General features: G+C 59.7%; 55 protein-coding genes, 1 tRNA gene and 1 pseudogene (2 of these 57 only partly in view). 45 read left to right on the plus strand and 12 right to left on the minus strand.

Annotated features, from left to right (window positions below; all coding sequences use genetic code 11):
• The 4 genes in view from fabZ to lpxB are tightly spaced (at most 1 nt apart) and all read left to right on the plus strand, a layout consistent with a single transcriptional unit that may run on beyond the window.
• On the plus strand, nt 1-382 hold the 3' portion of the coding sequence (gene fabZ, locus PH552_RS12955; protein WP_112340837.1) for a 3-hydroxyacyl-ACP dehydratase FabZ. Its footprint begins 92 nt before the window's first position; only the last 382 of its 474 coding nucleotides appear in the window; the start codon falls outside the window, past its left edge; it ends in the stop codon at nt 380-382.
• Nucleotides 379-1194, plus strand: coding sequence for an acyl-ACP--UDP-N-acetylglucosamine O-acyltransferase (gene lpxA, locus PH552_RS12960; protein ID WP_112340836.1), 816 nt, complete (start codon nt 379-381; stop codon nt 1192-1194). The genes fabZ and lpxA overlap by 4 nt, the downstream gene beginning before the upstream one ends.
• A gap of 1 nt (nt 1195) precedes the next feature.
• A complete protein-coding gene (locus PH552_RS12965; RefSeq protein ID WP_113249915.1) occupies nt 1196-2077 on the plus strand; it encodes an LpxI family protein in 882 nt (293 codons plus the stop codon).
• Nucleotides 2074-3255: a lipid-A-disaccharide synthase gene (lpxB, locus tag PH552_RS12970; protein ID WP_113249916.1), complete on the plus strand. Its 1182-nt coding sequence runs from the start codon at nt 2074-2076 to the stop codon at nt 3253-3255. Before PH552_RS12965 ends, lpxB begins: the two co-directional genes overlap by 4 nt.
• Nucleotides 3256-3281: 26 nt before the next feature.
• On the opposite strand, the gene gltA is transcribed toward lpxB, so the two are convergent.
• Nucleotides 3282-4571 (minus strand): citrate synthase, encoded by a 1290-nt coding sequence (gene gltA / locus PH552_RS12975; RefSeq protein ID WP_112340833.1) that lies wholly within the window; start codon nt 4569-4571, stop codon nt 3282-3284.
• Nucleotides 4572-4938: 367 nt separating this feature from the next.
• On the opposite strand from gltA, the pseudogene PH552_RS12980 reads away from it, so the two are divergent.
• A pseudogene (locus tag PH552_RS12980) lies at nt 4939-7351 on the plus strand (ComEC/Rec2 family competence protein).
• Here the strand turns inward: PH552_RS12980 and lexA are convergent.
• Nucleotides 7332-8054 carry a transcriptional repressor LexA gene (gene lexA / locus PH552_RS12985; protein ID WP_113249959.1) on the minus strand — a complete coding sequence of 241 codons (723 nt, stop codon included), beginning with the start codon at nt 8052-8054 and terminating at the stop codon, nt 7332-7334. The pseudogene PH552_RS12980 and the gene lexA overlap by 20 nt on opposite strands.
• Before the next feature lie 425 nt (nt 8055-8479).
• Here lexA and PH552_RS12990 point away from each other — a divergent pair, with 425 nt between their 5' ends.
• The 14 genes from PH552_RS12990 (at nt 8480) to PH552_RS13055 (ending at nt 21141) form a co-directional block, all read left to right on the plus strand.
• Nucleotides 8480-9367 carry a VOC family protein gene (locus PH552_RS12990; RefSeq protein WP_183763469.1) on the plus strand — a complete coding sequence of 296 codons (888 nt, stop codon included), beginning with the start codon at nt 8480-8482 and terminating at the stop codon, nt 9365-9367.
• Nucleotides 9364-10203 (plus strand): 3-deoxy-8-phosphooctulonate synthase, encoded by an 840-nt coding sequence (gene kdsA, locus PH552_RS12995; RefSeq protein WP_113249918.1) that lies wholly within the window; start codon nt 9364-9366, stop codon nt 10201-10203. Before PH552_RS12990 ends, kdsA begins: the two co-directional genes overlap by 4 nt.
• Nucleotides 10204-10352: 149 nt before the next feature.
• Nucleotides 10353-11627: a phosphopyruvate hydratase gene (eno, locus tag PH552_RS13000; protein ID WP_112340830.1), complete on the plus strand. Its 1275-nt coding sequence runs from the start codon at nt 10353-10355 to the stop codon at nt 11625-11627.
• A gap of 221 nt (nt 11628-11848) precedes the next feature.
• Nucleotides 11849-12160 (plus strand): FtsB family cell division protein, encoded by a 312-nt coding sequence (locus tag PH552_RS13005; protein ID WP_112340829.1) that lies wholly within the window; start codon nt 11849-11851, stop codon nt 12158-12160.
• Nucleotides 12161-12317: 157 nt separating this feature from the next.
• The gene (gene pdhA, locus PH552_RS13010) at nt 12318-13361 is read left to right on the plus strand and encodes a pyruvate dehydrogenase (acetyl-transferring) E1 component subunit alpha (RefSeq protein WP_095434818.1); all 1044 of its coding nucleotides are present in this window, start codon (nt 12318-12320) and stop codon (nt 13359-13361) included.
• A 16-nt stretch (nt 13362-13377) separates the two neighbouring features.
• Nucleotides 13378-14760, plus strand: coding sequence for a pyruvate dehydrogenase complex E1 component subunit beta (locus PH552_RS13015; RefSeq protein WP_113249919.1), 1383 nt, complete (start codon nt 13378-13380; stop codon nt 14758-14760).
• A gap of 15 nt (nt 14761-14775) precedes the next feature.
• On the plus strand, nt 14776-16137 hold the full coding sequence (locus tag PH552_RS13020; RefSeq protein WP_183763467.1) for a pyruvate dehydrogenase complex dihydrolipoamide acetyltransferase: 1362 nt from the start codon (nt 14776-14778) through the stop codon (nt 16135-16137).
• A gap of 24 nt (nt 16138-16161) precedes the next feature.
• Nucleotides 16162-16803 (plus strand): SGNH/GDSL hydrolase family protein, encoded by a 642-nt coding sequence (locus PH552_RS13025; protein WP_113249921.1) that lies wholly within the window; start codon nt 16162-16164, stop codon nt 16801-16803.
• A 52-nt stretch (nt 16804-16855) separates the two neighbouring features.
• Nucleotides 16856-18301, plus strand: a complete 1446-nt coding sequence (gene lpdA / locus PH552_RS13030) for a dihydrolipoyl dehydrogenase (protein ID WP_113249922.1) — start codon at nt 16856-16858, stop codon at nt 18299-18301.
• Between the two features lie 55 nt (nt 18302-18356).
• A complete protein-coding gene (locus tag PH552_RS13035; protein WP_112340824.1) occupies nt 18357-18611 on the plus strand; it encodes a GlsB/YeaQ/YmgE family stress response membrane protein in 255 nt (84 codons plus the stop codon).
• A gap of 69 nt (nt 18612-18680) precedes the next feature.
• Nucleotides 18681-18929 (plus strand): GlsB/YeaQ/YmgE family stress response membrane protein, encoded by a 249-nt coding sequence (locus PH552_RS13040; protein WP_092715509.1) that lies wholly within the window; start codon nt 18681-18683, stop codon nt 18927-18929.
• Nucleotides 18930-18965: 36 nt separating this feature from the next.
• Nucleotides 18966-19937 carry a lipoyl synthase gene (gene lipA / locus PH552_RS13045; protein ID WP_112340823.1) on the plus strand — a complete coding sequence of 324 codons (972 nt, stop codon included), beginning with the start codon at nt 18966-18968 and terminating at the stop codon, nt 19935-19937.
• A 199-nt stretch (nt 19938-20136) separates the two neighbouring features.
• Nucleotides 20137-20685 carry a P-loop NTPase family protein gene (locus tag PH552_RS13050; RefSeq protein ID WP_432421984.1) on the plus strand — a complete coding sequence of 183 codons (549 nt, stop codon included), beginning with the start codon at nt 20137-20139 and terminating at the stop codon, nt 20683-20685.
• A gap of 9 nt (nt 20686-20694) precedes the next feature.
• Nucleotides 20695-21141 (plus strand): type II toxin-antitoxin system RatA family toxin, encoded by a 447-nt coding sequence (locus PH552_RS13055; RefSeq protein WP_112340821.1) that lies wholly within the window; start codon nt 20695-20697, stop codon nt 21139-21141.
• A 12-nt stretch (nt 21142-21153) separates the two neighbouring features.
• Here PH552_RS13055 and PH552_RS13060 read toward each other — a convergent pair whose 3' ends face one another.
• Together PH552_RS13060 and PH552_RS13065 are read right to left on the minus strand one after the other, a co-directional pair.
• Nucleotides 21154-21648 (minus strand): CinA family protein, encoded by a 495-nt coding sequence (locus tag PH552_RS13060; RefSeq protein WP_210260771.1) that lies wholly within the window; start codon nt 21646-21648, stop codon nt 21154-21156.
• A complete protein-coding gene (locus tag PH552_RS13065; RefSeq protein ID WP_112340820.1) occupies nt 21648-22868 on the minus strand; it encodes a bifunctional 2-C-methyl-D-erythritol 4-phosphate cytidylyltransferase/2-C-methyl-D-erythritol 2,4-cyclodiphosphate synthase in 1221 nt (406 codons plus the stop codon). Before PH552_RS13065 ends, PH552_RS13060 begins: the two co-directional genes overlap by 1 nt.
• Nucleotides 22869-23091: 223 nt before the next feature.
• On the opposite strand from PH552_RS13065, the gene dusB reads away from it, so the two are divergent.
• The 8 genes from dusB (at nt 23092) to hflX (ending at nt 33316) form a co-directional block, all read left to right on the plus strand.
• Nucleotides 23092-24117, plus strand: a complete 1026-nt coding sequence (gene dusB / locus PH552_RS13070; RefSeq protein WP_186450739.1) for a tRNA dihydrouridine synthase DusB — start codon at nt 23092-23094, stop codon at nt 24115-24117.
• Nucleotides 24114-25277: a two-component system sensor histidine kinase NtrB gene (locus tag PH552_RS13075; protein ID WP_112340818.1), complete on the plus strand. Its 1164-nt coding sequence runs from the start codon at nt 24114-24116 to the stop codon at nt 25275-25277. Before dusB ends, PH552_RS13075 begins: the two co-directional genes overlap by 4 nt.
• Nucleotides 25274-26725, plus strand: a complete 1452-nt coding sequence (gene ntrC, locus PH552_RS13080) for a nitrogen regulation protein NR(I) (RefSeq protein ID WP_112340817.1) — start codon at nt 25274-25276, stop codon at nt 26723-26725. Before PH552_RS13075 ends, ntrC begins: the two co-directional genes overlap by 4 nt.
• Before the next feature lie 287 nt (nt 26726-27012).
• Entirely contained in the window at nt 27013-29286 is a 2274-nt protein-coding gene (locus tag PH552_RS13085) for a sensor histidine kinase NtrY-like (RefSeq protein WP_169645986.1), read from the plus strand.
• Nucleotides 29276-30640 carry a nitrogen assimilation response regulator NtrX gene (gene ntrX / locus PH552_RS13090; RefSeq protein WP_112340815.1) on the plus strand — a complete coding sequence of 455 codons (1365 nt, stop codon included), beginning with the start codon at nt 29276-29278 and terminating at the stop codon, nt 30638-30640. The genes PH552_RS13085 and ntrX overlap by 11 nt, the downstream gene beginning before the upstream one ends.
• A 49-nt stretch (nt 30641-30689) precedes the next feature.
• On the plus strand, nt 30690-31553 hold the full coding sequence (locus PH552_RS13095) for a D-amino-acid transaminase (protein ID WP_112340814.1): 864 nt from the start codon (nt 30690-30692) through the stop codon (nt 31551-31553).
• 107 nt (nt 31554-31660) lie between these two features.
• On the plus strand, nt 31661-31903 hold the full coding sequence (gene hfq, locus PH552_RS13100; RefSeq protein ID WP_003539403.1) for an RNA chaperone Hfq: 243 nt from the start codon (nt 31661-31663) through the stop codon (nt 31901-31903).
• Between the two features lie 78 nt (nt 31904-31981).
• Nucleotides 31982-33316 carry a GTPase HflX gene (gene hflX / locus PH552_RS13105; protein ID WP_169645985.1) on the plus strand — a complete coding sequence of 445 codons (1335 nt, stop codon included), beginning with the start codon at nt 31982-31984 and terminating at the stop codon, nt 33314-33316.
• Between the two features lie 6 nt (nt 33317-33322).
• Here hflX and mazG read toward each other — a convergent pair whose 3' ends face one another.
• Nucleotides 33323-34171, minus strand: coding sequence for a nucleoside triphosphate pyrophosphohydrolase (gene mazG, locus PH552_RS13110; RefSeq protein ID WP_112340812.1), 849 nt, complete (start codon nt 34169-34171; stop codon nt 33323-33325).
• 21 nt (nt 34172-34192) lie between these two features.
• On the minus strand, nt 34193-34780 hold the full coding sequence (locus PH552_RS13115; protein ID WP_112340811.1) for a deaminase: 588 nt from the start codon (nt 34778-34780) through the stop codon (nt 34193-34195).
• Nucleotides 34781-35072: 292 nt separating this feature from the next.
• Between PH552_RS13115 and cysG the strand changes: the two genes are divergently transcribed.
• The 5 genes from cysG (at nt 35073) to PH552_RS13140 (ending at nt 40106) form a co-directional block, all read left to right on the plus strand.
• Nucleotides 35073-36509 carry a siroheme synthase CysG gene (gene cysG, locus PH552_RS13120; RefSeq protein WP_112341058.1) on the plus strand — a complete coding sequence of 479 codons (1437 nt, stop codon included), beginning with the start codon at nt 35073-35075 and terminating at the stop codon, nt 36507-36509.
• Nucleotides 36510-36512: 3 nt separating this feature from the next.
• A complete protein-coding gene (locus tag PH552_RS13125; RefSeq protein WP_112340810.1) occupies nt 36513-36827 on the plus strand; it encodes a DUF2849 domain-containing protein in 315 nt (104 codons plus the stop codon).
• A gap of 17 nt (nt 36828-36844) precedes the next feature.
• Complete coding sequence (locus PH552_RS13130; RefSeq protein ID WP_112340809.1) at nt 36845-38524, plus strand: nitrite/sulfite reductase; 1680 nt, start codon at nt 36845-36847, stop codon at nt 38522-38524.
• 11 nt (nt 38525-38535) lie between these two features.
• Nucleotides 38536-39048, plus strand: a complete 513-nt coding sequence (locus PH552_RS13135; RefSeq protein WP_112340808.1) for a DUF934 domain-containing protein — start codon at nt 38536-38538, stop codon at nt 39046-39048.
• 245 nt (nt 39049-39293) lie between these two features.
• On the plus strand, nt 39294-40106 hold the full coding sequence (locus PH552_RS13140; RefSeq protein ID WP_112340807.1) for a ferredoxin--NADP reductase: 813 nt from the start codon (nt 39294-39296) through the stop codon (nt 40104-40106).
• A gap of 54 nt (nt 40107-40160) precedes the next feature.
• Here PH552_RS13140 and PH552_RS13145 read toward each other — a convergent pair whose 3' ends face one another.
• The 4 genes from PH552_RS13145 to PH552_RS13160 form a co-directional block, all read right to left on the minus strand.
• A complete protein-coding gene (locus PH552_RS13145; RefSeq protein ID WP_112340806.1) occupies nt 40161-40775 on the minus strand; it encodes a GntR family transcriptional regulator in 615 nt (204 codons plus the stop codon).
• 191 nt (nt 40776-40966) lie between these two features.
• On the minus strand, nt 40967-41173 hold the full coding sequence (locus PH552_RS13150) for a hypothetical protein (RefSeq protein WP_112340805.1): 207 nt from the start codon (nt 41171-41173) through the stop codon (nt 40967-40969).
• A 239-nt stretch (nt 41174-41412) separates the two neighbouring features.
• The gene (locus PH552_RS13155) at nt 41413-41670 is read right to left on the minus strand and encodes a GlsB/YeaQ/YmgE family stress response membrane protein (RefSeq protein WP_112340804.1); all 258 of its coding nucleotides are present in this window, start codon (nt 41668-41670) and stop codon (nt 41413-41415) included.
• A gap of 334 nt (nt 41671-42004) precedes the next feature.
• Nucleotides 42005-42080: transfer RNA gene (locus PH552_RS13160), tRNA-Lys, on the minus strand.
• 282 nt (nt 42081-42362) lie between these two features.
• Between PH552_RS13160 and PH552_RS13165 the strand changes: the two genes are divergently transcribed.
• Nucleotides 42363-42839 (plus strand): hypothetical protein, encoded by a 477-nt coding sequence (locus PH552_RS13165; RefSeq protein WP_245430261.1) that lies wholly within the window; start codon nt 42363-42365, stop codon nt 42837-42839.
• A gap of 413 nt (nt 42840-43252) precedes the next feature.
• Nucleotides 43253-43456, plus strand: a complete 204-nt coding sequence (locus PH552_RS13170; RefSeq protein WP_162736971.1) for a hypothetical protein — start codon at nt 43253-43255, stop codon at nt 43454-43456.
• Nucleotides 43457-43727: 271 nt separating this feature from the next.
• On the opposite strand, the gene PH552_RS13175 is transcribed toward PH552_RS13170, so the two are convergent.
• Nucleotides 43728-44009, minus strand: a complete 282-nt coding sequence (locus PH552_RS13175; protein WP_112340802.1) for a PsiF family protein — start codon at nt 44007-44009, stop codon at nt 43728-43730.
• 270 nt (nt 44010-44279) lie between these two features.
• On the opposite strand from PH552_RS13175, the gene PH552_RS13180 reads away from it, so the two are divergent.
• A complete protein-coding gene (locus tag PH552_RS13180) occupies nt 44280-45032 on the plus strand; it encodes a cytochrome c biogenesis CcdA family protein (protein ID WP_112340801.1) in 753 nt (250 codons plus the stop codon).
• A gap of 64 nt (nt 45033-45096) precedes the next feature.
• A complete protein-coding gene (locus PH552_RS13185) occupies nt 45097-46059 on the plus strand; it encodes an AEC family transporter (RefSeq protein WP_112340800.1) in 963 nt (320 codons plus the stop codon).
• Here PH552_RS13185 and PH552_RS13190 read toward each other — a convergent pair.
• Entirely contained in the window at nt 46036-47238 is a 1203-nt protein-coding gene (locus tag PH552_RS13190) for a UbiH/UbiF family hydroxylase (RefSeq protein WP_112340799.1), read from the minus strand. The genes PH552_RS13185 and PH552_RS13190 overlap by 24 nt on opposite strands.
• Nucleotides 47239-47452: 214 nt before the next feature.
• Between PH552_RS13190 and pcsA the strand changes: the two genes are divergently transcribed.
• From pcsA to PH552_RS13235, 9 genes are all read left to right on the plus strand, one after another.
• The gene (pcsA, locus tag PH552_RS13195; protein WP_112340798.1) at nt 47453-48178 is read left to right on the plus strand and encodes a phosphatidylcholine synthase; all 726 of its coding nucleotides are present in this window, start codon (nt 47453-47455) and stop codon (nt 48176-48178) included.
• 12 nt (nt 48179-48190) lie between these two features.
• Nucleotides 48191-49174 carry a quinone oxidoreductase family protein gene (locus PH552_RS13200; RefSeq protein ID WP_112340797.1) on the plus strand — a complete coding sequence of 328 codons (984 nt, stop codon included), beginning with the start codon at nt 48191-48193 and terminating at the stop codon, nt 49172-49174.
• A 41-nt stretch (nt 49175-49215) separates the two neighbouring features.
• Nucleotides 49216-50790, plus strand: a complete 1575-nt coding sequence (locus tag PH552_RS13205; RefSeq protein ID WP_112340796.1) for an ABC transporter ATP-binding protein — start codon at nt 49216-49218, stop codon at nt 50788-50790.
• Entirely contained in the window at nt 50780-51865 is a 1086-nt protein-coding gene (locus PH552_RS13210) for an ABC transporter permease (RefSeq protein ID WP_112340795.1), read from the plus strand. Before PH552_RS13205 ends, PH552_RS13210 begins: the two co-directional genes overlap by 11 nt.
• Nucleotides 51862-52782, plus strand: coding sequence for an ABC transporter permease (locus tag PH552_RS13215; RefSeq protein WP_112340794.1), 921 nt, complete (start codon nt 51862-51864; stop codon nt 52780-52782). The genes PH552_RS13210 and PH552_RS13215 overlap by 4 nt, the downstream gene beginning before the upstream one ends.
• Nucleotides 52783-52830: 48 nt before the next feature.
• Nucleotides 52831-53907, plus strand: a complete 1077-nt coding sequence (locus PH552_RS13220) for a BMP family ABC transporter substrate-binding protein (RefSeq protein ID WP_112340793.1) — start codon at nt 52831-52833, stop codon at nt 53905-53907.
• A 141-nt stretch (nt 53908-54048) separates the two neighbouring features.
• Nucleotides 54049-55011, plus strand: coding sequence for a galactofuranose ABC transporter, galactofuranose-binding protein YtfQ (gene ytfQ, locus PH552_RS13225; RefSeq protein WP_112340792.1), 963 nt, complete (start codon nt 54049-54051; stop codon nt 55009-55011).
• Between the two features lie 128 nt (nt 55012-55139).
• The gene (gene ytfR / locus PH552_RS13230; protein ID WP_112340791.1) at nt 55140-56663 is read left to right on the plus strand and encodes a galactofuranose ABC transporter, ATP-binding protein YtfR; all 1524 of its coding nucleotides are present in this window, start codon (nt 55140-55142) and stop codon (nt 56661-56663) included.
• Nucleotides 56660-57033, plus strand: partial view of an ABC transporter permease gene (locus PH552_RS13235; protein WP_285166066.1) — the beginning only. Its footprint extends 652 nt past the window's final position; the window shows 374 of its 1026 coding nt (coding positions 1-374); it begins with the start codon at nt 56660-56662; its stop codon lies beyond the right edge, outside the window. Before ytfR ends, PH552_RS13235 begins: the two co-directional genes overlap by 4 nt.

A 57033-nucleotide genomic window follows, 5' to 3' on the forward strand; every position in this document is an offset into this window, starting at 1 on the left:
TAAGATCATCGAGATCGATAGCGACAATTCCGCGATCGGCATCAAGAACGTAACGGCCAATGAGCCGCAATTCACCGGCCATTTTCCGGAATCGCCGATCATGCCGGGCGTGCTGCTCATCGAAGGGATGGCCCAGACCGCTGGCGCGATCTGCGCTCGCAAGGATGGCATTGGCGGCAACCTCGTCTACTTCATGACAATCGACAACGCCCGCTTCCGCAAGCCGGTCGTTCCGGGCGACCGGGTCGAATTCCATGTCGTGAAGCTCAAACAGCGTGGCACCATCTGGAAGTTCCATTGCGACGCCAAGGTCGACGGCTCCTTGGTCGCCGAAGCCGATATCGGTGCGATGATCGTACGGAAGGATCAGGAACAGGCATGAGCAGCATAGCAAAGAGCGCCCGCATTCATAAGCTGGCGGTTGTCGAAGACGGCGCCGTCGTCGGCGAGAATGTTGTTGTCGGCCCGTTCTGCTATGTCGGTCCCAAGGTTGTTCTGCATGACGATATTCAGTTGCTCAACAATGCCGTTGTGACGGGTCGTACGACGATCGGTAAGGGAACGAAGATCTTTCCGATGGCCGTTGTCGGTGGTGATCCGCAGAGCGTTCATCATCATGGCGAGGAAACGACGCTTGATGTCGGCGAGAACTGCACGATCCGCGAGGGTGTGACGATCAATACCGGTACGGCCGATTACGGCGGCAGGACGGTCGTTGGTAACAACAACCTGTTCCTTGCCAATTCGCATGTCGCCCATGATTGCCGCGTCGGCAACAACGTCATCATGTCAAACAATGTCATGCTGGCAGGCCACGTGACGATCGAAGACCGCGCCATCCTTGGCGGCGGCTGCGCCGTGCATCAGTTTACCCGTATCGGCCGTCAGGCCTTTATCGGCGGCCTTACCGCTGCAAGCTACGATGTCATTCCCTATGGCATGCTGAACGGCAATCCGGGCGTGCTGTCTGGACTGAACGTCGTCGGCATGACGCGAGCGGGCATAGACCGGGCCGTCATCCACCGCGTTCGCCGCGCCTACAAGAGCATCTTCGAGAACGAAGGCTCGATCCGTGACAACGCGGCTGCGATCCGCGATGAATATGCCGATTGCAAGGAAGTGGTTGAAATCCTTGATTTCATTGCTGCCGATAGCGACCGCGCTCTGTCGTCGCCCAATCGCGGCAAGAGCTGACGTGGTTTCGGCCGGCCCAAACGGCAAAGGCAGGCTGGCGATTATCGCAGGCAGCGGCCTTCTGCCGGTTTATGTTGCCGACGCCGCTCGCCAGGCCGGTGAAAATCCCGTTATCATCGCATTGACGGATGAGGCGGACCGGGACTGGTCGGCCTTTGATCACGCCAATCTCGGTGTCGGCAATTTTGCGGGCCTGGAGGCTATGTTCCGCCGCCACGGCGTAGATCGCGTCGTCATGTCCGGCGGTGTCGCGCGCCGGCCATCCTGGCGGCAGGTGCATCCGACTTGGCGCGTCATCAAGGAATTGCCCTCGACCATACGCACGCTTCTGTCAGGTGGTGATAACGCCGTGTTGCAGATGGTCATTCGCCTGATCGAGGCGGGCGGCGTTCGTGTCGTCGGTGCGCACGAGATCGCGCCCGATCTACTGGCGACGACTGGACCTCTTGGAAAATTCTCTCCATCGGACGAGGATCTGCGCGACATCGCTCAAGGTGCCAAGGCGGCCGATGCGCTGGGGTTGCTCGATGTCGGGCAGGGCTCGGTCAGCGTCGGCGGTCGCGTCGTTGCGCTCGAGGGGGCCGAAGGCACGGACAAGATGATCGAGCGGGTTGCCGAGCTGCGCGCAGCGGGACGCATTTCGACGCGTCGACGCGGCGTACTCGTCAAGCTCTGCAAGCCGCAGCAGGATGTCCGAGCCGACCTGCCATCCATCGGCGTATCCACTGTGTCGAATGCCAAGAAGGCTGGTCTTGCCGGAGTTGCCATCGAAGCCGGCAGAGCGCTGATCCTCGACCGGCAGGCTGTGATTGCCGCCGCCGACGAAGCCGGCATTTTCGTCTGCGGCATCGACCGGGGCCTGAGCGCGGAGGGCTTCATGTGAGCGGTGCACCTTTGAAGCTTGCCGTCGTTGCCGGCGAGGTCTCCGGCGATCTGCTGGGGGGAGATCTCGTTGCGGCCTTGAAGCGGCGTTACGACGGGCCGGTCGAGTTGATTGGCGTGGGCGGCGACGCGTTGGAAGCGCAGGGCCTGCGCTCGCTCTTCGATTATTCCGAACTCTCGATCATGGGGTTCATTCAGGTCATCAAGCGTCTGCCGAAGCTGCTTGCCCGTATCCGGCAGACGGCCGAAGCCATCATTGCCGCTAAGCCCGATGTTCTTGTGATCATCGATAGCCCCGATTTCACCCATCGGGTTGCGAAGAAGGTGCGCAAAGTTCTGCCTGGTCTTTCGATCGTCGATTATGTCTGCCCCAGCGTCTGGGCGTGGAAGGAATATCGAGCGCAGAAGATGCTCGCCTATGTCGACCATGTGCTCGCCGTGTTGCCGTTCGAGCCCGCCGCGATGCAGCGCCTTGGCGGCCCGGCCACGACCTATGTCGGCCATCGTCTGACTGTGGATGCCGATCTATTGGAGACGCGCCGCCTGCGTGCATTGCGCGGTCTCGCCGGCGCCGATACGCAGAAAACGATCCTGTTGCTGCCCGGATCGCGCGCATCGGAGATCCGGCAGCTTCTTCCGGTTTTTGAGCGGGCTACTGAAGAGCTTAGCCGGCGAAACGATAATATTCGTTTTCTATTGCCGACTGTACCGCGGCAGGAAGCTTTGGTGCGTTCTCTTGTCGGAAATTGGCAGGTCAAGCCGGATATCGTCGTCGGCCAGGATGCCAAATGGAGCGCTTTTGCTAAGGCTGATGCCGCCATGGCAGCCTCCGGCACCGTGATTCTGGAACTGGGGCTTGCCGGGGTTCCCGTGGTCTCGACCTACAAAACGGAATGGCTGGCGAAGTTTGTGCTCTCGCGCATCAAGATATGGACGGCCGCCCTGCCGAACCTGATCGCCGATTACGCTGTCCTGCCCGAGCTGATCAACGATGTTCTGCGGCCAGGAATGCTCGTTCGCTATATGGAGCGCCTGGCGAACGACACGCCGGAGCGCGCCGCGATGCTTGCTGGTTACGATCTCGTTTGGGAGCGAATGCAGACGCAGGAGCCCCCCGGCGATAAGGCGGCGCAGATCGTTCTGGATATGCTAGCTCATAAAAAAACCGGTCATCTCTGACCGGTTTTTTGTTTCAATACCGAAGCTTAGCGCTTGGAAACAGGCACATATTCGCGCAGCGGTGCACCGGTGTAGAGCTGCCGCGGACGGCCGATGCGCTGATGCGGATCCTCGATCATTTCGTTCCACTGAGCGATCCAGCCGACGGTGCGGGCGAGAGCGAACAGAACGGTGAACATGGTCGTGGGGAAGCCGAGAGCCTTCAGCGTGATGCCGGAGTAGAAGTCGACGTTCGGATAGAGCTTCTTCTCGATGAAATATTCATCCGTCAGAGCGATGCGTTCGAGCTCGATTGCGATGTCGAGCAACGGGTCGTCCTTGATGCCGAGCTCGCCCAGAACCTCATGCGCCGTCTTCTGCATGATCTTGGCGCGCGGATCGTAGTTCTTATAGACGCGATGACCAAAGCCCATCAGGCGGAACGGATCGTTCTTGTCCTTGGCGCGGGCGATGAATTCCGGAATGCGGTCGACGGTGCCGATCTCATTCAGCATGTTCAGCGCGGCTTCGTTGGCGCCGCCGTGGGCCGGACCCCAGAGGCAGGCAATGCCTGCTGCAATGCAGGCGAACGGGTTGGCGCCGGAAGAGCCCGCCAGGCGAACCGTCGAGGTCGATGCGTTCTGCTCATGGTCGGCATGCAGGATGAAGATGCGGTCCATGGCGCGGGCGAGCACCGGATTGACGACATAGTCTTCGCACGGAACAGCAAAGCACATGCGCAGGAAGTTGGACGCATAGTCGAGATCGTTCTTCGGATAAACGAAGGGCTGGCCGATATGGTACTTGTAGGCCATGGCGGCGAGCGTCGGCATCTTGGCGATCATGCGCAGGCTTGCGACCATGCGCTGGTGCGGATCGGTGATGTCGGTCGAGTCGTGATAGAAAGCCGAGAGCGCGCCGACGCAGCCGCACATGACGGCCATCGGATGGGCGTCGCGGCGGAAGCCGGTGAAGAAGCGCGACATCTGCTCATGCACCATCGTGTGGTGGGTCACGCGATAGTCGAAGTCCTTCTTCTGCGCCGTCGTCGGCAGCTCGCCGTAAAGCAGCAGGTAGCAGACTTCGAGGAAATCGCCATGTTCGGCCAGCTGATCGATTGGATAGCCGCGATGCAGCAGAACGCCTTCGTCGCCATCGATATAGGTGATGCTGGACTCGCACGATGCGGTCGAGGTGAAGCCAGGATCGTAAGTGAAAGTGGAGGTGTTCTTATAAAGGGCACCAATATCAATGACACTTGGGCCGATGGTTCCGGTTTTCACCGGCAAATCCACCGTCTTTTCACCCCAAGTTAGTTTCGCGCTTTGTTCCGTCATGCTGATCCTCCAAGATTTGGCGGGATTGACGCCATAAAAAGCGCCAAAAGGTTAAGCGACTACCGACTAGCTATATGATCCAGAGCCTAATGCCAAGTTATCCCATTGCCGAATTGTGCAATGCGGTATCAACTTTTGGGCACTGCGGTAGCGTCATTGACAAGGCTGCGCAGGGAAACCGCCTCTATTTCGTTTCTCTCATGCCGATTTCGGTTGAAATCACTGCATGGTGACGGCAAAAATCGCGCCGAAGCTGTGGTTTTGTATGGGGGCGGTGGCGAGTGCCTAATTTGGAGGCAACGGAGCAGCGGGAAGAAGGCCGGAATGTCGCTGCGCCCTCGCAGCTTCGCCTGCTGTTGCGACGATCATGCTTCGCGCCAAAGTGCGGCAAGGAGCGCGGACGCAGGATCAGGCGCCGTTGGCTTCGCGTCTCCTTCTGGTCGCGGGCCGCATTGGAGGAAGCGTTGCTCGACTGGTCGAAGAGGAGGCGACACACGGCCGCGCCATCCTTTTCGCGTCGATCTATATGGGCCTTGGTGCCATCTTCTGGTTCAAGGCTAGTAGCGATCCGCCTCCGCAAGCCGTGCTGGCGGGCCTCTGTGTCTTTGCCGCCAGCTTCGCGCTCCGGCGGGAAGCGGGTAGGCTGTCTCGCCACCTGCTTTTCGCCGGCATGCTTATTTGCCTCGGCATGGCGCTGGCGCAATGGGAAAGTTGGCGGGTTTCCACTGTGATGCTCGACTCGGCGGTGACGACGACCGTCACCGGCCGCGTCGAGCGGCGCGAATCCTATGACAATGGAGGCTGGCGCTATGTCGTCCGGGTCGAGACGACGGAAAAGCCTACGATTCGCCGTTCGCCGGAACGGGTCACGATCTTCATACGCAAGCAGGCGAAGCCGTTCGATCTCGGCGATCGCATCCAGGGCAAGGCGCGTCTGACACCGCCGTCCGGGCCTGCTCTGCCTGACCTCAATGATTTCGCCTTCAGTTCCTATTTCAATGGAATCGGTGCGAACGGTTTCGCCTATGGCAACCCGACCTTATTGTCTCCATCCGGTGATGGCGTTGCAGATTCGCCGCTGGATAAGGCCGATATCTGGCTCGCCGGCCTGCGCAACGGCATCGGAGACAGGATCCGGGAAACCTTGCCGGGAGATACGGGCGCCTTTGCGGCAGCGCTTGTCACCGATGAGAGACGTGCGATCTCAAAGGATACGACCGAGTCGCTGCGAATTGCCGGTCTCACTCACATCATCGCAATTTCAGGGCTGAACATGGCGCTGTCGGCCGGCATCTTCTACGTCGGCCTGCGCTATCTGTTCAGCTTGTTTCCGGGAGTTGCTCAGGCCTGGCCGACCAAGAAGTTCGCGGCCTTCGGCGCGCTTTTGACGGTAACGGCCTATTACCTGATTTCAGGCTTCGGCGTATCCGCCGAACGCGCTTTCATCATGATGGCGATCATGCTGGTGGCCGTACTTTTCGATCGGCCGTCGCTCAGCCTTCGCAATGTCGCGCTATCCGCCATCGTCATCCTCATTCTGTCGCCGTCGCAGGTGCTCGGCCCAAGCTTCCAGATGTCGTATGCAGCGACGCTGGCGTTGGTGTCGGGCTATTCGCTGTGGAAACGGCGGCGGCACCGCGAAAACATCCTCTCGCGGATCCGTCTGATAAGCCCGCTGCTCTTCGTGTCGCGCTTCTTCGGTGGCGTGTTGTCGACCTCGTTCATCGGCGGTGCATCGACGGCCATCTTTTCGATCGAGCATTTTCACCGGCTGGCGACATACGGTCTCGCCGCCAACCTTGCGGCCATGCCGGTCGTCTCCTTCATTGTCATGCCGTTCGGCATGGCCGCAATGCTGCTGATGCCTATCGGCCTGGACGGGCCGTTTTGGAACGTCACCGGCGAGGGACTGGAACTAGTCATCCTGATCGCCAAAACTGTGGCCGGTTGGGGAGGCGACATCACCTTCGGCCGCCAACCCGGCTGGCTGATGCCGACCTTCATTGCCGGCTTTCTGATCATGACCGTGCTGCGGACCCGGCTTCGCCATTTAGGCTTGCTGTTGCTGCTTTCATCCATCGGCGTGGCGGCATTCGGCTCAGGTGTGCCGAAGCCGGATCTGATGATTTCCGAAGATGGTGTCCTGGTTGCGTTGCGACAGGACGATATACTCGCCACAAATCGCGAAAGGCCGCAGGTCTTCATTTTCGAACAATGGCAGAAGGCGCTGGTCGCAACCGAACATCAGCCACCCACCATGCTCCCCGCTGATGACCGGCTTCCGCAGATCAATAAGACGACCGATCGCCGCCGCCGGTTAAGCAGGGAAGAGCAAAATGCAGTCCGCAAGGCGATGGAGGAGGCTCTGGATCGGACAATGCAGGGAAGTTTCGCCTGTCAGAAGGGCGCATGGTGCGTGGCGATGCTCGACAACGGCGCCATGTTGGTCACCATCGAAAATGCCGCCTATCTGCCGCCGGCTTGCGATACCGCAAACATCGTCGTCACGCCGATCCGGCTACGACTTGATTATTGCCGTTCCGGCCGCAATGCTCATAACCGGTGCGACATTGCGCAAAACCGGGTCCATCGAAATGACGCTCACGGCCGATAAGCCTATTGTCTCTGTCGCTTTCGAAAACCCTCAGCGACCATGGACCAGGCACCGAACCTATGATTGGCGCACCGGCAAATTCGGTACGCCACCTGCGCAGATATCACCCGTCAATGATAGTCCAACTGTTGGTGATAACTCGTCTGTCAATGATAGCGCCGAATAAGCCCTACAAGCTTGCCCTGGACCTTGACGCGATCCGGCCCGAAGATACGGGTTTCATAGGCCGGATTGGCGGCTTCCAATGCGATGGAAGCGCCCTTGCGGCGGAATCGCTTCAGCGTTGCCTCTTCGTCGTCGACGAGCGCAACGACGATATCACCGGGATTGGCTGTCGTCGAATTGCGGATGATGACCGTATCGCCATCGAAAATTCCGGCGTCGATCATCGAATCGCCCCTGACCTCCAGCGCATAATGCTCGCCGGAGCCGAGCATATCGGCGGGAACGGTAATGTCGTGCGTGTTGTTCTGAATGGCGGAAATCGGAACGCCGGCGGCGATGCGCCCCATGACCGGTACCGATGCGGAACTATTGTGCTCGTCGTTGGCAACCTTTGCCGGGGCTGGAGGCGCGACTGGCTGGGGTTTGCCGAGGCTGCCCTCGATAATGCTCGGTGAAAAGCCGCGTCGTGGCTGCAGGCTTGAATTATAGGCCTCCGGCAGCTTGATGACTTCGAGTGCCCGCGCCCGATTGGGCAGGCGGCGAATGAAGCCGCGCTCCTCGAGCGCGGTGATCAGACGGTGAATGCCGGATTTGGATGCCAGATCCAGTGCGTCCTTCATTTCGTCGAAAGATGGCGGGACACCGGATTCCTTCATTCGCTCGTGAATGAAGAGAAGCAGTTCCTGCTGCTTGCGCGTCAACATCGTCTTGGAACCCCAAATCAAGAAAATCGTCGTGAAACAAATCCAGAACGGACACTATATGTTCCATATGTGTTCTGCAAGTGCTTAAATTTCGGTAAAGCTTCGCGGAGCCTATCAAATATTTGCCGCCATCGACTGGATCGCTTGAAATTCCTTGCGAATTATATCCGCGCTAATTCATCGATAAATATGAGAAATGCCGCTTTGTTCGCCTTATGGACGATTCACCTCAATCCTGCTCTGCTCGTGTGCGAATGAAGACGGCGACTGGCACATAACTCGACCGCAGTTGAGAATCAGTGCGCTCGGGTTGCCGCAGTTGCGTCCGGCCCACGTTCTCCTGCGCTTTCACGGGCTTGGCTTTCGGCTTGAATTGAGCATTGTATGAGCGCAAATCTGCTTTTGCAGGCAAACAAGGGAGGACCATGACTTTGTCGCCGCATCCGCTGGATCATCTCGTGCTGCCGACCGTCAACATCGCTCTGGCGCGGGAGCGCCTGGGCAAGCTTGGCTTCACGGTCGCACCGGATGCGCGCCACCCCTTCGGCACTGAAAATGCCTGTGTGTTCCTTGCCGACAAGACCTATCTCGAACCGTTGGGCGTGGCCTCGCAGGAGCAATGCGAGACGAGCATTGCCGACGGCAATGTCTTTGTTGCGCGCGACCAAGCCTATCGCTTCCGCGTTGCCGAGGATGGTTTTTCGGCCCTGGTTTTCGGCACGGACGATGCTGTCGGCGATGATGGGCGTTTCAAGGCGGCTGGGATTTCGGCTGGACCCATGCTGGATTTCTCCCGGCCGATGAAGATGCCGGATGGAACGGAACCCACGGCCGGTTTTCGCCTCGCATTTGCGGCGGATCTGCGTGCGCCGGATTTCCTGGCCTTCTGCTGCCAGCGCATCAATCCGCTGCCGGCCGATCGCAGCGTACTCGAGCGTCACAAAAACGGGGTGACCGGCATTGCGCGGGTGGCGCTTTCCGCGCTGAAACCGGCGGTGTATCGCAGCTTTTTCGAAGAGGTCGTTGGCGGTCCGCGGATCTTGGAGCATTCCTTCGGCCTGACGATCAAGGCGGCCAATGTCGATGTCGAAGTTTTGACGCCGGAAGGAATGGAAGCATTCTACGATTTGCCGGTCCATACCAGCGATCCCGGGCTGCGCGCACGCGCAATCCTTTTCAAAACGCGCGATCTTTCCGTGACATCGTCGCATTTCGCTGCTAACGGCGTCACCTACACGCGTAAGAACAATCGTATACTGGCAAGGCTGGCGCCCGGACAGGGCGCATTGTTCGCCTTCGAGGAGATAGCATGACCACGAATTCCGAAGTCACCGTCGGTGAGGGTGCCTCCAAGGTCCTCTTTTCCAACAGCGCCAAGCTGTCGCTGATTGCCGGCCCCTGCCAGATGGAAAGCCGCGACCATGCTTTCATGGTTGCCGGCGTCCTGAAGGAACTCTGCGGCAAGCTCGGCATCGGCCTTGTCTACAAGTCGTCCTTCGACAAGGCCAACCGTACGTCACTGTCGGGCAAGCGCGGCATCGGCCTGGAAAAGGCGCTGGAGGTCTTTGCCGACCTCAAGAAGGAATATGGCTTTCCGGTTTTGACCGACATCCACACGGAAGAGCAGTGCGCCATCGTTTCCAAGACGGTCGATATCCTGCAGATCCCGGCCTTCCTGTCGCGCCAGACCGATCTTCTTGTTGCCGCGGCCAAGACCGGCCGTGTCGTCAACGTCAAGAAGGGGCAGTTCCTTGCGCCTTGGGATATGAAGAATGTGCTTGCCAAGCTCAATGAGAGCGGCAATCCGAACATTCTTCTCTGCGAGCGCGGGGCTTCCTTTGGCTATAACACGCTGGTCTCGGATATGCGCTCGCTGCCGATCATGGCAGCGATGGGCGCACCCGTCATCTTCGATGCGACCCATTCCGTACAGCAGCCTGGCGGGCAGGGCGGTTCGACTGGGGGCGACCGCCGCTTTGTCGAGACACTGGCGCGCGCTGCGGTCGCCGTCGGCGTCGCAGGTGTTTTTATCGAGACGCATGAGGACCCGGACAATGCGCCCTCGGACGGCCCGAACATGGTCTATCTGAAGGATATGCCGCGGCTTCTGGAGAAGCTGCTGGCCTTTGACGCCGTGGCCAAGGCTTAAGAAATATCGGGCATTCAACAGGCTGACATGAATTTGCTTTACGCGGCCTGCAGGAGTGCCAAATCGCGGCGCGGATCGCCATTGTAATTTCCGCGCCTTCGATTAAGACGATTTAAATCGATTTATAAACCAGCGAGCAGGAAGCTATCATGACCGCAATCACCGACATTATCGCCCGCGAGATTCTCGACAGCCGTGGCAATCCGACCGTCGAAGTCGATGTCTACCTCGAAGACGGCAGCATGGGCCGCGCGGCGGTTCCGTCGGGCGCGTCGACCGGCGCTCATGAAGCCGTCGAGCTTCGCGATGGCGGCAAGCGCTACCACGGCAAGGGTGTCGAGAAGGCAGTCGAAGCCGTCAATTCGGAAATCTTCGACGCGATCGGCGGCATGGATGCCGAAAACCAGATCCAGCTCGACAACATCATGATCGAACTCGACGGCACGCCGAACAAGTCGCGCCTCGGTGCCAACGCCATCCTCGGAGTCTCGCTCGCCGTCGCCAAGGCTGCTGCCCAGAGCGCCAACCTGCCGCTCTACCGCTATGTCGGCGGCGCTCATGCCCGCCTGCTGCCGGTTCCGATGATGAACATCATCAACGGCGGCGCTCATGCCGATAACCCGATCGACTTTCAGGAATTCATGATCCTGCCGATCGGCGCAGACTCGATCCGCGAAGCCGTCCGCATGGGTTCGGAAGTCTTCCATGTTCTGAAGAAGGAACTGGCATCGCAGGGCCACAACACCAATGTCGGCGACGAAGGTGGTTTCGCGCCAGGCCTCTCCAGCGCCCCGGCAGCCCTCGATTTCATCATGAAGTCCATCGAAAAGGCCGGCTACAAGCCGGGCGACGAAATCGCTCTCGGCCTCGATTGCGCCTCGACCGAATTCTTCAAGGACGGCAAGTACGTGCTCGAAGGCGAAGGCCGCACGCTGGAATCCGGCGCCATGGCCGAATACCTCGCAGAACTCGCAGCGAAGTACCCGATCGTTTCGATCGAAGACGGCATGGCTGAAGACGACTGGGAAGGCTGGAAGACGCTGACCGACCTGATCGGCAAGAAGACCCAGCTCGTCGGCGACGACCTGTTCGTCACCAATTCCGCCCGCCTGCGCGACGGTATCCGCATGGGCGTTGCCAACTCGATCCTCGTCAAGGTCAACCAGATCGGCTCGCTGACCGAAACTCTCGATGCCGTCGAAACCGCGCATAAGGCCAACTACACGGCCGTGATGTCGCACCGCTCGGGCGAAACGGAAGATTCCACCATCGCCGATCTCGCCGTTGCCACCAACTGCGGTCAGATCAAGACCGGCTCGCTGTCGCGCTCCGACCGTCTTGCCAAGTACAACCAGCTCATACGCATCGAGGAAGCGCTCGGCCCTCAGGCAAAGTATGCCGGCCGCTCCATCCTGCGCGGCTGATGCCTGATCCGCGCGATCCGCTTGGGTCTGCGACGAGATTATTCGCTGAAATCGAACCGCGCCCCTGGGCGCGGTTTTTTATTGGACCGCGTAGTTAGAGTCAACGGACGGTTAATCTCTGCCGGTTACATTAGCGCTAGGTGTTTGATTTAATGTGATCTTGTCCGAGCCACATTGGCTTTGGAGTGGGGTCGCCTAAAGCCAGAGCGTTTCGAGCGAGTATGTGGACAAAGTATCATAAGAAGAGAAAGTTCGGGCGTTTCATCCTTCCCGCCATCACCATCGCCTTTGTGAGCTATTTCGGTTATCATTGTATCCATGGTGACTACGGCTTGAAGGCGACTGAAGTATTCGAGCAACGTCGCGTCGACCGCGCCAAGGAATTGGCGGAACTGGTCGCCAAGCGCGAACACCTTGAGAAGGAGGTCACGCTCTTGAGCGACGGCTCCCTGGATAAGGACATGCTCGACCAATATGCGCGCTATCAGCTGACCTATTCCAAGGCGAACGAGATCGTTATCTTCAACAAATAGTTATAATTAACCGAATTTCGGTTAATCGAATTTTTTCAATTAATATCAATAGCTTGCGAAGAATATGAGCCATGCAATTATAGCATTGCTGTGGCGAACAATCTTGCCTATGTTACGCCTCACCACAAAACGAGGCTACTCACACAGGGAGGGTTGAATGGCGCCGCGAAAAAACGCGACCGTTTCCAGCCGCAAAACAGCATCAAGGCCTGCCAAGGAAACCAATGGCGGCCCGATCGCAGATTTCGATCGCGATGCGGAGCTCAAGGCTTACCGTGAGATGCTCTTGATCCGCCGCTTCGAAGAGAAGGCCGGCCAGCTTTACGGCATGGGCTTCATCGGCGGCTTCTGTCACCTTTACATCGGCCAGGAAGCTGTCGTCGTCGGCATGCAGATGGCGCTGAAGGATGGCGACCAGGTCATCACCGGCTATCGCGACCACGGCCATATGCTGGCAACCGGCATGAGCGCACGTGGCGTCATGGCCGAGCTCACCGGACGCCAGGGCGGCTATTCCCGAGGGAAGGGCGGCTCCATGCACATGTTCTCCAAGGAAAAGAATTTCTACGGCGGCCACGGCATCGTCGGCGCCCAGGTCTCGCTCGGCACCGGTCTCGGCTTTGCCAATTGGTACCGCGGCAATGACAATGTCAGCGTCGCCTATTTCGGTGACGGAGCCGCCAACCAGGGCCAGGTCTACGAAAGCTTCAACATGGCGCAGCTCTGGAAGCTGCCTGTCATTTTCGTGATCGAAAACAACCGATACGCCATGGGCACGTCGACGGCTCGCGCTACCGCGCAGGCCGATTTCTCCAAGCGCGGTGCGTCCTTCGGCATTCCCGGCATCCAGGTCGACGGCATGGACGTCCGCGCGGTCAAGGCTGCGGCTGACGAAGCCGTCGCGCATTGCCGCTCCGGCAAGGGTCCGATCATCCTGGAAATGCTGACCTACCGTTACCGTGGTCACTCCATGTCCGACCCGGCAAAGTACCGCTCCAAGGACGAAGTGCAGAAGATGCGCTCCGAGCACGACCCGATCGAGCAGGTCCGTGTTCGCCTGCTCGAAAAGGGCTGGGCGACCGAAGACGATCTGAAGGATATCGACAAGGATGTCCGCGACATCGTCGCAGACAGCGCCGATTTCGCCCAGAACGATCCTGAGCCGGATGCCTCCGAGCTCTACACCGACATTCTGCTCTAAATCGGGGAGGGACACTATGCCCATCGACATTCTCATGCCCGCCCTTTCTCCGACGATGGAAGAGGGTACCCTTTCGAAATGGCTCAAGAAGGAAGGCGACAAGGTCGTTTCCGGTGACGTTATTGCCGAAATCGAAACCGACAAGGCCACCATGGAAGTGGAAGCCGTCGACGAAGGCACGATCGGCAAGCTGCTGATCGACGCCGGCACCGAAGGCGTCAAGGTCAACACCAAGATTGCCATCCTCCTGCAGGACGGCGAATCCGCAGACGCCATTTCGTCCGCCAAGGCTGCTCCCGCTGCCGAGCCAGCAAAGACCGAAGCTCCTGCCGCCGCTCCGGCGCCGGCCGCTGCACCGGTTCCGGCCCAGCCGAAGGCCGCTGCTCCTGCCGATCCGGAAATTCCGGCCGGTACGGAGATGGTATCGATGACGGTGCGTGAAGCACTGCGTGACGCCATGGCCGAAGAAATGCGCGCCAACCCGGACGTCTTCGTCATGGGTGAGGAAGTGGCCGAATATCAGGGAGCCTACAAGGTAACCCAGGGCCTGCTGCAGGAATTCGGCGCACGCCGCGTGATCGATACCCCGATCACCGAGCATGGTTTTGCCGGTATCGGCGTCGGTGCCGCGATGGCCGGTCTTCGCCCGATCGTCGAGTTCATGACCTTCAACTTCGCCATGCAGGCGATCGATCAGATCATCAACTCCGCTGCCAAGACGCTCTATATGTCCGGTGGCCAGATGGGCGCTCCGATCGTCTTCCGCGGCCCGAACGGCGCGGCAGCGCGCGTCGGCGCTCAGCATAGCCAGGACTATGCGGCCTGGTATAGCCACATTCCGGGCCTCAAGGTCGTCATGCCCTACACGGCAGCCGACGCCAAGGGTCTGCTCAAGGCTGCCATCCGCGATCCGAACCCGGTCATCTTCCTTGAGAACGAAATCCTCTATGGTCAGCATTTCGATGTGCCGAAGCTGGATAATTTCGTTCTGCCGATCGGCAAGGCCCGCATCCACCGTCCGGGCAAGGACGTCACGGTCGTCTCCTTCGGCATCGGCATGACCTATGCCACCAAGGCCGTTGCAGAGCTGGAAGCCCAGGGCATCGATGTCGAACTCATCGACCTGCGCACGATCCGTCCGATGGATCTGCCGACGATCATCGAATCGGTCAAGAAGACCGGCCGCCTGGTCACCGTCGAGGAAGGCTATCCGCAGTCCTCCGTCGGCACGGAAATCGCCACCCGCGTCATGCAGCAGGCCTTCGACTATCTCGATGCGCCGATCCTGACGATCGCCGGCAAGGACGTACCCATGCCATACGCCGCCAACCTCGAAAAGCTGGCGCTCCCGAGCGTCGCCGAAGTGGTCGATGCGGTGAAGGCCGTTTGCTACAAGTAAGGGGAGGGCTCATCGATGCCTATCAACATCACCATGCCTGCCCTCTCGCCGACCATGGAAGAGGGCAACCTCGCCAAGTGGCTGGTCAAGGAAGGCGACAAGATCAAGTCCGGCGATGTCATCGCCGAGATCGAGACTGACAAGGCAACGATGGAAGTCGAGGCTGTCGATGAGGGCACCGTCGCCAAGATCGTCGTTCCCGCTGGCACCGAAGGCGTGAAGGTCAATGCCCTGATCGCCGTGCTTGCCGCCGATGGCGAAGATGTCGCTGCGGCAGCTTCCGGCGCTGGCGCCGCTGCTACTCCGGCTGCGAAGGAAGCCCCGAAGGTGGAAGCAGCACCTGCTGCTGCCCCGGCTCCGGCAAGCGTTTCTGCTCCTGCCGCACCCGCCCCAGCTCCCGCCGCATCGGCTCCGGCAGCGAACGACGGTCATCGTACCTTCGCTTCGCCGCTCGCTCGCCGTCTTGCCAAGGAAGCGGGCATCGATGTGGCGGCGGTTTCCGGCACCGGCCCGCATGGCCGCGTGGTCAAGAAGGACATCGAAGCTGCTGTTTCCGGCGGCACAGCCAAGGCTGCTCCCGCGGCAACCCCGGCTGCTCAGCCGGCAGCCGCCGCTGCTCCGGCCGCACCGAAGGGCATCTCCGACGACGCCGTCCTCAAGCTGTTCGAGCAGGGTTCCTACGAGCTCGTACCGCATGACGGCATGCGCAAGACCATCGCCAAGCGCCTGCAGGAATCCAAGCAGACGATCCCGCACTTCTACGTCTCGGTCGATTGCGAACTCGACGCGCTGCTGGCACTCCGCACGCAGCTCAACGATTCCGCTCCGAAGTCGAAGGACGGCGTGCCTGCCTACAAGCTTTCGGTCAACGACATGGTCATCAAGGCCCTGGCGCTGGCATTGCGCGATGTTCCGGATGCCAACGTCTCCTGGACCGACAGCGCCATGGTCAAGCACAAGCATGCCGATGTCGGCGTTGCCGTGTCCATTCCGGGCGGCCTGATCACGCCGATCATCCGCAGCGCCGAGCAGAAGACGCTCTCTACCATCTCCAACGAGATGAAGGACTACGGCAAGCGCGCCAAGGAGCGCAAGCTGAAGCCCGAGGAGTATCAGGGCGGTACGACTGCGGTGTCGAACATGGGCATGATGGGCGTCAAGAACTTCGCCGCCGTCGTCAACCCGCCGCATGCGACCATCCTGGCCGTCGGCGCCGGCGAACAGCGCATCATCGTCAAGAAGGGCGAAATGGTGATTGCCAACGTGATGACCGTCACGCTGTCGACCGATCACCGCGCCGTCGACGGTGCGCTCGGCGCCGAGCTCCTGGCAGCCTTCAAGGGCTACATCGAAAATCCGATGGGGATGCTCGTCTGAGCTTTGGCAACACGGAGGGCATGAATGACCAAGACTGTTCTGTGTTACGGCGACTCGCTGACATGGGGCTACAGTGCCGAAACGGTCGGCCGTCATGCCTATGAAGATCGGTGGCCGAGTGTCTTGCAAAAGGCGCTCGGCAACCAGGTTCGCGTGATCCCGGAAGGATTGAACGGCCGCACGACGGCGTTTGACGATCATCTCGCCGATTGCGATCGCAATGGCGCGAGAATCCTGCCGACGATCCTGCAGACCCACAATCCCCTTGATCTCGTGATCATCATGCTCGGCACCAACGACATGAAACCGGTCGTCGCCGGCTCGGCCTTTGCCGCTCTGCAGGGCATCAGCCGCTTGGTCCAGCTGGTGCGCAATCATGCTTGGGGGTTCGACTATGAGGTGCCCGATATCCTCATCGTCGCCCCGCCGGCAATTACCGAGACGGCCAATGCCGCCTTTGCGGCCAGTTTTCTCGGCGCGGTTAAGGAATCGAGCAAGCTGCCGACGCTCTACAGCGATCTGGCGGACGAACTCGGATGCGGATTCTTCGATGCCAATACGGCCGCTGTGACCACGCCGCTCGATGGCGTTCATCTCGATGCGGAAAACACCCGGGCGCTCGGTCGCGGCCTCGAGCCGATCGTGCGGATGATGCTCGGTCTCTGATAGATTTTAGGCGCCGGCTTCGATCCGCCGCCACCAATAAGGCAGGAAACACATGGCTGAGAATTACGACGTCATTATCATCGGCTCCGGTCCGGGCGGTTATGTCGCTGCCGTGCGCGCTGGCCAGCTTGGCCTGAAGACCGCGATCGTCGAGCGCGAGCACCTGGGCGGCATCTGCCTCAACTGGGGCTGCATTCCCACGAAGGCGCTGCTCCGTTCGGCCGAAATTCTCGATCATTCCAACCATCTGAAGGATTACGGTCTCGTTCTGGAAGGCAAGGTGAGCGCGGATGTGAAGGCCGTGGTTGCCCGCTCGCGCGGCGTCTCCGCCCGGCTCAACACCGGCGTCGGTTTCCTGATGAAGAAGAACAAGGTCGACGTGATCTGGGGCGAAGCCAAGATCACCAAACCAGGCGAAATCGTCGTCAGCAAGTCGACCAAGCCGGTCGTCGAGCCGCAGCATCCGGTGCCGAAGAACGTCAAGGGCGAGGGCACCTATACCGCCAAGCACATCATCGTCGCGACCGGCGCCCGTCCGCGCGCTCTACCTGGCATCGAGCCGGACGGCAAGCTGATCTGGACCTATTTCGAAGCGCTGAAGCCGGATTTCCTGCCGAAGTCGCTGCTCGTCATGGGCTCGGGTGCGATCGGCATCGAATTCGCAAGCTTCTATCGCTCCATGGGCGTCGACGTCACCGTCGTCGAAGTCATGCCGACCATCATGCCGGTCGAAGATGCCGAAATCTCCGGCATCGCCCGCAAGCAGCTGGAAAAGCGCGGCCTGAAGATCTTCACCAAGGCGAAGGTCACGAAGGTCGATAAGGCTGCCAACAGCATCACGGCCCATGTCGAAACCGAAGACGGCAAGGTGCAGCAGATCGTTGCCGACCGTATGATCTCGGCCGTGGGCGTTCAGGGCAATATCGAGAACCTCGGCCTCGAGGCGCTCGGCGTGAAGACCGATCGCGGCTGCGTCGTCATCGACGGCTACGGCAAGACCAATGTCCCCGGCATCTATGCGATCGGCGATGTCGCCGGCCCTCCGATGCTGGCGCACAAGGCCGAACACGAAGGCGTCGTCTGCATCGAGAAGATCGCCGGTCTGCCGAACGTTCATCCGACTGACAAGAGCAAGGTTCCGGGCTGCACCTATTGCCAGCCGCAGGTCGCTTCCGTCGGCCTGACCGAAGCCAAGGCCAAGGAGCTCGGCCGCGATATCCGCGTCGGCCGCTTCGCCTTCGTTGCCAACGGCAAGGCGATCGCGCTCGGTGAGGATCAGGGTCTCTGCAAGGTCATCTTCGACAAGAAGACCGGCGAACTGCTTGGCGCGCATATGGTCGGCGCCGAAGTGACCGAACTCATTCAGGGCTTCGTCGTCGCCATGAATCTGGAGACGACAGAAGAGGAGCTGATGCATACGATCTTCCCGCATCCGACCGTATCGGAAACGATGAAGGAAGCCGTGCTGGATGCCTACGGCCGGGTGCTGAACGCTTGATAATTTCCTGCCATGCCCTTTATCCAAGGGGTGGAAATCAGGAAAGGAAATCAACATGTCTATCACGACGGAAGGTTGGATCGTCTTTCTTCTCATCGGCCTGGTCGCGGGTTTCCTTGCGAGCCTGATCGTTGGAGGCGGCGGGCTCATCAGTTGCCTGGTGAGCGGCGTGATCGGCGCTTTCGTGGGCGGTTTCCTGTTTCATTATTTCGGGATATCGCTCGGTATTGAAAATGCGCTTGTCGTGGAGATCATCCATGCCACGGTCGGCGCGATCATCGTGGTGCTGTTGGCGAGATTGATCGCCTAGAGCATCATCATTAAGACGCAAGGCGACGCCCGGAAGAACTGTCTTGAAGGGCGCCCGAACGAGGGTTTGATGGAAAGCGTAGGTTGGCTGGGTCTGATCATCATCGGCGGTCTTGCGGGCTGGCTCGCTGGCAAGCTGATGGATGCACGTTACGGCATCATCCTGAACATCATCCTCGGCATTGCCGGCTCGGTTGTTGCGGCGGGGCTTCTGGTCGCTCTGCATGTCGGCGTTCCCGGCGGCCGGCTTGGCTTTTTCATCACCGGTTTCATCGGTGCATGCATTCTGATATTCCTCGCCAAATTCGCTCGGCGATGAAGGGCCGCATTTCAAGCGGCGGAAAGTAGACGTTCCATGGTCACCATTCTCGACACGATCAACCCGGACGCCAAGCGCGTGCGACACCCGGAAAAGGCGCATCGGCCGGATACGGAAGTCATGCGCAAGCCGGACTGGATCCGCGTGAAGGCGCCGACATCGAAGGGCTATGCCGAAACCCGTTCGATCGTGAAGGAGCACAAGCTCGTCACGGTCTGCGAGGAGGCCGGTTGCCCGAATATCGGCGAGTGCTGGGACAAGAAGCACGCCACCTTCATGATCATGGGCGAAATCTGTACCCGTGCCTGCGCCTTCTGCAATGTCGCGACCGGCAAGCCGAATGCGCTCGACATGGCGGAGCCGGAAAATGTCGCCAAGGCGGTCAAGCAGATGGGCCTCAGCCACGTCGTTATCACCTCGGTCGACCGCGACGATCTGGAAGATGGCGGCGCTGAGCATTTCGAGAAGGTGATATGGGCGATCCGCGCCGCTTCGCCCTCGACCACGATCGAGATCCTGACGCCGGACTTCCTGAAGAAGCCGGGCGCTTTGGAGCGTGTCGTTGCTGCCAAGCCCGACGTCTTCAACCACAATCTGGAAACCGTGCCCGGCAATTACCTGACGGTTCGTCCCGGCGCGCGCTACTTCCACTCCGTTCGCCTGCTGCAGCGGGTCAAGGAACTGGATCCGACCATGTTCACCAAGTCGGGCATCATGGTCGGCCTCGGCGAGGAGCGCAACGAAGTGCTGCAGCTGATGGACGACCTGCGCACCGCAGACGTCGACTTCCTGACCATCGGCCAGTATCTGCAGCCGACGCGCAAACATCATCAGGTGATGAGCTTCGTCACGCCGGAAGAGTTCAAGTCCTACGAAACCGTGGCCTACACCAAGGGCTTCCTGATGGTCGCTTCCAGCCCGCTAACACGCTCGTCGCATCATGCCGGCGATGATTTCGCGCGGCTGCGTGCTGCCCGCGAGAAGAAGGTTCTACTGGCGGCGGAATAAGCCCAGCCGGATGAATTTGCCTTTGACCGAACCGCGGCGATTGCGCCGCGGTTTTTCGTTGTTCCGTCATTTATTTGTCATCGACGCGGCCTAGGGAACACGCCGCCGTTTGTCAGCGGTATCGGCACTTTCGATTCGATTATGGAGCTGTACCGTGGAGCAGATCGTCGCGCCACATGCGCTTGTCCGTTCCGTCGATATAGATGAGGCAGCTCGCATCCTCGAAAAGGCAGGCCGAATCCTCGTCATCGGCTGCTCCGGCGGCGGCAAGTCGACCCTGTCGCAGAAGATTGCCGCCCGCTTTGGCCTTGCCTATGTGTCGATCGATCGTGATGTTTTGTGGCTGCCCGGCTGGGTTCAGCGCGACAAGGCGGAGCAGCGCGCCATCATCGTCACCAAGGTGCAGGGCGAGCGATGGATCATGGACGGGACCAATCCCTCGACATTCGACATACGCCTGCCGCGCACGGATTTGGTCATATGGGTGCGGATGCCCCGCGTGCTATGCATATGGGGCGCCGTTTCCCGCTGGCTCAAATGGATGGGTCGCACGCGACCGGAGATGGCGCCTGGCTGCATAGAGAAAGTCGATTGGGATTTCCTGCGCTTCATCTGGACATTTGAGGAGAAATTCACGCCCAGGGTCCTTGCCGGACTTGCCGAACACGGCCCTGATGTCCCGGTTTTGCAGCTGAAATCCCGCGGCGAAATGCGTCAGCTCCTTGATCTTCTCGGCCGTCCTGCTTAATTGCGGCTCATGCCTCAGTTTGAAACCCATCGCCCCGTTCCCCATTCGCCCGACCAGATGTTCGACCTCGTCGCCGACGTGGAGCGCTATCCCGAATTCCTGCCGCTTTGCGATGCGCTCACGGTCCGCAACCGCAAGGAGCGCGACGGCAAGACCTTGCTGATTGCCGATATGACCGTTGGCTATAAAGCGATCCGCGAGACCTTCACGACGCAGGTGCTGTTGAACAAGGCGGAGCGCGCGATCGATGTGAAATATATCGACGGGCCCTTCAAATATCTCGACAATCGCTGGCGCTTTACGCCGTCGGAAAACGGCGGTTGCAGCATTGATTTCTTCATCGACTATGAGTTCAAGAGCCGCATTCTCGGCGCTTTGATGGGGTCGATGTTCGATCGGGCCTTCCGCATGTTCACGGATGCCTTCGAGACGCGCGCGAGCAAGATATATGCTTGAAGCCGCGCCTGCTTATTGGCTGAGCGCGACAAGCATCTCCAGCGCGGTGTTCAACGTGGCGAGCCGGACCTTGTCGCGGCCGATATCGCCGTAACGCATTTCGTGATGGATCAGCATACCGCTCCGCGCCTTGGCGGCGAGGTGGACGAGCCCAACCGGTTTTTCTGCTGAGCCGCCGCCGGGGCCGGCAATACCGGTCACCGCTACGGCAAAATCGGCCCGGGAGCGGAAGAGGGCGCCATGCACCATCTGCAGCGCCGTTTCCTTTGATACGGCGCCGAATTGCGCCAGCGTCTGCTCCTGAACGCCGAGCATCTCCATCTTGGCGGTATTGGTATAGGTGACGAAGCCGCGATCGACCACCGCCGAAGAACCGGGGATTTCCGTCAACGCGCCGGCGATAAGCCCGCCGGTGCAGGATTCGGCCGTGGCGACCATCCAGCCTTTTGCCGTGAAATCCGTCACGATCCTTTGCGCCAGCGCGATAACTTCATCGGGAAAATGCATTATGCCTTGCCTCCGCGATAGACGACGGTCGCCGTCGCAATGGCTGCGATGCCTTCGCGGCGGCCGACAAAGCCGATCTTCTCGTTCGTCGTTGCCTTGACCGAGCAGCGATCGATGCTGATATCGAGAAACTCCGAAAGCCTGGCGCGCATCACGTCGCGATGCGGCCCGACTTTCGGCGCCTCTGCGATCAGCGAGACATCCGCGTTCATAATGGTGCCGCCGCGTTCGCGCACGATCTTTGCCGCATGTTCGATAAAGATGCGGGATGGTGCGCCTTTCCACTGGGGATCGGAGGGCGGAAAATGATCGCCGATATCGCCGGCGCCGCAGGTGGCCAGCAACGCATCCGTCAGGGCATGCAGGGCAACATCGGCATCTGAATGCCCCTTCAGCTTCTGATCATGCGCAATGAACACGCCGCACAGCGTCACGCCGTCGCCGGGTTCCAGCTGGTGCACGTCGTAGCCATTGCCGGTGCGCACGTCTGGCAGCAGGCCGGCACTCAGCTTTTCATCGGCCATGGCAATATCCCTCTTGATCGTCAGCTTCACATTGTCGGCGCTGCCGGTCACGAGCTTTACCGGCAGTCCGCGCCATTCCGCGATCGAGGCATCGTCGGTGAAATCGGTCCTGCCGCCGGAATCGGCCTTTTCATGGGCGGCAAGAATATCGGCAAGGCGAAAGGATTGCGGCGTCTGTGCGGCGTGAAGCCCGGCGCGGGAGACGGTTTCGACGACCAGTCCTTCTGCATTGCCGCGCTTCAGCGTATCGGTGACAGGCATGGCGGGCAATACCGCCGGTGCGCCATCCGCAAGTGCTGCGGCCACTCGGTCGAGCAGGTCATGGTCGAAGAAGGGACGCACGGCATCGTGGATCATCACATGCGTCACGCCGCTGTCTTTCAACGCACGCAATCCGGCAAGTACCGATTGTTGGCGCGTCGCGCCGCCGAAGGCGATCTCGACATCAGGCAGTCCTGCAACCTGCTCCAGCGCCGAGCGGAGCAGATTTTCATCGTCGCGATGGATGACGATGACGATCTTCGCTGCCTGCGGCCATGTCACGAATCTTTCAAGCGTATGCGCAATAACCGCTCTGCCGCCGATCGGGCGATATTGCTTGGGGCCTTCTTCCGGAGAGCCCGCCCGTTCACCGCGCCCGGCGGCAACGATCACGATTCCCACCGATAACGGTTGCGTTGGATGCATTTGCGTCATAACCCCCGAAGGATAAAAGGCTCGGTCCCTCGCATGGCCTTGAAAAGCACAGAGCTTTCTTTTGAACAAGCACATGCTAAATAGATCGCCAAACGGGACCCTGCTTCAGCAGGGTCTATCGCCTCGACGGAGTATTTTCCAGCATCTGCCCAAAAAATATCGGGATTCTTCAAACCCCCTTGGCAAACTTTCAAAGCGTGTCTAAAAATAGTGCAGATGTATAGTGTGCCCGAAAGATAATCATTTGCTGTCTTCCAAGCTTGCAGCCCCATTTTCCATCGGTTCCGTGCCTATCCGGAATCGTGTGATCCTGGCACCGATGTCGGGCGTGACCGATCTTCCTTTCCGGCAGCTCGCATTGCGTTATGGGGCGGGCTTGGTCGTCACGGAAATGGTCGCTAGCCGCGAGCTCGTGCAGAATACGGCTGAATCCTGGGCGCGTTTGAAAAGCGCGGGATTGAAGCCGCATATGGTGCAGCTTGCCGGTCGCGAGGGCCATTGGATGGCCGAAGCGGCGAAAATTGCCGCCGACAATGGTGCCGATATCATCGATATCAATATGGGATGTCCCGCCAAGAAGGTGATCGGCGGCTATTCCGGCTCGGCGCTGATGCGCGACCCGGACCACGCGCTGACATTGATCGAGGCGACGGTCCGGGCGGTGAACATTCCCGTGACACTCAAGATGCGGCTGGGCTGGGACGAGAATTCCATCAACGCGCCTCATATCGCCCGCCGGGCCGAAGAGGCCGGTGTCCAGCTCGTGACCATTCATGGCCGCACGCGCATGCAGTTCTATGAGGGCAGGGCGGATTGGGATGCGATCCGCGCCGTGCGCGATGCCATCACCATTCCGCTTGTCGCCAATGGCGATGTGGAAACGGAGGAAGACGCCGAGGAAATCCTGCGCCGCTCCGGTGCCGATGCCGTGATGATCGGCCGGGGCTGTCAGGGCCGCCCATGGCATGCAGGCGTATTGGCCGGTCACCGCGAGCCGAGCCGCCAGGAGATCGTCGAGATCGCACTCGAACATTATCGCATGATGCTGGAGTTTTATGGCGAAGCGGTCGGCATTCGCCATGCCCGCAAGCATCTCGCCTGGTATCTCGATCGCTATGCGCCGGCGACGGCAGGTGCCGACAAGGTGAAAATCATGACGTCGAAAGAGAGCGGCGAGGTGGCTGCATCCTTCCTTGCCGCGCTGCACGCCGGCGCCGATCTTGCCCAATGCGTTCAGGAGGCTGCATGACTTCGAAATCCAGCTCCAGCTCCGGCGCCGGTGACATCTCGGCCAACTCCGTGGCAATGGCGGTTCTCAACGCGATCCAGAATCCCGTCGTCATGGTCGACGAGGCCGGCTTGATTGCTTTCGCCAACTGGGAGGCGGAGGCCTTCTTTGGCGCAAGCGCGTCCCATCTGTCGCGCTACAAGATTTCGACCTTCATTCCCTTCGGCAGCCCTTTGTTGGCGTTGATCGATCAGGTGCGCGAGCGCCGCGCGCCTGTCAACGAGTATCGTGTCGACCTCAGTTCGCCGCGTTTGGGGCAGGACAAGCTGGTGGATATCTATGTTGCGCCGGTTTCCAGCGACCCGGGTTCCGTCGTGGTGGTGTTCCAGGAACGCTCCATGGCCGACAAGATCGACCGGCAGCTGACGCATCGCGCCGCCGCCCGTTCGGTCACCGGCCTTGCCTCCATGCTGGCGCATGAGATCAAGAACCCGCTGTCGGGCATTCGCGGCGCCGCTCAGCTGCTCGAACAGTCGGTCGAGGACGATGATCGCGCGCTGACGCGCCTCATCTGCGACGAGACGGACCGCATCGTTTCGCTGGTCGACCGCATGGAGGTTTTCTCCGACGAGCGGCCCGTCGATCGTGTCCCCGTCAACATCCACTCTGTGCTCGATCATGTGAAGGCTGTCGCCAAGGCGGGCTTTGCCCGCAACATCAAGATCTCAGAGAATTACGATCCGTCGCTGCCGGCGGTCTTCGCAAACCGGGATCAGCTCGTGCAGGTCTTCCTCAATCTGGTGAAGAATGCCGCTGAAGCGGTTGGCGACCGTCAGGATGGCGAGATCATGCTGACGACGGCCTATCGCCCCGGCATCCGGCTTTCGGTCGCCGGCACACGCGAAAAAATCTCGCTGCCGCTGGAATTCTGCGTCATCGACAACGGCCCGGGCGTACCGGCCGATCTCGTGCCGCATCTCTTTGATCCGTTCATCACCACGAAGACGAATGGAACCGGCCTCGGCCTTGCGCTGGTCGCCAAGATCATCGGCGACCATGGCGGCATTGTCGAATGCGACAGCCAGAACCATCGTACCACTTTCCGCGTTTTGATGCCCGCCTCCAAGGGCATTACCCCAGAAGATGCCCCCCTTCCGAACTCTACAGGGACTACTCGATGACAGCCACGATCCTTGTCGCCGATGACGATGCGGCCATCCGCACCGTGCTCAACCAGGCTCTGAGCCGCGCGGGTTACGATGTGCGCATTACATCCAACGCCGCCACGCTCTGGCGTTGGGTCTCGGCCGGCGAAGGCGACCTCGTCGTAACCGACGTCGTCATGCCTGATGAAAACGCATTCGATCTATTGCCGCGTATCAAGAAGGCGAGGCCGGATCTGCCCGTGCTCGTCATGAGCGCGCAGAATACCTTCATGACGGCAATCAAGGCGTCCGAAAAGGGCGCTTACGATTATCTTCCGAAGCCGTTCGACCTGACGGAGCTGATCGCGATCGTCGGCCGTGCCCTGTCCGAACCGAAGCGCAAGCCGGCAAAGCTTGACGACGACATGCAGGACGGCATGCCGCTTGTGGGGCGTTCAGCCGCGATGCAGGAAATCTATCGCGTGCTCGCGCGCCTGATGCAGACCGATCTCACGCTGATGATCACCGGCGAATCCGGCACCGGCAAGGAGCTGGTGGCGCGCGCCCTGCATGATTACGGCAAGCGCCGCAATGGGCCTTTCGTTGCCATCAACATGGCTGCGATCCCGCGCGATCTGATCGAATCCGAACTGTTCGGTCATGAGAAGGGCGCTTTCACCGGTGCTCAGACCCGCTCGACCGGCCGTTTCGAGCAGGCGGAAGGCGGTACGCTGTTTCTCGACGAAATCGGCGATATGCCGATGGATGCGCAGACACGCCTGCTGCGTGTGCTGCAGCAGGGCGAATATACGACCGTCGGCGGCCGCACGCCGATCCGCACCGATGTCCGCATCGTCGCGGCCACCAACAAGGACCTGAAGCAGGCGATCAATCAGGGCCTGTTCCGCGAGGACCTCTATTATCGTCTCAACGTCGTGCCGTTGCGCCTGCCGCCGCTGCGCGACCGCGCCGAGGATATTCCGGATCTCGTGCGCCATTTCGTGCAGCAGGCCGAGAAGGAGGGGCTGGGTTCCAAGCGCTTCGACCAGGAAGCGCTCGAACTGATGAAGGCCTATCCCTGGCCGGGCAATGTTCGCGAACTGGAAAACCTCATTCGCCGGCTGATGGCGCTCTATCCGCAGGATGTTATCACCAAGGAAATCATCGACGCGGAACTGCGGGCCGACGTGCCCGACAGCCCGATCGAAAAAGGCCCGGTCCGCACCGGCTCCATGACCATCGCCCAGGCGGTGGAGGAAAACATGCGGACCTATTTCGCCGGTTTCGGCGACAATCTGCCGCCGCCCGGCCTTTACGACCGCGTGCTGACAGAAATGGAATATCCGCTGATTCTCGCGGCCTTGACCGCGACGCGCGGCAACCAGATCAAGGCCGCCGATCTTTTGGGCCTCAACCGCAATACGTTGCGTAAAAAGATCAGAGAACTGGGAGTTTCGGTTTACAGAAGCTCCCGAACGGCTTGACAATGCGATCAGATGCGTTGCATTTTCGCCACAATGCGTTGCTTAAAGGTCACGCAGTTGATTCGTCGTCTTTGCAGTGGCGATTCATTTGGCTTGCTCTTCGGAAAACGAAAGTTCGTCAGATTTTTCAGGTAGTTGCAAGGGTGATATGAAGTAAAGGTTTCGCTCCTATGCGAAACCGAACGACAGTTCCCGCCTCTGCCTGTCGCGCACGCAAATGCCGAATAAGCGGCGGTGCGATTTTGACCAGGGCGTCGATCGTCGCTCGGGCGTGGAGATTGATGGGAATGATGCAGGACGCGGTGTCGCCGGCGGCGAGCGACGAGGCGGTTGTCAAGGTGACGGACCGCCGTGCTTCCTTTGCCCTGCCGGGTCTCATCCTGGCTGGTGGGGCGCTTCTGTGTGCCATTGCGACCCTGCTGATGCTGCTTGGGTTGACGCCGATCGCCCCGACATCGTCGGTCGTCTTCACCTCGGTCGTGATCAACGGTCTCTTCGTGCTGGGACTGATTGCCCTGATCGCCCGCGAAGTCGCGCGGCTGATGAAGGCGCGCAGCCGTGGCCGCGCCGCGGCTCGGCTCCATATTCGCATCGTCGTTCTTTTCTCGATCGTGGCGATCACGCCGGCCATTCTCGTCGCCATCGTCGCGAGCCTGACGCTCAATGTCGGCCTCGACCGCTGGTTCGGCGTTCGCACGCAGCAGATCATCAGTTCCTCGCAGAACGTCGCGCAAGCCTATCTGATGGAGAATGCGAGCTATCTGCAGGGCCAGACCGTGTCGATGGCGAACGATCTGGAGCGCAATCGCTCGCTGTTCAATCTCGACCGCACCGGCTTCGCCGATTTGATGACCCGGCAGGCACGTGGGCGCGGCTTGCTGGGCGCCTTCCTCGTGCGCCGCGACGGCAGTGCGATCGTCCAGGCCGAGATCAAGACCGAACGGCCGCTTCCGGCCATTCCGAAGGATGCGCTCGATTCCTCCGCCAACGGCCAGCCGACACTCATTCCGCCAGGGGTGACCAACCTTGTCGGCGCAGTCATCAAGCTTGATGAAATTCCCGGCTCGTTCCTCTACACAGTGCGTGCCGTCGACCCGCGCGTCATGAACGCCATGCGCATGGTCGAGGACAACACCGTCGAATACAAGGCGATGGAAGCAGGGCGCATGTCGCTCCAGATCGCCTTCGCCGTTCTTTACATCGGCTTCGCGCTCATCGTGCTGCTGGCCGCGATCTGGACCGCGATTGCGATCGCCGACCGTATCGTCAGGCCGATTCGCCTCCTCATCAGTGCTGCGGACAATGTCGCGTCGGGCAATATGAACGTGCTGGTGCCCGTGCGGTCTGCCGATGGCGACGTCGGCAGCCTGTCGCGCACCTTCAACAAGATGATCTCGGAAATTCGCACCCAGCGCGATGAAATCCTTGAAGCGAAGGACGAGGTGGACGACCGCCGCCGCTTCATCGAGGCCGTTCTGTCGGGTGTGACGGCGGCTGTCATCGGTGTCGAGCATGACCGGCGCATCACCATCGTCAATACTTCGGCTGAAGACCTGCTGACGCTCAAGAGCGACGAGCTGATCGGCAAGAACCTGTCGGAAATCGCCCCCGAGGTCGATCAAGTCGTGACTGAGGCGACGACGCGCCATCGCAGCGATTTCCGCAAGCAGATCAGCCTCGTTCGCGGCGGAACGGTGCGCACGCTCAGCGTCCAGGTGACGCGCGAGGAATCACGCGATGCCAACGAATCCTATGTCATCACGCTCGACGACATCACCGATCTGGTGATTGCGCAGCGCTCGACCGCCTGGGCAGACGTTGCGCGCCGCATTGCGCATGAGATCAAGAATCCGCTGACGCCGATCCAGCTGTCTGCCGAGCGCATCCGCCGCCGCTTCGGCAAGAATATCGCCGATGCAGACCGTCCGATTTTCGACCAGTGCACGGATACGATCATCCGGCAGGTGGGCGATATCGGCCGCATGGTCGACGAGTTCTCCTCCTTCGCCCGTATGCCGAAGCCGACCATGGAGCCGACCGATCTGCGCGATATTCTGCGCGACGCCGTGTTCCTGCGCGAAATGGGCAATACGCATGTCCAGTTCGAGCGTGAGCTGGGCGACGAACGGCTGGAGGGCATGTTCGATGCGCGAATGCTCGGTCAGGCCTTCGGCAATCTCATCAAGAATGCCGTCGAGGCGATCGAAGGCGTGCCGAGCGATCAGGCGCGCGAGGAGCCGAAGGTCCTGGTGCGTTCGTCGCTCGATCCGGAGCGGGATCGTTTCACCGTCGATGTCATCGACAATGGCCGCGGCCTGCCGGTGGAAAACCGGCACAGCATTCTCGAACCCTATATGACCATGCGCGAGAAAGGTACGGGCCTCGGTCTCGCCATCGTCAAGAAGATCATTGAAGACCATGGCGGGCAGATCGAACTCCACGACGCGCCGGCCGATTTCGACCAGGGCAGGGGAGCCATGATCCGCGTGCATCTGCCGCGCCGTGAGCAGGCCACCGTCGCCCACACAGCAAGTGACAAGGAAAGCGTTTATGGCATCTGACATTCTCGTAGTGGATGACGAGGAAGACATTCGCGAAATCGTTTCGGGCATTCTCTCCGATGAAGGGCACGAAACCCGCACGGCACACGACAGCGACAGCGCGCTCGCCGCGATTTCCGATCGCGCGCCGCGGCTGATCTTCCTCGATATATGGATGCAGGGCAGCAAGCTCGATGGTCTTGCGTTGCTCGACGAAATCAAGGCGCGCCATCCGGAACTGCCTGTTGTCATGATCTCCGGTCACGGCAATATCGAGACGGCCGTCTCCGCCATCAAGCGCGGCGCCTTCGATTTCATCGAAAAGCCGTTCAAGGCCGATCGTCTGATCCTGATTGCCGAGCGCGCGCTCGAAAATTCCAAGCTGAAGCGTGAGGTCTCCGAGTTGAAGCGCCGCACCGGCGACGCCGTGGAGCTTATCGGCACCTCGGTTGCCGTTTCGCAGCTGCGCCAGACGATCGACAAGGTATCGCCCACCAACAGCCGCGTCATGATCTTCGGCCCGTCGGGCTCCGGCAAGGAGCTCGTCGCGCGGATGATCCACAAGAAGTCGACCCGCGCGAATGGTCCCTTCGTGGCGCTGAATGCCGCGACGATCACACCGGAGCGCATGGAAATCGCTCTCTTCGGCACAGAAGGCTCGCCGGGGCAGGCGCGCAAGATCGGCGCCCTGGAAGAGGCCCATCGCGGCATTCTCTATCTCGATGAAGTCGGCGAGATGCCGCGCGAGACGCAGAACAAGATCCTGCGCGTGCTCGTCGATCAGCAGTTCGAGCGCGTCGGCGGCTCCAAGCGCGTCAAGGTGGACGTCCGCATCATCTCGTCCACGGCCTATAATCTCGAGAGCCGCATCGCCGAGGGCCTGTTCCGCGAGGATCTCTATCACCGTCTGGCCGTCGTGCCCGTGCGTGTGCCTGCCCTTGCCGAACGCCGCGAGGACGTTCCCTTCCTAGTGGATCAGCTGATGCGCCAGATATCCGAGCAGGCCGGCATCCGTCCGCGCCGGATCGGTGACGACGCCATGGCCGTGCTGCAGGCACATGACTGGCCGGGCAACATCCGCCAGCTGCGCAACAATATCGAGCGGCTGATGATCCTGGCACGCTCCGATGGCGCAGAAACGCCGATCACGGCGGAAATGCTGCCGACCGACCTCGGCGACATGCTGCCGAAGGTATCCGCCAAGAACGATTATCACATCATGACATTGCCGCTGCGCGAAGCCCGCGAGATGTTCGAGCGCGATTACCTCATCGCTCAGATCAACCGCTTCGGCGGCAATATCTCGCGTACGGCGGAATTTGTCGGCATGGAGCGCTCGGCGCTGCATCGAAAACTGAAGTCGTTGGGCGTCTGATCAGTCGCTCGACATTTCAAACATCTCAGAATTCGGATCAGGGGCTTCCATGCCGAGAATAGCTTATGTCAACGGTCGCTACGTCAAGCACAGCGATGCCATGGTGCATATCGAGGATCGCGGCTATCAGTTCGCCGATGGTGTCTACGAGGTTTGCGAGGTCCGTCATGGCGTGATTGTCGACCTGACGCGCCATCTTGACCGCCTCAACCGTTCGCTGGGCGAATTGCGCATCGCCTGGCCGATGACGCGCCAGGCATTGATCCTGGTGATTCGCGAGACGCTACGCCGCAACCATGTCCGCAATGGCCTGTTCTATCTGCAGGTGACGCGCGGTGTCGCCCGTCGAGATCACGTCTTCCCGCCGGCCGGCACGCCGTCCTCGATCGTCGTGACCGCCAAGAGCACCGATCAGTCCGTGATCGCCAAAAAGAACGCCGATGGCATCAAGGCGATCACCGTCCGCGACAATCGCTGGGACCGGGTCGACATCAAGTCTGTGGGCTTGCTTCCGAATGCCATGGCCCGCCAGCAGGCCAAGGAGGCCGGCGCCCAGGAGGCGATCTATATCGACCACAACGGCATGGTGAAGGAAGGGGCTGCGACCAACGTCTGGATCGTCGATCATGATGGCAATCTCGTCACTCGCCCAGCCGAGCATGGCATCCTGCGCGGCATCACCCGTACGACTCTGATGGACGTCGCAGCCAAGCTCGACGTGACGATTGTCGAGCGATTCTTCTCGGTCGAGGAGATGATGAAGGCCCGCGAAGTCTTCATCACCGCGGCGACAAGTATATGTTTTCCGGTCGTTTCTATCGACGGCGAGCCCATTGCCAATGGTCATCCGGGCAGCATGTCACAGAAAATTCGTGAAGCCTTTTTCGACGTTGCGGAAAAGACTGCGATTTGATACCAACATTCGCTGGAGGGAGAGAATGAGGGTATCTCCTGTCCGGGACCTCTGTATATCATGACATTCAACCGACCTGGGTCGGCAAAAAAGAAAGAAGCGGCGCGATGGCGGAACGTTCTCAAAACTTGCAGGACTTGTTTCTCAATACTGTTCGCAAGCAAAAGATTTCACTCACGATTTTCTTGATTAACGGCGTGAAGCTCACAGGTGTCGTAACCTCGTTCGACAATTTCTGCGTCCTGCTCCGTCGCGATGGCCATTCGCAGCTCGTCTACAAGCATGCGATCTCGACGATCATGCCGGGTCAGCCGATGCAGATGTTCGAGAGCGAAGAAGCCGCATCCTAAACAGGACTATCTACAATCACGACACGCGATACCAAAAATGATTCTCTCATCCCGGAGACCGTAAAACACCGGGATGATATGCGCGCTGTTGTCGTCGTGCCTGTTTTGAAACAGGCGCGCGCCGCGCGTTCCGCTCAAGCCGATAGCGCTAATTTCGTCTCGCGCCCGCCCGAGAGCCGGCTGGAAGAGGCCAAAGGTCTCGCCTTGGCGATCGATCTCGACGTGGTCAACGGTTCCATCGTGCCGATCAACGATCCGCGGCCGGCAACGCTGCTCGGGACTGGCAAGATCGAGGAAATTCTCGCGCTGCTCGACGAGTTCAACGCCGGCCTCGTCATCGTCGATCATCCGTTGACGCCGGTGCAGCAGCGCAATCTCGAAAAGGCATGGAACGCCAAGGTCATCGACCGCACCGGCCTCATTCTCGAAATCTTCGGCCGCCGCGCCTCCACCAAGGAAGGCACGCTGCAGGTCGAGCTGGCTCATCTGAACTATCAGAAGGGCCGGTTGGTTCGCAGCTGGACCCACCTTGAACGTCAGCGCGGCGGTGCCGGCTTCATGGGCGGCCCGGGTGAAACCCAGATCGAAGCCGACCGGCGGATGCTGCAGGAGCGGATCATCCGGCTGGAGCGCGAGCTGGAGCAGGTGGTCCGCACACGCCAGCTTCATCGCGCCAAACGCCGGAAGGTGCCGCATCCGATCGTGGCTCTCGTCGGCTATACCAATGCCGGCAAGTCGACGCTGTTCAATCGCATTACCGGTGCCGGTGTTCTGGCTGAAGACATGCTGTTTGCGACGCTCGACCCGACGCTGCGCCGCATGAAGCTGCCGCATGGCCGTACCGTCATTCTCTCCGATACCGTCGGCTTTATTTCCGACCTGCCGACCCACCTGGTGGCCGCATTCCGCGCGACGCTGGAAGAGGTGCTGGAAGCCGATCTGATCCTGCATGTCCGCGATCTCTCCGATGACGATAATCAAGCCCAGAGCGCTGACGTCATGCGCATTCTCGGCGATCTCGGCATCGGCGAAGCCGAAGGCGCCGAGCGCATCCTCGAGGTCTGGAACAAGATCGATCGGCTGGAGCCGAAACCGCATGACGCCATCGTCCAGAAGGCGTCGACCGCGGAAAACGTTATTGCAGTCTCGGCGATAACAGGCGAGGGCGTCGATCGTCTGATGGGCGAAATCAGCCGGCGTCTTTCCGGCGTGCTGACGGAAACGACGATCACCTTGCCCGTCGAAAAGCTGGCGCTGCTGCCCTGGCTTTACAATCATGCCGTCGTCGACAGTCGCGAAGACAACGAGGATGGCACGGTAACGCTCGACGTCCGCCTGACCGAGACCGAGGCGGCCGAACTGGAGCGACGCATGGGCAACGGCCCGAAGCCGCAGCGCGAAGACTGGGAATAGGCGTTTTTACGCCGTTTTGACTCCGGCTAGCTGCCGCTCGATGGCTTTTGCCGACTGCCATATCTCTTCCATCCGCTCCAGCGAGGCGCCTTCCAGCGTCTCGCCCTCAGCCTCGAGCGTTGTTTCGATATGATGGAAGCGGCGGCGGAACTTGGTGTTCGTGCCGCGCAGGGCCTGCTCCGGATCGGCCTTCACATGCCGGCCGATATTGACGACGGCGAAGATCAGGTCGCCGAGTTCGTCGCTGACCTTGCCCTTGTCGCCGCTCGCAAGCGCTGCCCGCAATTCGCCGATCTCCTCCTCGATCTTGTCGAGGATCGGCTCCGGCGCCGACCAGTCGAAACCGACCTTGGCGGCCCGTTCCTGCAGTTTCAAGGCTTCTGTGAGGGCAGGGCACGTTCGCTGCACCGAGCCCAGGAAGCCGGCCTTGAAATCTTCGGTGATGCCGCTCTTCGCCCGCCGTTCGGCTCGTTCGCGCTTCTCCTCGGCCTTGATCCGGTCCCACTGCAGCGTCACTGCATCCTCGGTCTTGGCATCGGAGACAGCAAAGACATGCGGATGGCGGCGGATCATCTTGCGGGTGATGGCATGCACGACATCACCGAAGGAAAACGCTCCCGCCTCCTCGGCGATCCGCGCATGGAAAACGACCTGCAGCAGCAGATCGCCGAGCTCGTCGCAGAGATCGTCCGTATCCTTGCGTTCGATCGCATCCGCGACCTCATAGGCCTCTTCGATCGTATAGGGCTTGATGGTCTCAAAGGTCTGAACGATGTCCCAGGGGCAGCCGCTCTCGGGATTTCGCAGCGCCGCCATGATGTCGATCAGGCTGTTTATGTCTCGCGATGCTTCCATCGTTGCCTCGGTTTTGTTCTGTTAATTCAGCGGGATGTCGTTGCTGTTCTTCGATGCCTGGTAGTTGTCGGAGAGACCGGCATAGGTCTGCTTGATGCGCGCCGTCCGGTCCTTCAGCTCGGCCTTACGCGGATCGGCTTCCGTCTCCACGAGGTCGGAAATGGCAAAGCTGTTCCAGAATGCATTTTGGCGGCGATAGCCACCCGGCTCCAGGCCGAAGACTTCCTTCAGGATCTTGAGATCGTGCGGGATCGCGAAGGCGTCACGGGAATCCTCATGGCTGAAGAAGTAGTAGAAATTGTCGAAGCCGGCCCAGGTAATCGCCGACATGCACATGGTGCACGGCTCGTGGGTGGACAGGAAGATCAGGTCCTTGGTCGCGGGCTTTTCGCCGAGTTCATAAAAGCGCTTGAGGGTATGAACCTCGCCATGCCACAGCGGGTTCTCCAATTCATTGTTGGTTTCCGCGATGACGAGCGAAAGGTCCGATTTGCGCAGGATAGCGGCGCCGAAGACCTTATTGCCGGCGGCCACGCCCTTGCTGGTCAGGGGCAGGATGTCGTGCTCCACGACATCGAGAAGGCGGGCTGCGATGCTGTTGTCGGCCAAGGATCTGCTCCGGAGTTTTGAGCTAGTCTATCGGGATTGCGCAAGCGGCGGAATGCGCAAATGACGTATGGACCAGGTTTGTCACAGGCAATAAAATCGCCGCAGGCGGTAGTCAATCCTAAAAGTCTATAGATTTCCTATGTTTACCCAGATCTGCTCGTCTGGTGAGTTTTGCTCAAATCCTTGTCATGTCGAGCAAAAGAATACGCGCACGCATGGGCATTAGAATTTCTGTTTCTTCAATCTCTTGGCAGCAGGGGCGATATTCGCCAAATCTCGAAGTGGAATAATGATGCCTCCCAGGACTGAACAGCTTTCGGTGTTTCCCGCCTTCTTCCGCGTGGAGGGAAGGGTAGCGGCTGTTTTCGGCAATGGCGACGAAGCCTTCGCCAAGGTACGGCTGCTCCTGAACACGCAGGCCCGGATCGTCGCCTGTGCTCCGGCGCCCGAAGCTGACTATCATGCCTTCCTGATCGCCAACCGCATCGAAACCGTACGCGACGATTTCTCACCCGATCAGGTCAAGGGGGCGACCTTGGTCTTTGCCGCCACCGGCGATGCCGCAGCGGATCGCGCGATCGTCGATGCTGCCCGCGCCGAGCGAATTCCGGCAAACGCCGTCGACCAGCCTGACTATTGCGATTTCTATACACCGGCGCTGGTCAATCGCGCTCCCGTGGCCGTTGCCATCGGCACCGAAGGTGCCGGTCCGGTGCTGGCACAGATGATCCGCGCCCAGATCGACCAGATGTTGTCGCCGTCGCTCGGCAAGCTTGCCGAGCTTGCGACGCGCTACCGCAAGCCGGTCGAGCGCCTTGTTGCGCGCGGCGTTGCGCGTCGCGTCTTCTGGCGGCAGTTCTTCTCCGAATCCGTTGCTGACGCCGTCAATGCCGGTCATATCTTGCAGGCGGAGCAGGCAGCCGATGAGCTGCTGCAGTCGTCGCGCGACGTCGAGGGCCGCATCTGGCTGGTCGGCGCCGGCCCCGGCGCGGAAGATCTGCTGACACTGCGCGCACAGCGCGTCATGATGGAAGCCGATGTCATCGTCTATGATGCGCTGGTGCCGCAGGTGATCGTCGATATGGGCCGCCGCGATGCCGAGCGCCTGTCGGTCGGCAAGCGCAAGGGATGCCACAGCAAGTCGCAGGAAGAGATCAACGATCTGCTGGTGCAGCTCGGTCGTGAAGGCAAGCGTGTGGTGCGGTTGAAGTCGGGCGATCCGCTGGTTTACGGCCGCGCCGGCGAGGAAATGGCGGCTCTGCGCGCCGCCGGTATCGGCTATGAAATCGTTCCGGGCATCACCTCGGCCTTTGCCGCCGCTGCCGATTTCGAGTTGCCGCTGACGCTGCGCGGCGTTGCTTCATCGCTGGTCTTCACGACAGGTCACGATCTCACAGGCGATGTGCTGCCCGATTGGGCGAGCTTGGCCGTATCCGGCGCCACGATTGCGGTGTATATGGGGCGCACGGTTGCCGCTTCCGTCGCCGGCCGCCTGATGCAGGCCGGCCTGCCGCCGGAGACGACCGTTGCCATTATCGAGAATGCGAGTCGGCGCGATCGCCGCCTGATGCATGGCGTTCTGCGGGATCTGCCGGATCTCGAGCACCTCGACGAGTTGAACGGGCCTGTCATGGTTATCATCGGCGATGCCGTCGCCGGTGCGAATTTTGAGCAATCCGAGCCGCTGGTCCGTCGCGAGACCGCTGCTCAAGACTATGCAAGGAACTGATTGATGGTCGACAAGGTTCTGACCGCAAACCGGCTTACCGATGGCGTCGCCGTCTGGCTGAACGCAAATGGTGAATGGGTGACATCGCTGCAGGAGGCGCTGGTCGCTCGTCATGCCGAAGCGGAAGCCGCACTGGAAGCGATCGGCAAGCAGGCCTATGCTGACAACAAGGTCGTCGACGTCAATCTCATCGACGTGCAGGAAACGGACGGCAAGCTTTGGCCGCTGCGCCTGCGCGAGCGCATCCGCGCCGAAGGCCCCACCATGGAATATGCGCCGGGCTATGCCGCGGCCGATCCCGATTTCATTGCAGTCTGAGAAGTCCCGAGGAAGTCATGTATCGTTACGATGAATTCGACCACGCCTTTGTTGCGGAACGGGTTGCCCAGTTTCGCGATCAGGTGCAGCGACGTCTGTCGGGTGAGCTTTCGGAAGATGCCTTCAAGCCGCTGCGCCTGATGAACGGCGTCTATCTGCAGCTGCATGCCTATATGCTGCGCATCGCCATTCCATACGGCACGCTGAGCTCGCGCCAGATGCGCATGCTCGCCCATGTCGCCCGCACCTATGACCGCGGCTATGGCCACTTCACCACGCGTCAGAACCTGCAGTTCAACTGGCCGAAGCTTTCTGAGATGCCGGACGCGCTTGCTGATCTCGCTTCAGTCGAGATGCACGCCATCCAGACCTCGGGTAATTGCATTCGCAACGTGACCGCCGACCATTTCGCCGGCGCTGCGGCGGACGAAGTCGCCGATCCAAGGCCTTATGCCGAAATCCTGCGCCAATGGTCCTCCGTTCATCCGGAGTTCTCCTTCCTGCCGCGCAAGTTCAAGATCGCCGTCACCGGCGCCGAGCGCGACCGCGCCGCGATACAGGTGCATGATATCGGCCTGCATCTGAAGAAGAACGACAAGGGCGAGATCGGCTTTGCCGTTTACGTCGGCGGCGGGCAGGGGCGCACGCCGCTGGTTGCCAAGCTGATCCGTGACTTCCTGCCGGAAGAGGATCTCCTGTCCTATACGACGGCGATCATGCGCGTTTACAATCTGCATGGCCGCCGCGACAACAAGTATAAGGCCCGTATCAAAATCCTCGTGCATGAAACCGGCGCCGAAGAACTGGCGCGTCAGGTCGAGGCCGAGTTCGACAAACTGCGAGACACTGAACTGAAGCTGCCGGAAGCCGACGTTCAGGCGATTTCAGCCTATTTCGCACCGCCGGCGCTGCCGGAGCGCCCCGAAGGCTGGGAAAGCCTGGCACGCTGGAAGAAGGCCGATCCGGCTTTTGCGCGCTGGGTGCAGCAGAATGTGCAGCCGCACAAGAACCCCGATTACGGCATGGTGACAATCTCGCTGAAGCCGATCGGCGGCATTCCGGGCGACGCCTCGGACGCGCAGATGGAAGCCGTGGCCAATATTGCCGAGGAATATGCCTTCGACGAGATCCGCGTCAGCCATGAGCAGAACCTCATCCTGCCGCATGTGGCGCTGGCCGACCTCGAAGCGGTTTATCGCGGTCTGGTGGCCAACGGCCTCGAAACGGCGAATGCCGGCCTGATCACGGATATCATCGCCTGTCCTGGCCTCGACTATTGCGCGCTTGCCAATGCGCGTTCCATTCCGGTTGCGCAGGAAATCTCCACGCGTTTCGGTTCGGCCGAGCGTCAGGCCGAGATCGGTGAGCTGAAGATCAAGATTTCCGGCTGCATCAATGCCTGCGGCCATCACCATGTCGGTCATATCGGCCTGCTCGGCGTAGAGAAGAAGGGTGCGGAACTCTATCAGATCACGCTCGGCGGCTCCGGCGACGAGAATACCTCGATCGGCGAGATCATCGGCCGCGGCTTCGAGCCCGATAAGGTGACCGACGCCATCGAGACCATTGTCGATACCTATCTCGGCCTTCGTCTGGATCCTTCCGAAACATTCCTCGCCGCCTACCGACGCGTCGGGCCGCAGCCGTTCAAGACAGCACTCTACGGCGCGTCCTCGTCGGCAGCGGAAGCGGCGTAAGGAGATCGACCATGACAAAGATCTGGCGTGAAACAGGCTTCGTGGACAATGATCAATGGGTCATCGAGACCGACGAGGTCAAGGCGACCGAGACGCAGAAACCTCTGCTTAGTCTTGATGCACTGATCGCGAAGGCGGAAGAGAGCAACGAAGCCGGCCTCGGCGTTCTCATCAAGCCGGCAGACGATGTGACCCGGCTGCAGCCCTATCTGGACCGTCTCGATATCGTCGCAGTCGCGTTTCCGGCATTCAACGATGGTCGTGCCTTCAGCCACGCCTCATTGCTGCGCCAGCGCCTCGGCTATGCCAATGAGCTGCGTGCTGTCGGCGACGTATTGATCGACCAGATACCGTTGATGCTGCGCGTCGGCATCGATAGTTTCGCAGTGACCAACGAGACGGCGCTGAAGCGCCTGTCGGAGAACCGATTGCCGGGTATTCCGCATTACTATCAGCCGACCGCGCGGAAGGCTGAGGGCGGGCAGGCCTATAGCTGGCGGCGATTGCCGGCAAAATCGGCCTGATGTCGAAAGGCCTGCGTTTGCGGCAATTTGACGGGGTCGGATTGCCGTATTCAAGCCTTTTGAACGATGTAGTATCGGCAATCTGGAAACTTGACTGAAACACGCATATTTCAGTCCTATGCTGCCTGATGGAATGGAATGCCTTTCAAAACCGGCTATATTGTTATATCAGCGTCGCGAAATGAGCCTGCCAGGGAATATGTGACCAGGAAAACGCGTAAGACTAATACGGGATTCGAGACAGAATGAACGCCCCCGCAAAGACAGATGAATTTGCTTCAGCCGTACCCGCCGGCGTCTTCGCCGAGAAGGTGCTGAGCGTCACGCATTATACCGACCGGCTCTTTCGCTTCACTATGACCCGGCCGCAAGGCTTCCGCTTCCGCTCCGGCGAATTCGCCATGATTGGGCTGATGGTCGATGGCAAACCGCTCTATCGCGCCTATTCGATCGCGAGCCCCGCCTGGGCCGACGAGCTCGAATTCTTCTCCATCAAGGTGCCGGATGGTCCGCTGACCTCGCACCTGCAGAACATCAAGCCCGGCGACGAAGTGTTGATGCGCAAGAAGCCGACGGGCACGCTGGTTCTGGATGCGCTGACCCCCGGCCGGCGGCTCTACATGTTCTCGACCGGCACCGGCATTGCGCCGTTTGCAAGTCTTATCCGCGATCCGGAAACCTATGAGAAGTTCGAGGAGGTCATCCTCACCCACACGACGCGCGATGTCGCCGAGCTGAAATACGGCTTCGACCTCGTCGAGGAAATCCGCAACGACGAAATCCTGAGCGAAGTCGTCGGTGACAAGCTGCGCCACTATGCGACTGTCACTCGTGAGGAATTCCCCTTCAAGGGCCGCATCACCGATCTCATCGAAAACGGCAAGCTTTTCAGCGATCTGGGCGTGCCTCCGCTTGATCCCGCGATCGATCGCGGCATGATCTGCGGTTCTTCCGCCATGCTGAAGGACACCAAGGGTCTGCTCGAAAAAGCCGGCCTGAACGAAGGTGCCAACAACAAGCCGGCCGAGTTCGTCATCGAACGCGCCTTCGTCGGCTAGGCGAATTGCCGACATGTGGACGCAGAGGCGGTTTCGACAACGAAGCCGCCTTTTTCATGGGCTGCTGAGATAGCCGATGAGCGAGGCCATGGCGGCGCGTGCGTGATCTGCATCGCCGTTTCGGATCGCGTCTATTGCCTGAACATGCATGGCTGTCGCTCGGCCCATCTGGTCATGCGCTCCCGTGGAGTACCAAAGCCTGCGCGCATGCGTCTGCACTGGTCCGAGCGCTGCCGTAATGAAATTGTTGGGGCAGGCGGCTTCCAGAATCTCATCGAACGTCTTGTCGGTGGCGAAAAATCCGGGCAGGTCGCCTGTAACGGCACACTCCGTCATCAGACGAGCGCATTCCCCCAACTGCTCACGCTGCTGCGGATCTGCATGGGTGGCAACGAGCGCGGCCGCGATCGGCTCCAGTTCGCGCCGGACCTGCATGACGAATTGATGGTCCTCGGGGCGGATCTCCGCAATCTGCAGGCCGACGCGGGGCCGCACATGGATCAGCCCCTGCCAGGCGAGCTTCTGAATCGCTTCGCGCACTGGAGTTCGCCCGTGGCCAGCCATCTCGATCAGTTGTTTCTCGGTGACGAGGGCGCCTGGCGTCAGCTCGAGCGTCACGATCGAGTATTCGAGCGTGAGATAGGCGAGGTGGCTAAGCGAATTCTGCATTCGAGACGGTTTCCGGCATGTGCATGGACGGCACAGAGTGTCATCTGGCATCATCGAAGGCAATCGATAGCGATATATCAGTATCGCAGTCGGCCGGCCTTCTTTACGTCCATGTATTTCAATGATTCCGGACCGCCTTGAGAAAATCGACGGTCCGGCGGCAATTTACGCCTGACGGAAAGAGCCGCGCATCATTGGCCTATTGCCGTGGAAAGGCTCGGCGGCTTCCGTTTGGCTGCCATGAGCAGATCCAGCTCCGTCGACGAGGGTCCGAACTTATAGAAGAGGCGCTTTGCTTCCGCGTCGTCGAGACGATATTTCCGCGCAAATTCAGCAATGCTGTAAGGGCGGCCTCGGATGACTCTTCGCGTGGTTGTCCGATTGGCGTTTTCCGTCATGTTTCCAACCTCCTTTCGGTTCCATTCTGGTAGATAGCGCCAAGCGGGAGGTTGGAAAGGCCTTGAAGTGCATTGTGATCGTGCACATCGGCTCTCTCGGGTCTCATATTCGGATTTTTATATGTCGTGGCAACCCGCCGCGCATGCCGACACCGTTCATGCAACAAAAAGGGAAGGCGAGAATATCTCGCCTTCCCTTTTCCTCTTCCCGATTCGGGCGCTTCCCGCCCGATATATGGTTATCGCCTGATCAGTCGGCCGACGAAAATCAGGATGCAGGCGCCGATGAAGCCCGTGACCAGATAATTTAGCCACACATGGAACGGCAGAGCGATGCCGAGGGCACGGAACAGCCAGCTGGCGACGAGCGCGCCAACGATGCCGAGGATGATGTTCATGATGATGCCGGTGTTGCTCTTCATGATCATCTCGGCGAACCAGCCAGCCAAACCGCCGATGATAATTGCTGCAATCCAACCTACGTTTGCGTCTTCCATAAAAGAACCTCCTGAGGGCCCGACAGGTTGTCAACAGTAACCGATATACACCAAAAACGATTCGCACCCCAACTGTTGCCGATTGCAGGCTGATGGAACCGATCTTTGCAACCCTGATTATTAGCGAAAATTGTTACCGTTGTTTGCGCCCGATGAGAATCGGCTGCCTTGCCGAGGGCAATCGGTTTGTCAGCTTCATGCACTATGATCTCGGATATATCGACTTGGAGCAGAGGACCTTGCAAACTATCGACAACCCGTTCGGCACGAGGTTGTCACCCATGTCTTAGGGACAATCTGTTACCTATGTCTTCGGTATGGACAAAAAATCCGCTGGTGAGAGCGATGGGATTCGAACCCATGACCTACTGATTAAAAGTCAGTTGCTCTACCGACTGAGCTACGCTCTCCCTTTCCGCAGGCAGATACTGCCTCGGCTGGAAGTGCGCGGAACATATGCAGACGCCCTATTGCGGTCAACCCATAAAATAGCAGTTGTCATGCCTCGAAGATGCTTTTCCTCGTCTCCTTGTGGCGAAATGGGCAGGCGTGACGGAAAAATCCTTTCTTGTGAGATTGTATAACGCACAGGTTGTTGATGTCGGTTGTATCAAAATGGCTGGTGAAGGCTCTCGATTGGGTAGTAAGGTGCCCTGATCAAAAAGATGGCTGGTAAAGACGACGGGCGAATAATGGAATTCGTGGCAGATCTGCCCTTATGGGAAATCTACGCAATCGTTTGCGGGCTGCTGGGTTCCCTCGGGATCCTATTAGGGCTGATCGCCGGAAAGAGGTTTGGGATTGCATTGAGGGTATTGCCGCTGGTTGGCGTCGCGATCACGACGCCGGTGACAGAGCATTTTGTGATTCCCTATCTCACGGAGCGCTACCCCGTAATCTTCGCCAACAAGGACCTGCCCAGAAAGGTCGATCAGAAAACCACTTTGACGAAGATAGATTTTACTGACCAGATCTACAGCTATTTCTACGATGTGGATGATGATGAGGAGGATTTCGATCCTCCTCTCGTCAAATCCGCCCAGCTTGCCGACTTGTGCAACTTCCTCCTGCCGAAATTCAGCTCCGGCGAAGCTTTGCTGGCAAATTACATCTATCAGCTGAAGGGTCGGGATTACTCGTTTTCGGTCGACAGCCGCGACTGCTCGTGAGGCTTGGATAGGCGGTCCTGCTTAAGATCGCCTCTGCAGGATGATTCGCGCGGGCAAACCGGCCTGCACCTATGCGATTGCCGAGAGCGCCGCGATCGCAACCGCCGTCCGGCCGCCGAAGATTGGCAGCAATATCAACATGACAAGTCGGGCGAACTTCTTCCTTTCGATCGCCGTCATGATCAGCTCCTCACCTGGCAACGACGTTTAAACGCTGAAATTCATAATTCGTCTCGTATCAACTGTCGTATTTTTATATTAAATGTCGCTAAAAGTATGACGCCTTGTTGTTTCGGCGTCCTTAAAGCCGCGCCGACCGCGGATTGGACAATCGTCGGACAGCGATATCCCCAGCCTCCTTGGAACGGAATCGAATCGACCGAGTTTCCCTTCCGACAAAGAGGAGACGTATGTTGGCAAACGATCGATCGCATGATCCGCAGGACGGAAACGAAGAGAAGCAGGCGCTGGCGAAGATTCAGCACAGCAAGGCACATGATTCGGTTCGGGTGTCGAAGAATAGGGACAAGGCCAAGGTTGTTGCCGATCCTCGCAACAGGCTCGCCGATGGTAAGGTCGATCCGGCGACGAGAGAACTCAAGCCGAAGACGGAGTGATCCTCGGCGGGTCATGGCTCCGGTCGCATCCGACTGGCCGGTTTCTGCTCCGTCCATTGATTCGACCGGACAGGAAAGGGCTTCAATTTCAGTGGTTTCCGCTGTTTGTCTCGTCGGTTGCAAACATTGCCGCCGCCATGGCAGCCAGACGTGCTGTTTTCCTGTGCCGCATCTCTCCGGCTTATGGTGCGAGGTGAAGACCCTATCGCAACGATCAACTCTACCGCCACTTCAACGGCAAAGTTGATCGTTGCGTAAGACGTATTTGGCCTTAGACCTTACCGCCGTTCTTCTTGCAGTCGCTGCGGAATTTGGCGCGTGCCTTTCCATGCAGACCCTTGGCATCGGCCTGGGTCGAACATGCCTTGGACACGGCAGTCTGAGCCGGCTTCATTGCTTTCGGCTTGGTCGTGGTGGTCGTCGAAGGCGTCGACATCGTTGCACTGGGGGTCGTCGTAGTCGTGGTGCTGGGGGTCGTCGCGGTTTGGGCCATGGCGCTGACGCTGAAGAGTGCGACAAAGGCTGTAGTCGTGAACATAGTAGCAATTCGCATGGGGCTTTCCTCCGTTAAATAGCTGAGATGGAATATGCGTTGTTCTACGAACCATGGCAGCTTGGACCCCGAATTGGGCGAAAAGTGAATTCTTTCATCCGCTTCCTCTGCGGCGTTTGGTCGCGTCTGTGGAAACGGATTGGCAGCCTGTGCTGGGCGCAGCAATCGTTCGTCTCCAAGGCTGTACCGGGACTGCCCGCGAAAAGGTGATTGGCTTTCGGTCGTCTGCAACGCTAGGAAGGGACCGGAATGACATAGCCGGAGTCCATCGTGTCGCTCGCCGATATCTCGCTTCTGAGTGCATTGCTCGCCGGAGCGCTTTCGTTTCTTTCGCCCTGCGTGCTGCCGCTCGTACCGCCTTATCTCTGCTACATGGCGGGAATTTCGGTCGAGCAGTTTCGTGGCGGCGGCGCGGCTGCCGTAGCGGCGCCGAACATTCGCGGCAATGTCCTGATGTCGGCGCTCTTTTTCACCTTAGGATTTGCCACGGTATTCGTCGCGCTCGGAGCCGGCGCCTCTTCCATCGGGCTGCTGCTGCGCCAGCACCTGGATATCCTCGCCAAGATCGGCGGTCTCATCATCGTCATCATGGGCATGAATTTTCTCGGCGTCTTTCGTATCGGCCTTCTGGCCCGCGAGGCACGCTTCCAGAGCGGCGGCAAACCGGCGACGCTGACGGGTGCCTACATTATGGGCCTTGCCTTCGCCTTTGGCTGGACGCCTTGCATCGGCCCTGTGCTGGGCGCCATTCTCGGCATTGCTGCATCGCGTGAGACGGTCGGCGCCGGTGCGGGCCTGCTCGCCGTCTATTCGCTCGGCCTTGCCATTCCCTTCTGGATCGCCGCCGGCTTTTCCGGGGCCTTCATGAGCTTTCTCTCCCGCTTTCGCCGCCATCTCGGTACGGTCGAGAAGATCATGGGCGGGCTTCTGGTGCTCACCGGTCTCGCCTTCATTTTCGGCTATGTGAGCGACATGGCGATCTGGTTTCAGCAGACCTTTCCAATCCTGATGAAAATCGGCTAATCCGGGCGACACCTTTCGCCTTCATTTTCCCCGGCAAACGGAACATGCCCGATGGCTGACCCCCATGGCTGATATTGTTGGTCTGCTGCTGCCATTCTTCGGCCTGATCCTGATCGGTTACGTCGTCACACGCGTTACGAAGCAGCCGGCGGAGGCACTCGGCTGGCTGAATACCTTCATCATCTATGCCGCATTGCCGGCGCTGTTCTTCAAGCTCGTATCCCAGACGCCGATCGAACAGCTGACGCGGATCGACTTCATCGCCGCCGATATCGCCGCGACCTATTCGATTTTCCTGCTGCTGTTTCTGATCGGCCGTTTCCTGCGCCGCAATTCACTTGCCGACTGCACGATCCAGGCTTTCGCCGGCGCCTATGGCAATATCGGCTATATGGGGCCAGGGCTCGCACTTCTGGCGCTGGGCGAAAGGGCCGCCGTTCCCGTAGCGCTGATCGTTTGCTTCGAAAACGCCCTGCATTTCATCGTCGCGCCCGCGCTGATGGCGCTGGAAGGTGAAGACAAGCGATCCCCATTGCGGCTTGCCGCGGATATTGCCGGCAAGGTGCTGCTGCACCCCTTCATCCTGTCGACCGCGCTTGGTTTCGTCGTGGCGGCGTTTTCGCTCCATCAGCCCGTCGCCTTCGAGCGATTTGTCAATTATCTCGCGCAAGCTGCTGCGCCTTGTGCGCTATTTGCCATGGGCGTGACGCTTGCATTGCGGCCGCTGAAATGGATTCCAGTCGAGATCGGCTATATCGTGCCGGTGAAGCTCATCCTGCATCCGTTTGTCGTCTATATCGTTCTGCAGGCCGTCGGCGGATTCGATCCGATCTGGATCGAGGCGGCGGTCCTTTTGGCGGCACTGCCGACGGCAACGAATGTCTTCGTCATCGGCCAGCAATACGGCGTCTGGCAGGAGCGGGCATCCGCCACCATCCTGATCACCACGGCCTGTTCCGTGGTGACGGTTTCCGTCGTTCTCTATTTGATAAAGTCGGGCGCCTTACCGGCGCAGCTTTTCCCGTAGCAGCGACGGAAAATTGCGCAGGCTTCCGCCGGGTTCGATGCCCTCGCGCATGACGATGTTGCGGAGCGGTGCAATGGCCGAAAGCACATGCAGGCCCGCGGCGCGCAACATCTGCACAGGCAGGAAGTCCGACAGAAGCGAGCGATTGAGGAGGTCGACGCTTGCTGTCCGGGTGACGATATCGGCGCGTCTCTTGCGGTCGAAACTGTTGCCCGATGTCGCCGGGATCGGCTGGTCGGCGCGCGAGCAAAGAATATCCGACAACGCCAATATATCGCGAAGACTGAGATTGAGCCCCTGGGCGCCGATCGGCGGAAAGACATGCGCGGCTTCGCCGATCAGCGCGGCGCGGCCCTTGCCGAAACGATAGGCCGTCATGCCGGAAAGCGGCCAGACCTGCACGCTGTCCTCGATCGTGACCTGGCCAAGCATCGATTGCATTCGCTCCTCGACCAGGCGGCCGAGCTCCTCGAGCGACTTTTCGGCATTGGCCGCCGCTTCCGACGGCTTCTGCACCCAGACAAGGCTCGAACGCCGGCCGGGCAGAGGCACCTGCGTGAAGGGGCCGCTTTCCGTGTGAAATTCCGTAGAGATGTTCTGATGCGGCAGACTATGCGCGAAGTTCAGCACCATTGCCGATTGTGGATAAGACCAGCCCTTGGTTTTGATTCCGAGCATCTCTCGCACCATCGAATTGCGGCCATCCGCGCCGATGACGAAGGCGGCTTCGATCGAATCGCCGTTGTCGATGACGACCGTGACGCCGTCATCGCGGAAGGTGATTTCGGAAGCGGTGGCTTCGGTGCGGCTGATATTGCCTTCCGCTTCGATGGCTTGGCTGAGATTGTCGAGCAAGACGGCATTCGGAATATTGTAGCCGAAGGCGTCCAGTCCGATCTCGGACGATCGGAACGAGACGGTCGGCGCACGCAGCAGCCGCGAAGTGCCGTCGACGATGCGCATCGTGGTCAGCGGTGCCGCCGAAGACGCTACCCTTTCCCATAGCGTCAAGCGCTCCAGAAGGCGGATCGATTGGTCCATTAGCGCCGTCGTCCGCTTGTCGGCCTTGTTGTGCGGCGCGGCGACAAGGGCGACGGATCTTCCGCCGCGCGCGAGCGCGAACGCCGTGATCATGCCGGCGAGTCCACCGCCGATAACGGCCACTTCAATCTGCTTCATATCGATGCCTCAATTGCCTTTGGTTCTGAAAATAAGCGCTTAGCCTGTTGAAATCCATGGGATGAAACATCGCAATGGGTGAAAATGACAGTAAGTAGCGCTAGCGTGCCGGGATCGACGCTTTTGTGCTGGCGGTGCAAGCCAAAGGATGCATATTAGCGAGAAAAAAACCGCCTGCTGGGGCAGGCGCATAAGCAGGCGAGTCACGGGGCGGATGAAAATCTTCAATTACAAGCGGGTGCCTTACGCGGAGATGCGTGCTTTCTCCGTTCATATACTGACGGCATCCGGATCGTTTCTCGCCTTTCTCGGCGTCGTCGCGGCGTCGGAACATCGCTTCGTGGATATGTTCTGGTGGCTTGGTCTGGCACTGCTTGTCGACGGCATCGACGGACCGATCGCGCGCAAGGTTCGCGTCAAGGAAGTGCTGCCAAACTGGTCCGGCGACACGCTCGACAACATCATCGATTACGTCACCTACGTGCTCCTGCCGGCCTTCGCGCTCTATGAGAGCGGCATGATCGGCGAGCCATGGTCGTTTGTCGCAGCCGGGATGATCGTGGTTTCCAGTGCCATCTATTACGCCGATACCGGCATGAAGACGGACGAATATTTCTTCTCCGGCTTTCCGGTCGTCTGGAACATGGTGATCTTCACGCTCTTCGTCATCGACGCCAGTGCGACGACAGCCATGATCCTCGTCGGCGTTTCTGTCGTCCTGACCTTCCTGCCGATCAATTTTCTGCATCCCGTGCGCGTCAAGCGCTTGCGGCCGCTGAACCTTGGCATATTTCTCTTCTGGTCGGCGCTTGGCATCTATTCGCTGCTGATGCATTTCGTCATGCCGCAATGGGCCGTTGTCCTCTTCATCATCAGTGGCATCTATCTTTATTGCATCGGCGCCGTGCTGCAGTTTTTCCCGTCCCTCGGACGTCAATGAGGATTGCGCATCATGAAGAAGACCAAGGTTATCCGAATCCATGAAAATGGCGGTCCTGACGTCATGAAGCTGGAGGAGGTGGACCTGCCGCCTCCGGGTGCGGGTGAGGTGCAGATCCGCCACGCCGCAATCGGCCTTAACTTTATCGACGTCTATTTTCGTTCCGGTCTCTACAAGGCGCCCTATTTTCCTCTGCCGCTCGGCAAGGAAGCCGCAGGCACGATCACTGAAGTCGGGCCTGGGGTGAGCGATTTTGCCGTGGGCGATCGCGTCGCCTATGTCGGCAGCGACGGCGCCTACAGCGTCGAGCGCAATATCGAGACGCGCCATCTGGTGAAAGTGCCTGACGATATCCCGCTCAAAACCGCCGCATCGATGATGCTGAAGGGAATGACGGCCGAATATCTGCTGAACCGTACTTTCAAGGTCGGTCCCGGAACGACGCTGTTGTTTCATGCGGCTGCAGGCGGTGTTGGCCTGATTGCCGGCCAATGGGCCAAGGCGCTGGGAGCCGGTACCGTCATCGGCACCGCCGGTTCCGCCGAAAAGGTCGAACTGGCGCTGGCGCATGGCTATGACCACGTCATCGACTACAGCAAGGAGAATTTCGCCGATCGCGTCCGCGAGATTACCGGGGGCAAGGGTGTCGATGTCGTCTACGATTCGGTTGGCAAGGACACGTTTCCGCAGTCGCTCGACTGCCTGCAGCCGCGCGGCATGTGGGTCACCTTCGGCCAGTCTTCCGGCCCGATCGAGAACTTCAATCTCGCCATCCTCAATCAAAAGGGCTCGCTTTTCGCCACGCGACCGAGCCTCTTTGCCTATGTCGGTACACCTGAGGAGTTGAGAGCCAGTGCAAAGGCGTTATTTGCTGTTGTGCAAAGCAGCAAAGTGCGTATCAATATTCATCAGACTTATCCGTTGGGCGATGCTGGGCGCGCGCACGCGGATCTGGAAGCCAGGAAAACGAGTGGAACTACACTACTGATCCCATAGATCCGTAAAGGACAGGTCGGTGGGAAGGAAATGAGGGGAACGTGTCGTCATCCGATGCGCCGGCAACCGGCGCGCTATTGTCGGTTCGCAAACTGACGAAAATGTTCGGCAGTTTTACTGCTTGCAACGAAATCGATCTTGAAATCCAGCCGGGAGAAATTCACGCTCTCCTCGGGGAGAACGGCGCAGGCAAATCCACGCTCGTCAAGATGCTGTTCGGCGTGCTCGAACCGTCTCATGGCGAGATTATCTGGCAGGGACAGCCCGTTTCGATCGATGCGCCGGGTACTGCGCGCAAGCTCGGGATCGGCATGGTATTCCAGCATTTTTCCCTGTTCGAGGCGTTGACCGTCGCGGAAAATATAGCGCTCTCGCTCGACAGCAATATCCCGCTCGCAAAAATTTCCGAGGAGGCTGCAAAGCTTTCGCATGCCTATGGCCTGCCGCTCGATCCGAATGCGCATGTCGCCGATCTTTCGGTCGGCGAACGCCAGCGCATCGAGATCGTTCGCGCGCTTCTGCAGAATCCGAAGCTGATCATTCTCGATGAGCCAACCTCTGTTTTGACACCGCAGGAAGCCGATCGCCTCTTCGAGACCCTGTTTAAGCTGAGAGACGAGGGACGCTCGGTGCTTTACATCAGCCATCGGCTGGAGGAAGTGCAGCGCATCTGTTCGCGCGCCACTGTCCTGCGCCACGGTAAAGTTACGGGCGCCTGCGACCCGCGGCAGGAAACGACGGGCTCGCTCGCCCGTATGATGGTCGGCAGTGATGTCGCGAGCGTGCATCACGAAGGTCTGGACAAGAAAGGGGATATCCTCTTGGAAGTCGCCGGCCTTTCGGCGCCCGCGCGAACTCCTTTTGCCATGTCGCTGAAGGATGTTGCCCTGCGTGTACGTGCGGGCGAGGTGTTGGCGATTGCCGGAGTCGCCGGAAACGGCCAGGGCGAGCTGTTCGATGTCATTTCAGGTGAATACACCGTTGCATCGGATGATCTCGTCCAGTTGCGCGGCAAGGCGGTGGGAGGCAAGGGCATCAATGCGCGCCGGCTGCTGGGCGCTGGTTTTGTGCCGGAAGAACGCCATGGCCACGCGGCCGTATCGGCATTGAAACTCTCCGACAATCTCGTGCTCGCCAGGCATCAGTCGGACCGCAAGTCGTTTCTGGGTGGTGGCTTCTTCAACGTCATCAGGCATGGCGCGGTCAAGCAGGCGACGAAGCGGATCTGCGAGGCGATGGATGTGCGCAAAAGCGGCGAGGATCCCGCCGCCGGCGCGCTTTCCGGCGGCAATCTGCAGAAATTTATCGTCGGCCGCGAGCTGGATCGTCAGCCGAGCGTGCTCGTTGTCAATCAGCCGACCTGGGGCGTGGATGCCGGCGCTGCCAGCCGCATCCGCCAGGCACTGGTCGATCTCGCCCGCGACGGTTCGGCCGTGCTCGTCATCAGCCAGGACCTGGATGAGATTTTCGAAATCGCGACCGATATCGCCGTCATCTCGGAAGGGCGGCTGTCGCCATCCTATCCGGCAGGTGAGCTGACCCGCGAAAAGATCGGCCTGCTGATGGGCGGGCTGCATGAATCGAAGACGCATTCGGAGCCTGCCCATGCGCATTGAACTCGAAAAGCGCCCGCAGGTCTCGAAGCTGTTCGGCTTCCTGTCGCCGTTGCTTGCCCTCGTCCTGGCGCTGATCGCCGGCACCATCATGTTCGCCGTCATGGGCAAGGATCCCGTCGAGGCGCTCAATGCCTTCTTCGTCGAGCCTCTGCTGGAAGTATGGTCGCTGCACGAACTGGCGATCAAGGCTGGGCCATTGATCCTGATCGCAGTCGGCCTGTGCCTCTGCTACCGTTCCAACAATTGGAATATCGGTGCCGAGGGCCAGTTTACCATGGGTGCAGTCGCTGGATCGTTCATCCCGATCGTCTTCACCGATTGGCACTCGCCGTCGATCCTGCCTCTGATGCTGCTCGCCGGCGCTATCGGCGGTGCGCTCTATGCCGCCATTCCGGCGCTGCTGAAGGCGCATTTCAATACCAATGAGATCCTGACGAGCCTGATGCTGGTCTATATCGCGCAGCTCTTCCTGGATTGGCTGTCGCGCGGGCCATGGCGCGATCCTCAAGGCCATAATTTTCCGCAGAGCATCGATTTCCCCCCGGAAGCCGTGCTGCCGGCGATATGGGAAGATTCCGGGCGAGCGCATTGGGGCATCGTCTTTGCCGTGGTCGCGGCGGTCCTTGCCTGGTTCCTGATGAAATATACGCTGAAGGGCTTTGAGATAACGGTACTCGGCCAGTCGGCGCGGGCAGGGCGCTTTGCCGGTTTCTCCTCGCGCAAGATGGTCTGGTTTGCCTTCCTCTTTTCCGGTGCGCTCTCGGGATTGGCCGGCATATCCGAGGTTTCCGGCTCCATCGGCCATCTTCAGCCGGCGATCTCGCCTGGTTACGGCTTCACCGCTATCATCGTCGCCTTCCTCGCACGCCTCAATCCGCTCGGAGCCATCCTCTCCGGCCTTGTATTGGCGCTGACCTATCTCGGTGGCGAGGCGGCGCAATTGTCGCCCGGCATTTCCGCCAAGGCGGCCAGCGTCTTCCAGGGGCTGTTGCTGTTTTTCGTGCTCTCCTGCGACACGCTGATCTATTACAGGATCCGCCTGGTCTGGTCGCGGGTTCGGGGAGGTGCGGCATGAGTGTCTTCGAAGCCATCCTGCTCACCATCATCACCGCATCGACGCCGCTCGTCATCGCCGGCCTCGGTGAGCTGGTGGTGGAACGGTCGGGCGTGCTCAATCTCGGTGTCGAAGGCATGATGATCATCGGTGCCGTTGCCGCTTTCGTCGGCGCCCAGATGAGCGGATCTCCCTATGTCGGCCTGCTGACCGGCATCGTTGCGGGCGCGCTGTTTTCGCTGCTGTTCGGCTTCCTGACCCTGACGCTGGTGACGAACCAGGTCGCAACGGGGCTGGCGCTGACTATCCTCGGCCTCGGCCTTTCCGGCATGATCGGCGAAGGCTATGTCAGCGTGCCGGGTGTGCAGCTGCAGGAGATCGTTTTTCCGTTCCTGTCGGATATTCCGCTGATCGGCTCGGTGCTGTTCAAGCAGGACGTGACCTTCTATCTCTCGATAGCGCTACTCATCGGTGTCAATTGGTTCCTCTTCCGCAGCCGTGCCGGCCTGAAGCTGCGCGCCGTCGGCGATAGCCATGGCTCGGCCCATGCTCTCGGCATCGATGTCATCCGCACCCGCTATCTCGCCGTCATGTTCGGCGGTGCCTGTGCCGGGCTTGCCGGCGCGCAGCTGTCGCTTGTCTATACGCCGCAATGGGTCGAGAACATGTCGGCCGGCCGCGGCTGGGTGACGCTGGCGCTGGTGGTCTTCGCATCCTGGCGGCCGATGCGCGTCATGGCCGGCGGCTATCTTTTCGGTGCCGTAACGATCCTGCAGTTCCATGCGCAAGGCTTCGGCGTCGGCATTCCCTCGCAATTCCTATCGATGCTGCCCTATGCATCGACTATTGTGGTTCTCGTCATCATCTCTCAAAATCGCCGCGCGACCTTGATCAACACGCCAGCGTCGCTCGGCAAGGCCTTCGTTCCGGAACGCTGAAGACAAGAATCGGACGGATTTCATAGTGTCAAACCAACAGGGGTAACCATGAAGAAACTAGCACTCGCCCTCACAACGACAGCCGCCGCCATCATCGGCTTTGCGGCCGCTGCTGAAGCAGCGCCGACCAAGGTCTGCTTCGTCTATGTCGGCTCGCATACGGATGGCGGTTATTCGCAGGCGCATGATCTCGGCCGCCAGCAGGTCCAGAAGGAGTTCGGCAACAAGATCGAGACGCCCTATCTCGAAAACGTGCCGGAAGGCCCGGATGCCGAACGCGCCATCGAGCGTCTTGCCCGTTCCGGCTGCTCGCTGATCTTCTCCACCTCATTCGGCTTCATGGACGCGACCGTCAAGGTTGCCGCCAAGTTCCCGAAGGTGAAGTTCGAGCATGCGACGGGGTTCAAGAGCGGCCCGAATCTCGCGACCTACAACTCGCGCTTCTATGAAGGCCGTTACATCCTGGGCCAGATCGCCGCCAAGACGTCGAAGAATCATGGTGCCGCTTACATCGCGTCCTTCCCGATTCCGGAAGTCGTGATGGGCATCAATTCCTTCGAACAGGGCGCGCGCTCGATCGATCCCAGCTTCAAGCTCAAGGTCGTCTGGGTCAACACCTGGTTCGATCCGGGCAAGGAAGCAGACGCCGCCAAGGCCATGGTCGACCAGGGTGTCGATATCCTGACGCAGCACACCGATACGACGGCGCCGATGCAGGTTGCTGAAGAGCGTGGCATCCATGCTTTCGGCCAGGCTTCCGACATGATCAAGGCTGGTCCGAAGGCACAGCTGACGGCGATCGTCGACACCTGGGGCAACTACTACTCCAAGCGCGTTCACGCGCTGCTCGACGGCACCTGGAAGTCCGAACAGAGCTGGGACGGCCTCAAGGACGGCATCTTGAAGATGGCTGACTACACCAACATGCCCGACGACGTGAAGAAGATGGCTCAGGAAACCGAAGCCAAGATCAAGTCCGGCGAGCTCGCGCCCTTCACCGGCCCGATCAACAAGCAGGACGGAACCCCTTGGCTGAAGGCAGGCGAAAAGGCTGATGACGGCACGCTGCTCGGCATGAACTTCTACATCGAAGGGGTCGACGACAAGCTGCCGGCTTCGAAATAAGCGGGCGAAATAGTTTAAGTTGAGAAGGGGCGTTTTAAATGCCCCTTTTTGTTGCGCTGCAACATCGAATGCCAATTTACAAAAGTATTACTATATGATTTTTAAACCTTGGCCTGAGGAAATGGCCTTTGGGAGGAAATCATGAAGTTGAAGACTGCACTGATCAGTGCGACGATGCTCGCTGCCTGCATGTTCACGTCGGCATCGGCTAAAGACCTGGTCGTCGGATTCTCGCAAATCGGTTCGGAGTCTGGTTGGCGTGCGGCCGAAACGACGCTGACGAAGCAGGAAGCCAAGAAGCGCGGCATCGACCTGAAATTCGCTGACGCGCAGCAGAAGCAGGAAAACCAGATCAAGGCGATCCGCTCGTTCATCGCGCAGGGCGTCGATGCGATCCTGCTTGCGCCTGTGGTCGAGACCGGCTGGGATGCTGTCCTGAAGGAAGCCAAGGAAGCCAAGATCCCCGTCATCCTGCTTGACCGCACGGTCAACGCGCCGAAGGACCTTTATCTGACCGCCGTCACGTCCGACCTGGTTCATGAGGGCAAGGTCGCCGGCGACTGGCTCGTCAAGACGGTCGGCGACAAGAAGTGCAATGTCGTCGAGCTGCAGGGCACGACCGGTTCCTCGCCGGCCATCGCCCGCAAGAAGGGCTTCGAGGAAGCCATCAAGGGTCACGACAACCTGAAGATCGTTCGCAGCCAGACCGGCGATTTCACCCGCGCCAAGGGCAAGGAAGTGATGGAAAGCTTCCTGAAGGCTGAAAACGGCGGCAAGGATATCTGCGCGCTCTATGCTCATAACGACGATATGGCCGTCGGTGCAATCCAGGCGATCAAGGAATCCGGCCTGAAGCCGGGCAAGGATATCCTGGTCGTGTCAATCGATTCGGTTCCGGATATCTTCAAGGCGATGACTGCCGGCGAGGCGAACGCCACTGTCGAACTGACGCCGAACATGGCTGGTCCCGCCTTCGATGCGCTCGACGCCTATCTGAAAAGCAAGAAGGAGCCGCCGAAGTGGATCCAGACCGAGTCCAAGCTCTACACCCAGGCCGATGATCCGCAGAAGGTCTACGAGCAGAAGAAGGACCTCGGCTACTAAGACAAAAGCTGATCGCACCTGCTGGCAGAGCCGCCGGTGCGCATTCTTGTTCAAGATGCCGGCGCATCGACGCAATGCGCCGGCTATCGCTTTCGCCCATTGGCTCAATGCAAGGATATCAGCGCTTCATGGCTCAAGACGTCGAGCGACTTCTGACAGCGACAGGCTTTTGTAAATATTTTCCCGGTTCGACCGCTCTCGATCACGTTGATTTCACATTGATGCGCGGCGAGGTTCACGCGCTGCTTGGCGAGAACGGTGCCGGAAAATCCACGCTGATCAAGTGCATGACAGGCGCCTATCGCCGCGACGGCGGCACTCTGGTTCTCGACGGCGCCGAGATCGATCCCCACGACACGCTGGCGGCGCAAAAGCTCGGCATCGGAACAGTCTATCAGGAAGTGAACCTGCTTCCCAATCTAAGCGTGGCGGAGAACCTGTTCCTCGGTCGCCAGCCGCAGCGGTTCGGCATGGTCAGCAGCCGCATCATGAACGGCATGGCGAGAGACCTGTTGTCGCAATATGGCATGGATATCGATGTCAGCCGCCAGCTGGACCGTTTCTCCGTTGCCATACAGCAGGTGATCGCGATTGCCCGCGCCGTCGATCTCTCCGGCAAAGTGCTGATTCTCGACGAGCCGACCGCGAGCCTCGACACGCATGAAGTCGAGATGCTGTTCGGCATCGTCAGGCGCCTGAAGGAGCGCGGCCTGGGAATCGTCTTCATCACGCATTTTCTGGAGCAGGTCTACGAGATCTGCGATCGCATCACCGTTCTTCGCAATGGTCGTCTGGTCGGCACGCGCGATGCGGATGGTCTGCCGCGGCAGACCTTGATCGCCATGATGCTCGGCCGCGAACTTGCCGAGACGGAAAGTGCGGCCAAGCAGACAGAGACGGAAAGCGGCCCGGTCAGATATCATTTCACGAATTTCGGCAAGCGCGGCAAGATCAAGCCCTTCGACATGGAGGTTCATGTCGGAGAGGTGGTCGGCATCGCCGGCCTGCTTGGCTCCGGACGCACCGAAACCGCCGAAGTGCTTTTCGGCGTCGAGCGTGCCGATAGCGGCGAAGCGAAGATCGATGGCAATACCGTTACGCTTTCCAGCCCACGCGCTGCGATCAAGCGCGGCTTCGGCTTCTGCCCGGAAGATCGCAAGACGGATGGCATTATCGGCGATCTTTCCATCCGGGAGAATATCATCATGGCACTGCAGGCCAGGCGCGGCTGGGCCAGGCCTCTCGCACGCAGCGAGCAGAATGCCATCGCCGACCGCTACATCAAGGCGCTGGATATCCGCACGACCGATCGGGAAAAGCCCATCCGTCTTCTTTCGGGTGGCAACCAGCAAAAGGCGATCCTGGCGCGATGGCTGGCGACCAATCCGAATTTCCTGATCCTGGACGAACCGACCCGTGGTATCGATGTTGGCGCGCATGCGGAAATCATCCGGCTGATCGAAGATCTTTGCCGGCAGGGCATGTCCCTGGTAGTCATTTCGTCGGAACTCGAGGAGCTTGTCGCCTATAGTTCACGCGTCATCGTCCTGCGCGACCGCGAACATATTGCCGAGTTGACCGGCAGCGAGATATCAGCCGGAAATATCGTCGAGGCTATCGCCACGGCTCAGAATGCAAAGGAAGACGCATGAGCTCGCAAATCAAGGCATCCTTGCTTCGGTTGCTGCCGCAGTTCATTGCGCTTGCGGTAATTCTTCTGTTGAATTTCATTATGTTCCCGCATTTCTTTCATCTGGAAATTCAAAATGGAAGACTCTACGGGAGCCTGATTGACGTGCTCAATCGCGGCGCACCGGTGGCGCTGCTGTCCATCGGCATGACGCTGGTCATCGCCACCAGGGGCATCGATCTTTCGGTCGGCGCGGTGATTGCCATATGTGGTGCCGTGGCGGCATCGTCGATCGTTTCCGGCTATTCGCTGAGCTACACTCTGTTGCTGACCGTCGGTATCGGTCTGGCGTGCGGCTTATGGAATGGCTTTCTTGTCGCCGCGCTCGATAT

This window comes from Rhizobium aureum (assembly GCF_030182495.1).
In the GTDB taxonomy this organism is placed as follows: domain Bacteria; phylum Pseudomonadota; class Alphaproteobacteria; order Rhizobiales; family Rhizobiaceae; genus Rhizobium; species Rhizobium tropici_C.

Bases quoted from the DNA above. Each gene is read 5' to 3' on its own strand.
- lpxA (WP_112340836.1), top strand. From the start codon at position 379: ATGAGCAGCATAGCAAAGAGCGCCCGCATTCATAAGCTGGCGGTTGTC.
- gltA (WP_112340833.1), bottom strand. From the start codon at position 4,571: ATGACGGAACAAAGCGCGAAACTAACTTGGGGTGAAAAGACGGTGGAT.
- lexA (WP_113249959.1), bottom strand. From the start codon at position 8,054: ATGTTGACGCGCAAGCAGCAGGAACTGCTTCTCTTCATTCACGAGCGA.
- PH552_RS12990 (WP_183763469.1), top strand. From the start codon at position 8,480: ATGACTTTGTCGCCGCATCCGCTGGATCATCTCGTGCTGCCGACCGTC.
- kdsA (WP_113249918.1), top strand. From the start codon at position 9,364: ATGACCACGAATTCCGAAGTCACCGTCGGTGAGGGTGCCTCCAAGGTC.
- eno (WP_112340830.1), top strand. From the start codon at position 10,353: ATGACCGCAATCACCGACATTATCGCCCGCGAGATTCTCGACAGCCGT.
- PH552_RS13005 (WP_112340829.1), top strand. From the start codon at position 11,849: ATGTGGACAAAGTATCATAAGAAGAGAAAGTTCGGGCGTTTCATCCTT.
- pdhA (WP_095434818.1), top strand. From the start codon at position 12,318: ATGGCGCCGCGAAAAAACGCGACCGTTTCCAGCCGCAAAACAGCATCA.
- PH552_RS13015 (WP_113249919.1), top strand. From the start codon at position 13,378: ATGCCCATCGACATTCTCATGCCCGCCCTTTCTCCGACGATGGAAGAG.
- PH552_RS13020 (WP_183763467.1), top strand. From the start codon at position 14,776: ATGCCTATCAACATCACCATGCCTGCCCTCTCGCCGACCATGGAAGAG.
- PH552_RS13025 (WP_113249921.1), top strand. From the start codon at position 16,162: ATGACCAAGACTGTTCTGTGTTACGGCGACTCGCTGACATGGGGCTAC.
- lpdA (WP_113249922.1), top strand. From the start codon at position 16,856: ATGGCTGAGAATTACGACGTCATTATCATCGGCTCCGGTCCGGGCGGT.
- PH552_RS13035 (WP_112340824.1), top strand. From the start codon at position 18,357: ATGTCTATCACGACGGAAGGTTGGATCGTCTTTCTTCTCATCGGCCTG.
- PH552_RS13040 (WP_092715509.1), top strand. From the start codon at position 18,681: ATGGAAAGCGTAGGTTGGCTGGGTCTGATCATCATCGGCGGTCTTGCG.
- lipA (WP_112340823.1), top strand. From the start codon at position 18,966: ATGGTCACCATTCTCGACACGATCAACCCGGACGCCAAGCGCGTGCGA.
- PH552_RS13055 (WP_112340821.1), top strand. From the start codon at position 20,695: ATGCCTCAGTTTGAAACCCATCGCCCCGTTCCCCATTCGCCCGACCAG.
- PH552_RS13060 (WP_210260771.1), bottom strand. From the start codon at position 21,648: ATGCATTTTCCCGATGAAGTTATCGCGCTGGCGCAAAGGATCGTGACG.
- PH552_RS13065 (WP_112340820.1), bottom strand. From the start codon at position 22,868: ATGACGCAAATGCATCCAACGCAACCGTTATCGGTGGGAATCGTGATC.
- PH552_RS13075 (WP_112340818.1), top strand. From the start codon at position 24,114: ATGACTTCGAAATCCAGCTCCAGCTCCGGCGCCGGTGACATCTCGGCC.
- ntrC (WP_112340817.1), top strand. From the start codon at position 25,274: ATGACAGCCACGATCCTTGTCGCCGATGACGATGCGGCCATCCGCACC.
- PH552_RS13085 (WP_169645986.1), top strand. From the start codon at position 27,013: ATGATGCAGGACGCGGTGTCGCCGGCGGCGAGCGACGAGGCGGTTGTC.
- ntrX (WP_112340815.1), top strand. From the start codon at position 29,276: ATGGCATCTGACATTCTCGTAGTGGATGACGAGGAAGACATTCGCGAA.
- PH552_RS13095 (WP_112340814.1), top strand. From the start codon at position 30,690: ATGCCGAGAATAGCTTATGTCAACGGTCGCTACGTCAAGCACAGCGAT.
- hfq (WP_003539403.1), top strand. From the start codon at position 31,661: ATGGCGGAACGTTCTCAAAACTTGCAGGACTTGTTTCTCAATACTGTT.
- hflX (WP_169645985.1), top strand. From the start codon at position 31,982: ATGCGCGCTGTTGTCGTCGTGCCTGTTTTGAAACAGGCGCGCGCCGCG.
- mazG (WP_112340812.1), bottom strand. From the start codon at position 34,171: ATGGAAGCATCGCGAGACATAAACAGCCTGATCGACATCATGGCGGCG.
- cysG (WP_112341058.1), top strand. From the start codon at position 35,073: ATGCCTCCCAGGACTGAACAGCTTTCGGTGTTTCCCGCCTTCTTCCGC.
- PH552_RS13125 (WP_112340810.1), top strand. From the start codon at position 36,513: ATGGTCGACAAGGTTCTGACCGCAAACCGGCTTACCGATGGCGTCGCC.
- PH552_RS13130 (WP_112340809.1), top strand. From the start codon at position 36,845: ATGTATCGTTACGATGAATTCGACCACGCCTTTGTTGCGGAACGGGTT.
- PH552_RS13135 (WP_112340808.1), top strand. From the start codon at position 38,536: ATGACAAAGATCTGGCGTGAAACAGGCTTCGTGGACAATGATCAATGG.
- PH552_RS13140 (WP_112340807.1), top strand. From the start codon at position 39,294: ATGAACGCCCCCGCAAAGACAGATGAATTTGCTTCAGCCGTACCCGCC.
- PH552_RS13145 (WP_112340806.1), bottom strand. From the start codon at position 40,775: ATGCAGAATTCGCTTAGCCACCTCGCCTATCTCACGCTCGAATACTCG.
- PH552_RS13150 (WP_112340805.1), bottom strand. From the start codon at position 41,173: ATGACGGAAAACGCCAATCGGACAACCACGCGAAGAGTCATCCGAGGC.
- PH552_RS13155 (WP_112340804.1), bottom strand. From the start codon at position 41,670: ATGGAAGACGCAAACGTAGGTTGGATTGCAGCAATTATCATCGGCGGT.
- PH552_RS13165 (WP_245430261.1), top strand. From the start codon at position 42,363: ATGGAATTCGTGGCAGATCTGCCCTTATGGGAAATCTACGCAATCGTT.
- PH552_RS13175 (WP_112340802.1), bottom strand. From the start codon at position 44,009: ATGCGAATTGCTACTATGTTCACGACTACAGCCTTTGTCGCACTCTTC.
- PH552_RS13185 (WP_112340800.1), top strand. From the start codon at position 45,097: ATGGCTGATATTGTTGGTCTGCTGCTGCCATTCTTCGGCCTGATCCTG.
- PH552_RS13190 (WP_112340799.1), bottom strand. From the start codon at position 47,238: ATGAAGCAGATTGAAGTGGCCGTTATCGGCGGTGGACTCGCCGGCATG.
- pcsA (WP_112340798.1), top strand. From the start codon at position 47,453: ATGAAAATCTTCAATTACAAGCGGGTGCCTTACGCGGAGATGCGTGCT.
- PH552_RS13200 (WP_112340797.1), top strand. From the start codon at position 48,191: ATGAAGAAGACCAAGGTTATCCGAATCCATGAAAATGGCGGTCCTGAC.
- PH552_RS13210 (WP_112340795.1), top strand. From the start codon at position 50,780: ATGCGCATTGAACTCGAAAAGCGCCCGCAGGTCTCGAAGCTGTTCGGC.
- PH552_RS13215 (WP_112340794.1), top strand. From the start codon at position 51,862: ATGAGTGTCTTCGAAGCCATCCTGCTCACCATCATCACCGCATCGACG.
- PH552_RS13220 (WP_112340793.1), top strand. From the start codon at position 52,831: ATGAAGAAACTAGCACTCGCCCTCACAACGACAGCCGCCGCCATCATC.
- ytfQ (WP_112340792.1), top strand. From the start codon at position 54,049: ATGAAGTTGAAGACTGCACTGATCAGTGCGACGATGCTCGCTGCCTGC.
- ytfR (WP_112340791.1), top strand. From the start codon at position 55,140: ATGGCTCAAGACGTCGAGCGACTTCTGACAGCGACAGGCTTTTGTAAA.